Genomic DNA, 57,384 nt, shown 5'->3' with positions numbered 1-57,384 from the left:
TCAACTTGTTTATTAAAATCTTTAATCTCAATGGACTTTTCCGTACAATCGGTATTTATTTTTCTGGTGCAATGGTAATAAACATAGCGATGGATATTCCCATTTTTTTGTTTTTTAACTTTTTCTTCTGCTGTAATACCAGCTCCGCAAGGACATCGCATTATTCCAGTAAAAGCAAATCTATGCTTTTGTGGTCTTGGCCGCCCGTGTCTGCCCAGTAGCTTTTGAACTTGGTCATATTCTTCTTCGGTTATCATCGATTCGTGATTCCCTTGAAGCCAGTTATCTTTGCCCCATTCATACCAACCATAATAAAAGGGGTTACTGAATATGCGGTAAAGAGTACTTAAATATAATTTTCTTTCAGGTCTTTTGGGAGTGGTTGGCTGCGTCAATTTTAATTTATTGTTTGCAATATCAAGCAATTGCGAAACGCTATAATTGCCCGTAAGCATCATTTGCCAAAGTTGTTTTACTAAAGAAAATCTTATTTCATCATTTGAGAAATCTTGTTCACCTTTCGGTTTTGTTTTACTGTTGATGTATCCTAATGGCGCGAGAGTCGGCCTCCATCCCGTTTGTGCTTTTTTACGTAGACCCCTTGCAACGTCCCCGCTTAATTTATCAGAGCTGTATTTCGATTGCGACATCGTAATTTGCAATAGCATTTTGCCTTCGGGGGTATTGTCGAAATTATATGTGCAGAATTTAAGGTCTTTGAGAGCTCCCGTATCCAATAAATAAATAATTTGGGCTGCGTCTATTGGATTTCGAGACAAACGGTCTGGATGCCAAGCTATAATGCCTTGCGCTTCTCCTTTTTGAATACGCTCAATCATTTCTTTGAAGATTGGACGCTTGTACGGCTTGAATGCACTCACCGATTCGTGAGACATTTTTTTTATTTTAAGATTAGAGAATCGCTTTATTGCTTCCTCGTCTTGCGATTCCAAACTTAAAATCTGTCTATCTTTTTCGTCTGTTGATTTCCGACAGTAAAGAAAGTATTTAATTTTTGGGTTGTTGTCTGCCATTGCTATTATTTTTATCAAGCGTATTGAATAAAATCGCGAGCACAGTGAACACAAAGAACACTGTCCACGTAAAATGACTGCCCTCGGCATAAAGCATATAAGCCATATCGAGAAAGACAATTACACCGCAGATTTTTGCTATTGTGTTGTATTTCATATTTTTAACTTTTATAACGCAAAAAGGGACTAACTGCCGCCTTGCGTCCCACAATTTCAGACACCACGAGGGCATCTTTAGTGGAAGACGGACAATTAGCCCCTTCCTGCACTAAAGAAATACCTCGTGGTTTGTACGAAATTGTAGGACGCAGCTTAATTATACTATAAAAATTACTCATAAACAACTAAATTTTAAGCCACGACGGCAATTCTTTTATCGGTATCGCGCCGCGACGCCGTAGTGCTTCAATTATTAGTTTATAGCCAATTTCTTCAACTTTGTTACCACCTGCGACAAGTTCCTCCAAAGAACCGATTATATCGTCTTCACTGAAGCAAGGAGATACCACTGACTTTGCTATTGGCGACAGACGTTGCAGTAGTTCTGTTCCTTTAATTGAAATTTTTTTAATTTTTTCACTGATTTCATTATCTGACTTTGTTATATGACTTCGTGTATCATCTGTGCCACTGTTAGCTTGTTGATTTTGTAACTGTTGACTATCTGTTTTTGATACTGTTCTTTTCTTCCTTATCGAGTCCATAACGGTTTCAAAATTGATACTGTTGATAGGTTTCCAATGGGATGAATCGAGTAAAGCATATACGTTCGGTACGCGCCCTTTTGAGCGTCGAACGATGGCTAAAATATCATACGCTTCGAGTATTTTGAACGCCTTAAATATAGTGTTTCTGTTCGTTATTCCTCCGAGCCCCATAATATCTTGTGCGGCTGGATAGCAGATTTGGGTCTCGTGTCTTGCACGTCTCGCAAGGATACAATAAACCGTCGTAACACTATGAGGGAATAAAGCTCCGTATCCTTTTTCAAAGTATTCATTATCCAAATACAACCTCGTTCGTTTTACTGAAGGTCTTATTGGTAAACCATCAAGGGAATCCAGTTTTGGCCGCCATTTTTTCTTATTCAAAATGTCATTTATTTTTTCCATCTTCATTCTCATCAAGCCAGTCCTTACGGATTGGACGATGTATGACCTTATAAAATGTTAAAAGATTTACGGCTTCTTCTACCGCTAAATCATCGGGGATTTCCTCTCCAAATTCTTCTTTCCAAACCTTCTTAAAATTTTGCAATGCTTCTTCGCTTAACATAAAAGCCCGCTATTGGCTCGGCGGGTTTCCACTTGGAGTTGGCGACCCGCGAAGCCAGCAGAGGGCTTTTGCGTAATTTTCCAAGTGGAATCCCGCCATCTTAATTAACGAGCTAAATAAAAACTGCCCGTAAAATTGTAAAACGACTCTGGGATAGTTTATGGAGTGTTCTCCGCGCTACCGCAGAAACGGATACAATTTTATTGGCAGTTACGAAATTTGTAGTCGTCGTTTTCTCTCGACGCTATGTAACCTAATTTAATTATACCAAACACCAAATTTTAGTGTCAATGACCCGACGGTTATAGAAAGTTATCGTCTGTTATGCTCTGATATAGAAATTCATCCACAGTTGGAAATAAGCTCCGATAGAAATTGACCTTATTCATTAACCAGCATAAAATAAAAGCGTCGATAAAATGCCTAAAGCAAAAGAACAATGGGAAGAAGAAGCTATCGAAAGGTTCAGAAAGTATTTAGGAGAAGAGCGCTCCACAACATATGCAATTACGGGAAGGGATGTGGTAGTTAATCTCACAACTGGCGAGAACTTCGATTATCAGCTTCAAGCACAAGACGGCACAAAAGTTGCTGCCGAGATTTTTCGTCTCGTTGAAAGCGGTGAAGATTTGGCAAGAGGGAAGGTTTGGGGGTCAATGATTGACCATTTGAAAAAAGAACTTTTGAATCGGGGCGTGAAAGGATATCTAATTTCTACTCCAGAGTTTACAATCAAAAAGAAAGAAATACCCGCTTATTCAAGTAAGCTCGCAATCGAGCTTGAGCAAGCTATAAAAAACAACAGTGAGGTTGAAAAATTTAAGTATGGCGGTTTTGAGTTTCATAGATTCAAAGACCTTGATACTGTCGTTTTTTCTTCTCATTCTGGCGCAAGAAGTATTGACCCGCACGGGACAGCAGCGGCTCGTCTTGCAGAAAAACTTCCAAAGAAAAACCAGCAAGTATCAGTTCAAGACCACGAAAGAATCTTGCTGGTAGTTAGTTGGGCTATGTTTGTAGATGGAAACGATACAATTCGTGCGCTTTCTGGATTCGATTTCTCCGAGTTTCAAAACGTAGACAAAATGTTCTTTGAGGCACGAGAAGGACAATTTGCTTTAGTATACGACCGCTCCGTTGTAGATGCTATTAAAGGTAAACAGCCAATCGCTGGCTTACCAGCGACACAGTTGATGCTCCAATATATGCGCTATCAACTTGGCGATAAGAAGCAGGAAGCTTTCGATTATGTGAAAACGGTTACATCCCTTACTGGAAGCATAAATTGGCTTGCTGATGACGGCGCGAAGGAAAATCTAATTTCTTTTGGAGAGGAATTGCTCGCAAAGGATTTAATCGATGAAGCTTTATGGATTGTTAGACAATTACACAATGACCCAAGTCCTAATCCAGATGGCACAAACGATAAAGATGACCCTAAAGGAGAATTCAATTATCACACACGGATTTTACGTGGAGAGGATGCAAACATCATAACAACGGTAAGGGGACATCTTTGCTGGTTAATGATGAAAATGGTAGCAAAGAATCAGCCACAATACTATACGGAAATTATTGACATAATGACGAGATACCTTAAAGAAGACAATCTTTATATTCGCATACAGGCATCTTTTATGCTTATCGAGCTTTGGGGACGAAGACGCGCGACGCGTAACCAAGATGGTTCGGCATTTACTTGGAAAGACGACGAAAGACAATATATTCGTCAGTTGGCTCTTGATACTATCCGCGCTAATAGGTCTTACGCGCGTGTTATGGAGGCACTTCTCCAGATATTTAATAAGGTTCGTGATTTGAACGAAGACGAGGCAGAAGAAATGCTCAACTTATTTTTGGCAACGAACGACGACGAAGTGAATAACGACCTTGCTGCATTTGTTGTGTATTTTGCGCTATTTCGCGAAGCCGATTCCCAGTATTACGGTGGAAAGTTCAACCCCGATAAATTTATTGCACTCTTGAAAGAACAGATAAAAAATGGTGCACCTTCAATAAGTGATTCTATCGCGTGGCATCTTTGGAAAATTTTGGTGGACAAAGTCCTACCCTATGAAGTAATCAAGGAGTATTTACCATTATTTCTTGAAGGTAAGTATGCCAGTGGCGCTATGACTAAATTGGCGCTTATTATTGAAGAATTATCAAAAACTGTACCAGACGATGCGGCGGTTTTGTATGAGCGAGCACTTGAATCTCTCGAAAATTATCTCAAAACCAAGCCAAAAGATGGTTATCAGTATTACATAGAGGGAACAGAAGAAGTGTTGCCTATTCTCGCTAAAGAGCCAAAACGGCTTTTGGCAGTAGTTGGCCGTCTTAAAAACATCTGGATGGCGGAAAAGCAAATTTATATTGGAAACATCGCGATTATTTTTGGTACATACCAACTTGTACCAGCCGAGCATAAGAAGGAAATGAAGAAAGCTTTTAAGGTTATTTATGACGAGATGAAAACCGTAAATCCTCTTCTACAAGATGTTGATTGGACAAAATAATATGAGCAGAACAAAAATAATGTTTTTCGCATTCACGGGCAAAGAGATAGAACAACCAGAAAAAATCTTTGAAATACAGGATGGTTACGAGTGTTGGAATCTGAAGAAATTAAATCTTGACGAATTTTCCGAGGAAATCAAAAAGAAAATACCTCCCGTAAATCAGAATGTTCTCCCTAACTATATAGTTGAGGACAAATCAATAGGAGGAATTTTCGGAATAAATAAAAAACTTTACGAGAAATCTTCGTGGGGCTTGCTTGTTCCCGACACACTTGAAGAAGGAGGTTTCGCCCACACGGAAACTATGTTTCTTTTTAATTTATATTCACCAAATTTTCTTTACCCACTTTTCTCCGTAAATGATATGGGCATAATGAAGCAAGATTCAAAAAAAGACCCACTTATTTATTTTCATACCCAAGACCACTCCATATTCAAAACAAAAGAGTTTGTAACTTTTTATAAAACCTTATTTGAACAATCAAAATATGGTAGCTGGTACTTAGACCGTATACAAAAGTGGGAAGAAGAAGATTGGAGATTATTTGTAGCCGCGTTCCTATATACTGGCCTAAAAGATTACGAGAATGAGAAAAGTTCGTTCGGTTGGCAGAGAGAATCTGCGGAAATGGCAACAATCTTAGAATCTTTATTCACAGCGGAGAAGGCGAAAAATGAAGAGATTGGGTATAGATTACGTAAACGGATAGCAACGCTTTTGTCTTACAGATTTCCTTCGATTGAGGAAGATATTAAGGAACTCTATACCCAGCGAAGTGCGTTCGTGCACGGTTCATTTTTTGCTCAAATTGCGAAAGATAGTAAAACCGCTAATAATAATTTACCCATTCCAGATTTCGGCCTTCTCTATAAGCAGAAAGAATATGTGCGCTGGGCACTTGTTGCATATTTATATTTGGCTCAACTCGTAAGGTTGCAATCGGCTATGTTTGGGGATATAAAAACAGTTATCAATCTACTTGAACAGTCAATTATAGATATTGAACTAAGGAAGAAAGTACTTGAAGAGACAGAGAAAATTCTTTCGCTTATGCCAAAGTCAAAAGCTTTCGACAAGGTTTAGTCGTGTAATTTAGGTCTTCCCCGCCGCGAATAAAAAGGGCTTTTTCAAAACTCCCACTACCCAAAATCAAAATTGCACCACGAAGGGCTCGAGAAGGACGAGAGTACCCCCTTTTAACAGTATTCTTTATAACACTGTTATGCTCTGATTAAACACGTATACCTACGCGAGAGCATTTTAGCGGAATTTAATGTTTTGGATGTATGGGTAGTGTATATGGCAAAACTGGGCTAATGCTACTATGATAATTGCACAATTTCGGCTGATAAATTATGGATAAAAAACCGTACTAACTATCTAATCGCCAATCAGGCGATTTTTTGGTAGAATAAGATAAGTAATATGGATACTAAATTCAAAAAAATTCTCACTATCGGAATTAAGAAATTTGCAGTGGATTCCGTATATTGGCAAAGAATTGAAGCGCTGACCGAAAAAATAGTCAGTTGCGATAAAGATAGCTCCGAGATTAAAGACGAACTAGCTGACACCGATTGTCTGCTTACAGGATTTGGAGTAGTGGTTAATAAGGAAATAATAGATAGCGCGCCCAACTTAAAATATATTGACGTGCTGGCTACCGCCTATGGGAAGATTGATGTTGATTATGCAAAAAGCAAAGGAATTCTTGTCTGTAATATCCCAGGATATGCAACTGAATCAGTTGCAGAATTTGTTTTTGCCATAATCTTAGAACATATTAGAGAAACAGAAAAAGGAAAGAAACAGGCAGGAGAAGGAAATTATTCTGAAGTTGGTTTTTCAGCCATTGAAATCAAAGACAAGATATTCGGAGTTTTAGGTTTAGGAAAGATTGGCGGTAGGGTCGCAGAAATAGCTTTGGGTTTTAGTGCAGATGTCAGGTATTGGAACATAAACAGAAGAGAGGAGTTTGAGTTAAGGGGTATAAAATACGAGGACGTAGACAATTTGATTCCAAAATGCGATTTTCTTTCACTGCATTTTGCCCAAGTTAAAGATACTGAAAATTTCTTGGACAAAAAAAGGATTCAAAAGATTAAGGAAGGAGCTATTGTGATTAATACCGCACCAATGGAATTAGTAGATATTGACGCTTTAGCGGAAAGGTTAAACAAGGGAGATATAACGTTTATCTTAGACCACTCTGATGAGATGTCTCAAGAAAATATAAACAAGCTCTCAAAATTCAAAAATTGCATAATTTATCCGCCAATTGCCTACATAACAAAAGAGGCAAGAATAGCAAAACAGGAAATTTTCGTTGGTAATATCGAGAGCTTTTTGAAAGGGTTTCCAACGAACCAAGTAAACTGATACAAAATTCGCTCATTCTTAGACCCTAATCGCCAACTAGACGGTTTTTTGGTAAAGTTAAAATATGAAAAACAACAAGTTAACTGTCAAAATAAATAAACTAGCTCACGAAGTTTTTACATTTACTCTGAATCCAGAGAATACGCCCTCTTGGATTAGCTCTATAGCTAAAGAAGAAGTGAATGAAAAACCAACAAAGATAGGCACTGTTTACAGGAATCAAAACCAGAACGGCAAATGGTCAGAGTATACCGTTACTGCCTACGAGGAGAATAAACTTTTTATTTTTACCTCGGGGGATGGGAACTATAGCGTCAGATATACCTTTACGCCCATTGACGGTAACGCCACTGAAGTTGAGTATTATGAATGGGTCAACCAAGGAGAGTTAAAAGAACCTTTTGCTATTGAGGTATTAGATAAGCTTAAGTCATTATTAGAGAGTTTAAGTTAAAAAGGTTCGAACGGACTACATTCCTCGATTAGCTTTAATTGATTTTCGCCGCTTCCAATGATAAGCTTGGGATGAAGAATCGGTCTGTAGTGGTCTGAAAATAGGTTCTAACTTCGTTCACAATCCCGCTCATAATGTACTGCATTTCGAGCGAGGTTCGTCCCGCTTTTTCGGGTGGGCGACCTGCTCATAATGAAAAAACCGCCAGTTCTGTTTGGCGGCTTTTCGTTATTAAAAATCAAATTTATTTAACAGCGTCTTTCAGTTGTTTTCCGGCTTTAAATCTGGCAACAGTTCTGGCCGGAATTTTAAGCGCTTCTCCGGTCTGAGGATTCCTTCCGGTTCTGGCTTTTCTTTTAGCAACTAAAAAAGAACCGAATCCGGTTAAAACTACGCCCTTACCGCTCTTTAAAGATTTGGTAATTTCTTCTAAAATTACGTTTAAACATTCTCCGGCGCAAGATTTTGAACATTTGGTTTTTTTAGCTAAAGCTTCAACTATATCTATTTTTGTCATGTTTTTTATTTTTATTTAAAAAGACCGACCTTTATTTGATTTATTTAATTATATCAACTTTACTTGGCGTATTCAATTACCCTGGACTCTCTTATGACAATTACTTTTATTTCACCCGGATACTTTAACTCGGACTGGACTCTTTCGGCGATTTCTTTGGCTAATTTTCTGGCCCTTAAATCATCTATTTCTTCCGGCCTCACAAAAACTCTAATTTCTCGCCCGGCCTGTAAGGCAAAGGCCTTATCAATTCCGCTGAAAGACAAAGCGATTTTTTCCAGAGCTTCCAATCTTTTAATGTAATTTTCTAAAGTATCTTTTCTCGCTCCCGGCCGGCTTCCGGAAATAGCGTCAACAGTTTGGACTATTACGGCTTCCAGGCTTTCATAAGGATATTCTTCGTGGTGAGCCTTCATTGCCTTAACCACTTCCGGCTCCGTATCAAATTTTTCTAAGATTTTTATTCCGATGTCCACGTGAGAACCTTCGATTTGATGGTCAACCGCCTTGCCAATGTCATGAAGGAGACCTGCTTTTTTGGCAATTTGGACGTCAGCCCCCAATTCTGAAGCTAAAGCTCCCGCCAAATTGGCCACTTCAAGCGAATGAATTAAAACGCTTTGACCGTAGCTCTGCCTAAAGTGAAGCCTGCCTAAAAGCTGAATAATTTTAGGGTCCAGACCGATAACACCGACGTCGTAAACTGCCTGCTCGCCGGCTTCTTTTATTTTTTTTGAAATCTCTTCGGTAGCTTTTTCAACCGTATCTTCGATCCTGGCCGGCTGAATCCTTCCATCAGCAATTAATTTTTCTAAAGCAATTTTGGCAATTTGGCGCCTAACAGGGTCGAAACTGGAAATAATTACTGTTTCTGGCGCATCGTCTATTAATAATTCCGTACCGGTTAATTTTTCAAAGGTACGAATATTACGACCTTCTTTTCCGATAATCCGGCCTTTGATTTCTTCGTTAGGAAGACTGACGGTAGTGGTTGTTAACTCTTGCGTTTGGTTAACAGCTATTTTTTGAATAATTGTCGCTAAGATTTCTTTTGCTTTTCTTTGGAATCTTTCTTCCTTTTCGACTTCCAGTTTTTTGATTTTTTCGGTGATCTCTCTTTGATATTCCACTTCCAAACTTTCCATTAATTCTTTTCTGGCCTGAGCCTTGGTTAATCCGGAAATTTTTTCCAGATTTTTAAAAGCTTCTTCTTTTACTTTTTCCAAGCTTACTTTTATATTTCTCAGCTTTTCTACTTTTTGACGGAAATCCTCTTCTTTTGTTTCCATTTCGGAAAGCCTTCGGGTAAGCAAATCTTCCCTCTTTAATAAAAAGTGCTGAGTATTGGAGATTTCTAATCTTTTTTGGTTTTCTTCTTCTTGGGCTTTGGTAATTATTTCTAAGGCTTTTTTGTTGGCCTTAGACAGTATTTCTTCGGTCTCAATTTTAGCCCGAGCAATTTTCTTTTGAAGTTTTTCTTCGATAGAGCCAGCTTCTTTTCTGGCAATTGATTGACGGGCGAAATAGCCCAAAACAGATCCCACTGCCAAAGAAAAAAGACCCAGCCAAAGTGGAATAAATTGATTCATGTTTTAAGTTGAAAGATTGGCAATTAAACATTAAATTCTTTAAATTATAATTAAAAACCAAAATTTCAAGGTTATTTTTAAGCATAATATTATAATAGAAAATTTAAAAATAAATGTCAAAACCAGTTAATTATAAATTAACTGGTTTTTGTTTTTAAAATCAAGGATTAAACCCGAAAAATTCTGGAAACAAAAGCCAGAATCTTTTCAGCAAAACTAACCGGCGAAACTTCTTTCCATACAGGGGGCGCCGGAATAAGAGTTTGAATGGAGATATCCAAAGCCGCAGTCCTAGCTTCTGTTTGGTCGTCTGTAATGGTCAATTTAATTGAATTCAAAGATTTTGACAGGACAATGGAAGACGTTGAATTGTTTTCTGCCTGAACAATGCCATTCAAAGTCCAAGTTCTATTTACAATAAAACTGCCGCCATCCGAAGCAATGGAATGCAAATGAAGGTCAGGAAGATCATCTTTTAAATAAATTACGGTACCGGGCATTTTATTTTTAAATTCTGCATCATCACAGGTTTTCCAATCATCCGGATTCTCAGAATAAGATAAGCAACATTCAAAAGCAGCAATTGCTTCTTGTTTTATTTTTATTGGATGAGAGGTTGTGGCTGACTTGCCTCTTTGATCCGTAACCTTCAGTTCTATATTATAATTTCCAGGATCAGTATCTTGAATAGTAAAAATACAAGCTCCGGGACAATCCATTTGAAAAACAACTGCTCTGCTTACAGCATCTCTTAATTTCCAATTAGAAGCAGCTATGGAATCTCCGGGGTCAGGGTCGATAGACTCATTTATAATTGTGTATATGGCATTACTGCTGTCACCGCCTTGATTGTAAGTTTCCCATGTTCCATTGCATTCGCAACCGCTACCCGCACAATCTACAATGTCGCAAGACATCTTGGCCTCAGGAGCAGTATTATTAATAACATTGCCATCAAAAAGAAACACTTCATATTTTGACTGTTCGCAATTGGCTGCTCCCGTATTATCGCAGTTGAAACTTACCCAGCCCAATACATCTTCTGACCAAGCCCAACCATGGAACTTACCATGGGAATCCATTGATACGCCGTAGGGTTCTGCGGTATCTTGAACAATTCCATTTAATTTCAAACAGCCTCCCGAAAACTTATAAGATAAAACCTTGGCAAAACCAGTCACCTCTCCCGGCGTAGAAGTAAAACGTACTCCTTCAAAATTACAATTATCATCGTCTTTATTAAAGCTTATCCAGCCAATATTTTCTGACCAAGCGTAGCCGGAAAATTCACCAGTTACCTTATCAATGTAAACTCCATAATTTGAAGTTTCACAAGAAAGATGGTCGATACAACTAAAACTTATCCAGCCAGTATTTTCTGACCAAGCGTGACCCAAAACAGCCCAAAAGGCTTCAAAAAATTCATCCATAGAAGCGAATGAAAGCCCTGAATAAGAAAAACTACCATCAGGCAGAGGATAATCATCGCCAGGATCGGGTTCAAATGGAGTACATGGCTCACCTATTTCCATTGGACATGATGGCTGGGCTTTTACTGTTGAATTTTTAAATATATATAAAAAACTATTATCTTTGATATTGTTATTTTCAAATTTTGTGTTTTTTACAAAAAAAACACTTAAAACTATCAGGATTATTAAAAATAATTTCTTTTTCATGTTTTTCATAATTTAAATTTATCGTTTTTATATTATACCATTTTTCATAAAAAAAGAAAAAGCCCTTTTTAAAAAACGGCTTTGGTAAACGAAAAAATAATCAAATCATTCTTTTGTCTTAATCACCTCGTCAAGAATTCCGTAGTCCTTGGCTTCTTGGGCTGAAAGGAAAAAATCTCGGTCAGTGTCTTTTTCAATTTTTTTTAAAGATTGGCCCGTATGATTGGAAAGAATTTTATTAAGCCTTTCTCTTATTCTTAAAATGTGTTTTGACCAAATTTCCACGTCAACCGCTTGGCCGGATGCTTTTCCCATTACCTGATGCAAAAGAATCTCGGAATTAGGCAGGGCATATCTTTTCCCCTTGGTTCCGGCGGCCAACAAAAGCGCGGCTCCCGAAGCAGCTTGGCCCAAGCAAAAAGTGGAAACATCGCACTTAACATATTGCATGGTGTCATAAATCGCCAAGGCCGAGGTTACCACTCCTCCGGGACTATTAATGTAAAGGCTGATATCTCTTTTTGGGTCTCTCGAGGCCAAAAATAAAAGCTGGGCAATGACTAAATTAGCCGATTCATCAACAATGGGGCCGGTAAGCAAAATAACTCTTTCTTTTAAAAGCCTGGAATAAATGTCATATGCTCTTTCTCCAAATTGAGATTTTTCTACGACAATTGGAATTAAAGACATGATACGGTATTTAACTTAGCTTTGAAAGATTTTCCAAGAATTGAAAAACTTTTTCGTTTTTAATTCTATCTTCAGTATAATGTTTAATTTTTTCCAAATCAAGATTTTTTTCCATAAAGCCGGCTTCGGGATATTGTTTTAAATTTTCTTCAATTTCTCGGTTAACTTCGCCTTCTGAAACTTCGATTTTTTCTTTTTCAAAAATTTTTCTCAAAATCAAAAAGTTTTTTATATTTTTTTCAGCTAATCTCAAAAATGAATCCTTTATTTCTATTTCGTTTTTCTGGTTACTTTTCAGATAATCTTCAAAAAAAATTCCGGCGTTTTGAGAAAAGCTCATTTTAAAATCTTGGAACAATCTTTCTCTTTCTTGTTCTATTAAGCTTTCCGGCAAATCCCATTTTATCAAATCAGCTATTTTTTCTAAAATTTCCGTCCGGTGCCTCTCTTTTTCTTTTACGCTTTTTTCCATTTTAATGCCTTCTCTTAAGTTTTTTTTCAAAGCAGCTAAGTTTTCAAATTTACCCAGGCTCTTGGCAAATTCATCATTAAGCTCGGGCAATTCCATTTTAAAAATTGATTTCATTTTTACCCTAAAACTGACTTCTTTGCCGGCTATCTCTTTTTTGATATTGTTTTTATCTAAAATCAAGGAAAATTCTTTTTCTTCACCAGCCTTCATGCCTTCCAGTTTTTCTTCGAATCCTTTAATAAAATGGCCTTGTCCTAATAAAAAAGAGTCTTTCTTTTTGGCGCCTCCCTCGATTTGCAAGGAAGAATATTCAATCTCAACAAAATCTCCATTTTGCGCTTCCCGGTCAAGAGCTATAAGTTTGGCCCGGGACTTCAAAATCCAATCCATGGCATCTTTAACCTCTTTTTCTTCTATTGAAATTTCTTTTTCTTTGCAGGCAGCGGCAATTTTTTTATAATCAGGCAAGTCGTCAACGCCAGGCAAAACTGAAACTTTAGCTTTAAAAATAAAAAGGTTGGATTTAGCGATTTTTAGAATTTCTATTTCCGCTTTTTCAATTATTTCCAATTTTTCTTTTTCAACTGTTTCAAAGTAGCTTTCCCTGATTGCCAATTGGGCGGCTTGATTCAAAATTTCGGCCTGGCTGATTTCTTTTTCAATAATTTCCAAAGGCACCTTGCCCTTCCTGAATCCTTTCATTTCGATTTTTTCTTTTAAATTCAGAATTGCTTTTTTATAATATTCATCAAACTCTGAGGGAGAAAGAGTAATCTCAATTTCTATTTTTGATTTTGGCAATTTTTTAATTGACGTTTCCATAAAATTTGTTAAGCTTAGAGGGCTGTTAAAAGGAGATGGATTTTGGTGTTTGAAGAATTAATAGGATTTATATTGATGGTTATTAACGGTTGGGCGGCTGCAATCTACTGGAAGCTTCAGGGAATTCCTTTTTGGCAAGCAACAGTAACTTTGACAATCTATTGGTCTTTCACTCTTTTATTGACTTACCAACTGACAGGCGGCGCAATTGGTCTTTTAAAAAAATGGGAACCTTTTAAGGTTCTTTTAGAAAAAATTTCAGAGAAAATAAAAAAAATCAAATGGCTCGATTCAATCAAAGAAAAAAGAGAAAAAATGATAAATTGGCTGATAAAAAGAAGCGGGCTGGCTATTTCAATTTTAACTTTTATTCCTCTTTTGCCCGAACTTCCGACAGCAACGATTATTGCGGCCAGAACTATCAAAATGAAAGGCGCTTTAATTATTTTGCTTTTAGGTAACGCGTTCCGCGTCTTTGTTCTTTGTTATGCAGTATACTGGGGCCTCGGATTTCTAAACCATTAAAGCGTGAAATTTTCACGCTTTTTTTTATTTTTTATAAGATGCTATTCCTTCTTTTATCAACTTTTTAGCTTTTTCTGATCCTTCCCAGCCTTTTACTTTAACGTATTTATATTTTTCTTTTTCAAGCTTTTTGTAATCAGCGAAGTATATCTCAATTTCATCTTTTAAATGTTGACCTACGTCTTTTATGTCCCTAATTTCTTTAAATCTAGGGTCAACTTTATCATCAGGAACTGCAATAATTTTACTGTCCTCTCCTTCCTCGTCTTCCATCAGAAGCAACCCTATTGGCCTTGATTTAATAAGACAACCCGGAAAAGTAGAATGGGTTACCAAAAGTATAACGTCTAAAGCATCTCCGTCTCCGGATTCTGTTTGAGGAATAAAACCGTACTCAAAGGGAGTAGAAAAAGGAGAATAACAAGTCCTGTCTAATTTAAAAAATCCTTCTTTTTCGTATTCAATCTTGTTTTTCGATCCTTTTATATTCTCTACGATAACATTTATATTTTCCGGAGGATTTTCTCCCGCCGGAATATCTTTAAAAAGATTTATCATATTTTTAAAAATTAATTTATTTTTTTTCTTTTTTTGTTTCTTTTTTTGGTCTTTCCTCGCCCTCCGACTTGACCTTCGTAGCCGAATCTACTTCGGCGGAGGAGGGTTCTTTTTTTGGCTCTTTTTTTTCTGAGGTTTTTTCTTTTTCTAACTCTTCGGTCGGTTCTTCCGGAGAAGTTTCTGATTTTACGTCTATTTTCCAGCCGGTAAGCTTGGCTGCCAATCTGACATTTTGGCCGTTCTTACCTATGGCCAAAGATAATTGGTCTTCCGGTACCAATGCTTGGGCGGTATTCTTTGCTCCGATTTTTACTGCGGAAACCTTAGCCGGAGCCAGGGAATTAGCAATAAATTTTTCTGGATTTTCCGCCCATTCAATCACGTCAATTTTTTCTCCGCCTAATTCGTTTATCACTGCCATTACTCTGGTTCCCCTTTGGCCCACTACTGAACCTATTGGGTCAATTCCTTTGTCAGTAGCTGATACCGCAATTTTTGACCTAGACCCGGCCTCTCTGGCAATTGATTTAATTTCTACCTGACCTGAAGAAATTTCAGGTACCTCTAATTCAAAAAGCTTGGAAACTAATTTTGGATAAACCCGAGAAACAAAAACTAAGGGACCCTTTGAGGTTTCCTCTACTTTTAATAAATAAACTTTCAGTCTTTGAGAAATTCTGTAAAATTCTCCTATAACCTGCTCCTCCAGAGGCAAAACGCCCACGGTTTTTCCAAGATTCAAATAAATCGTTTTTCCTTCAATCCGTTGAATAATCCCGGAAATAATTTCTCCTTCTTTTTTTCTAAATTCATCCAAAACCGTGTCTCTTTCCGCCTCTTTTATTCTTTGTAAAATCACTTGTTTGGCAGTCTGGGCGGCAATTCTGCCGTAATCTTCCTGGGTTTTTAAAAGAATTTTTAATTCTTCGCCAACTTTAATTTTAGAATCCGTTTTCTCGGCTTCCTCTATCATAATATGACGTTCCGGATTAAATTTTACTTTCTTTTCTTTCGGCTCTCCTTCTTTTTCTTCAAATTCTTCTTTATTTTCGGCCTTCATTTTTTCCAGCTCTTCGTCAGTAAGAAGCATTCCTTGGTCAACAACCAATTTAACCTGCCAAAATTTAACCTCGCCGGTTTTTTGATTAAGCTTGGCTTCAATTTTTTGTCCCTTCTGTCCGTAATCTTTTTTATAAGCCGCAGCTATTGCCTGCTCGATAATCTCAAATACTTTTTCTTCAGCAATGCCTTTTTCTTCGGCAATTTGAGCAATGGCGGAAGCAAAAATTTTAATATCCATATTTTAAAAAAGGTCCCCTTTCGCGGACAACCTTTAAATTTATATTAGTTTAGCAAAATAAAACATACTGGTCAACTTCTTAATAAATATTACATGAAAATCGAAGAGTGTTTATCTATCCGTAGTCCCGACACGGTCGGGACGAAGGAGGATCAAACAACTGCATTCTTAAAGTGTTTAATTTTTGCCTTTCTTGTTTCAAAATTAATGACAATAGACAAAACATCAACCTGCCATTTAATTTCAGAAAAAAGTTTTTTCTCTAAAATATAACTTTGGGCTGTTTTTATTATTTTTCTTTGTTTTTGATAATTAACTTTATCCTCGGGATTAAAATACTCGCCCTGATTTTTTCGAAAGGCTTGCCCTGCTTGTCCTGAATCGAATTGAAGGGAGCGAAGTCGAAGGGTCTTTACTTCAACAAAAATAATTACATCTTCTTTTTTGGTTATAAGGTCGATTTCTCCAATATTTAAACCTGTAACAAAACTTGGAGAATAATTTTTCTCCAAAATTTTATAACCTTTTTTCCTTAAATAATTTTCCGCAATTTTTTCTCCCAGAATTCCGATTTCTTTTGAAGACATGATATTATGGACCCGGCGGGAATTGAACCCGCATTCCTACAATGCGAATGTAGTGTTCTGCCGTTAAACTACAGGCCCGTTCTTGTCGGGGTGCTGGGAATTGAACCCAGACCGCAGAGTCCCGAACCCTGCATACTGCCGTTATACTACACCCCGATTTTTAAAATTTAAAAGTGAAGAAAATAATTTTAGTGACTATCCGCAGGCAAATTGCATGGTCAAGCACATAAATTTTTATGTGCTTGAATTTGTCGAGGAACTAAGCTTGCATCCCGCTGGGATGCAGAGCGTGTCTCTAAAATTATTTCCTGAACTACGTCACCCAATATTTCTTCTTTGTCATCTCATCTCTTTTCATTTCTATTTTTTCTCTTTCTTCTCTGGCTTTTTCGGTCAAGTTTTTTAATTCTTTTTCCGATAATTTTCCTAATTTTTCAGTTTCTTTTTTTAAAATTTCTTTTTTATTTTTATCCGGATTCTCCAAAACTTCGCCCAACAAAACATCAAGAATCATTCCGATTTTGGGACCCGGTTCGATTTTTAAAATTTCCATTATATCGTTGCCCGAAATTTTTAAATTCTTGACCGAAATCGAATCCTGGGCAGTTTTCTCAATAACATATTTTAAATAACGTAATTTATAAGGTTCCGCTTTCGGACAACCGGAGCCGATTCTATCGGACAATCTGACTTGCAATAATTCTTCCATATTTTCCGGCCCAACTTGTCTGACCAATCTTCTGACCGAGCTTTCACCGACTTCGTCCGGATGATAATAAAACAAATGATATCTTACCAGTTTTACGATTTTTTCAATATCTTTTTGGAAAACTTAAGGCAATCTAATATCTGACAAGTCATTTTAGCGCCTACTATTTCATGGTTATAAAAAGTAGAATTTTGCCCTTCTCCTTTTTTAACCCGGGGCTTTCCAATATCATGAAGCAAAGTTGCCATTCTTACATATTTATTAAAATTTTTCTTGGCCGCGTATCTCAAAGAAAGCAAAGAATGTTTATAAACTTCATAAACATGGTGTTTGTTTTGAGAAACCCCGTGTCCTTCTTCAAGTTCCGGAATAATATATTTTAAAAGATTTAATTCTCTCAACAATTCAACTCCTTGGTCCGCATTTTCCGACATAATAATTTTCATAAATTCATCCCTTATTCTTTCTTTGGATATGGCTTTTAATAAATGAGAATTATTATTTATGGCTTTTGCGGTCTCGGACTCTATCTCAAAACCTAAAGTCGTTGCAAATCTTACAGCCCTCATCATTCTTAAAGCATCTTCAGAAAATCGGTCTTGGGGACTGCCCACTGCCCGGATAATTTTATTTTTTAAATCTTTTTCTCCGTCAAAAGGGTCAATAATTTTTGTTTCTGATTTTTTATTTTCTCCGCCAACCCCCATTGCGATGGCATTTATGGTAAAATCTCTCCTGGACAAATCCTGTTCAATTCTTTGCGCCCAAATAACTTTATCGGGATGACGCTTGTCGCTATATTTTTCATCAATGCGATAAGGGGTAATTTCAACTTCTGCCAAGCTTTCATCTTTGGAACCGGTCAAAACAATCACCGTGCCGAATTTATTGTCGGAATAACTTTTTAAAAATATTTTTTTAATTTCTTCGGGTTTCGCATTGGTAGCTATGTCCCAATCTCGGGGCTTTATTTTTCTCCCTCCTTCGCTTTCGCTTCGACGGGCAAGCAAAAAATCGCGAACGCAGCCTCCAACAATATAGGCTTCAAACTCTTTATTTTCCAATTCTTTTATGATAGATTGGACTTCTTTAGGAATTTCCATTTCGTTTTCATCTTAATCTAGAAATTTATTTTTTTCAATCTTTTTTCTGAATCTTGCCGAAAATCAACACATCTGGTACAATATTATTGAGATTAAGCCCTCGTGGTGTAACGGACAACATCTTTGTCTTCGGAACAAAAGATAGGGGTTCGAATCCTCTCGAGGGCATTAAAAATATGAAAAATTTATTTAAAATTTCAAATTTGTTTATTTTATTTTTTTTCATAAGCTGGCTCTTTGTTCCTTCTATTATTTCAGCAACTAATAGTTATACAATTACAGATCGTTCCGTAGATCCTGCTAAAGTTTATAAAATCACCTATGACGGGCTGAACCCTTGCGGAAAATGTTGCGCTACAAACATCCTGTGGGCTGCTTCCGTGGTTGGAGAGTGTAACCAAAAAACAGCGGGCGGAGATCCAGTGCCAATAGGGACTCTAATTTCTCGCAAATGGATTCCTTGTACTATTTGTCATTTCTTTGTTATGGCGGATGGCATACTTGATTTAATTTTAATTAAAATTGTTCCTGCGATTGCTGTTTTAATATTTACGATTGGAGGGTTTTCTTTGTATCAAGCAGGACAAAATCCTCAAAAAACCAGTTTCGCAAAAAAAATTCTTACATCGGCGACAATAGGCCTTGTATTGATTTATGGATCATGGCTGATTATAAACACTATTCTTGTTTCTATTAAAGTAAGCGAATGGACCGGGCTGGTAGACAATCCCGCAACACCAGAAAAAGAAGGATGGTTTCAAGTTAAATGCGACATAAGAAGATTTTAACCGCCCTCATAACTCAACCGGTAGAGTAACTGCCTCTTAAGCAGTGAGTTGCAGGTTCGAGTCCTGCTGGGGGCATAAATTAAAATCAAAAGAAAGGTAAGACACCTTTTTTGTTTTTAATTTTTGAGGTAAAATAAAAAAATAAATTAAATAAAAAAATATGTTAAAAAAAGAAGACAAAGAAAAACTGATTAAAAAACATCAGCAGCACGAAAAAGATACCGGTTCTTCGGAAGTCCAGATAGCTTTGCTTAGCGAAGAGATAAGCGAGCTGTTGCTTCATTTGAAAAAAAATCCAAAAGATTTTCATTCAAAAAAAGGGCTTCTGAAAATGGTATCCAAAAGAAAAAGCCTTTTGGGCTACTTAAAAAAGGCTGATGAAAAAAAATACAATTCTTTAATTAAAAAAATAGGATTAAAGAAATAATTTTTCCGCTAAAAACGGAAATAAAAATATATGGCAATAAAACCGATTGAACAAAGAGTGGAAGCACTCATTGATGTTCAAAACCTTTATCATTCGGCTAAAAATCTTTACAAATCCAAGGTTAATTTCAGGGAAATTCTCAAAACAGCGATAGCCGGCCGGAAGTTTATCAGGGCTTTCGCTTATGTGGTAAAAACAAAAACAGGCGAAGAAAAACCTTTTTTTGAAGCCTTAACCAAGTTGGGAATTGAAATGAGAGTAAAAGATTTACAAGAATTTTACGACGGAATGAAAAAAGCCGATTGGGACGTCGGGATAGTTATTGACGCCGTAAGAACCGCCCAAAGCTTGGATGTAATTGTGCTCTGCTCGGGAGACGGGGATTTTTTTCCTTTAGTCGAATATTTAAAAAATCAGGGCAAAAGAGTTGAGGTTTTAGCTTTCGGTAAAACCACTTCCTCTAAATTAAAAGAAGCAGCCGATGAATTTATAGACCTGGATAAAACTCCCAGTAAATACTTATTAAAAGATTAAAAAAAATAAAAAATGGAAACTAAAAATTACAAATTAGAATTAGGGGGACGAGATTTAATCGTTCAAATTAGAAATTTAGCTGAAAAAGCCAACGGTGAAGTTTTAGTAAGATACGGCGATACTTTGGTTTTGGCAACCTGCGTTATGGCAAAATCAAAAAGCGACCAAATCGATTTTTTCCCGCTAAGCGTAAATTACGAAGAAAGATATTATGCGTCCGGAAAAATAAAGGGGTCGAGATATATGAAAAGAGAAGGAAAACCGTCCGATGAGGCAATTTTATCTTCCAGATTGATTGACCGTGTCATCAGGCCTTTGTTCCCCAACAATCTTTATCGAGAAATTCAAGTTATTACCACCTGCCTAGCCTGGGACGGAGAGAATAATCCCGATATGGTCAGCTTGATTGCCGCCTCCATAGCCCTTTCAATTTCCGATATCCCCTGGTCAGGCCCTATTGGCGCCATCAGAATAGGAAAAATAAACGATGGCTTTGTTTTAAACCCGACCTGTGGACAAAAAGAAGAATCAAAAATTGAATTAGTTTTAGCCGGCACCAAAAAAGATAATCGAGTTTTAATTAACATGATTGAGTGCCGGGCTGACGAGTCTGACGAAGAAACAATTTTAAAAGCAACCGAATTCGGAGAAGATTATCTTAAAAAATTAATAGATTTCCAAAAAGAAATTTCGACGCAATCGGGCAAAGAAAAAGTTTTAATTGAAAGCTTTAAAGATGAAAAACTGGAAAAAGAAGTCGGACATTGGCTTTCTGATAAATTAGAAAAAAATCTATATTCATCGCCCAATTCCTCACAAGAAGGTAGGATGAGCGACCTTAAAGAAGAACTGATTAATTTTGTAAAGGAGAAACACGAAGAACCGGAAAAAATCAGGCTTGCAAGTGAAATATTTTATAAAGAAATTGAAAATTTAGTCCATAAAAACATACTTGAAAAAGAAAAAAGAGTCGATGGCCGAAAATTAGACGAATTAAGGTTCATTGATGCTGAAGTCGGATTGGTGCCTAGAAGCCACGGCTGCGGTCTTTTTGTCCGAGGACAAACGAAAGCTCTCTCTATTTTAACCTTGGGAAGTCCGGGAGACCAACAATTGATTGAAGGGATGGAAATCGTGGGCAAAAAAAAATTCATGCATCATTATAATTTTCCCCCTTATTGCTCAGGCGAAGTAAAACCGATAAGAAGTCCCGGCCGGAGAGAAATAGGACACGGCATGTTGGCTGAAAAAGCCCTTTTCCCTCTTATCCCAAGTTTTGATGATTTTCCTTATACAATAAGAATAGTCTCTGAAATTCTTTCTTCCAACGGTTCCTCCTCGATGGCTTCGGTTTGTTCTTCTTCCTTGGCTTTAATGGATGCGGGAGTTCCGATAAAAAAACCCGCTGCAGGAATCGCGCTGGGATTAATGAGCGACGGAAAGGGTAACTACAAAATATTAACCGATATCCAAGGGCCCGAAGACCATTACGGCGATATGGACCTAAAAGTAGCCGGGACAAAAGAAGGAATTACTGCGATTCAGATGGACGTAAAAATTACAGGAATAAATAAACAAATTTTAGCCGAGGCTTTAGTCAGGGGAAAGTTAGCAAGATTGGAAATTTTAAAAAAAATTCAGGAAATTCTCCCTGCTCCCAGAGAAAGTCTTTCCTCTTGGGCCCCAAGAGTTTATGTTTTGCAAATAAATCCTGAAAAAATTGGGGACGTTATAGGCCCGGGCGGAAAAATAATAAGAAAAATCACCGAGGAATATGAAGTAAATATTGATATTGAAGAAGACGGAAAAATTTTTATAACAGCCGAGAAAGAAGAAAACGGCAAAAAAGCAACAGCTCTAATAAAAAACATGACCCGAGAAGTAAAAATAGGAGAAACCTTTGAGGGAAGAGTCAAAAAAATAATGGATTTCGGGGCTTTTGTAGAAATTTTCCCGGGCCAAGAAGGACTAATCCATATTTCCAAACTCAGGACAAAAATTCTAAAAGCCGGGGATTCAGTTTGGGTAAAAGTAACCAATGTTGATGACCAAGGAAGAGTTGATTTATCTTTGTTCAAGCCGTTAAAATAATAATTAAAATTTTATTTTAAAAAATTCTTTTAATAATGCTAAAAGAAGATTTTCAAGAAGAAAATAGCGAAGATATTGATTTTATAAAGATGAAGGACATTGTGACGATGAAGAAAGACATCGAAAAGATTAAGATTGAACAATCCCAAGAAGAATTAAAAAGAATGGCTGACTTGGGCACTACTAAAAGAAGAGATGAAGACCTTAAAAAAACCGCCATCAAAGATGAAAAAAGAAAAAAAATAGAGATGGAAGAAGAAAGACGGAAAGAGGAATTAGAAAAAAAACAAAAAGAAATAATAAAAAGACGGGAAGAACTAGGAAAAATTGAGAATGAAAAAAGACAAAAAGAGGAACTAAAAAAACAAGGAGCGATAAAAACCCAGGAAGAATTAAGAAAAAAAGAAGAAGAAAGAAGGATAGAAGAACAAAGAAATAAAGAAGAGCTTATTAGGCTGGAAAACGAAAAAAAACAACAAGAATTTTTGAAAAAACAAGCCGAGGAAAGAAAAAAAATCGAGGAATTTAAAAAACCCGAGGAAGAAATAAAAAAACAAGAAGAGGTTCTAAACAAGAGATTTAATGAAGAAAGAATAAAAATAGAAGAACAAAGGAAAAGAGAAGAAGAGGCTTGGAGAGAAAAAGAAAGAAAAAGACAGGAAGAATTGATAAAAAGAAATGAAGAAAGAAAGAAACAGGAAGAAGAAATAAAAAGAAAAGAAGCTGAAGAATTAAGAAAAAAACAGGAAGAAGGAGAAAAAAGAAAATCAAAAATATTTAAAAGAGAAGAACTCAAAAAAGAAAGGGTTCAAATCGAAGAAAAACTCGTTTTTTTGGCTTTGCAAAAACAAAAATTAGAAATAGCAAAGAATAATTTCTTAAATCAATTTGAAGAAATTAAAAAAAGACTGAAGCAAGTTTCAAGCAAAGAAGCCAAAACAGAAAAGGATGTAAAAGAATTGGACAAAAAAGGAAAGGAAGCCATTTCCATTGAAGAAAAACAGCAAATAGCCGTCCAAAGATGGCAATTTGATAAAGAAAGAAGAAAAATCGAAGAAAAAAGATGGGAAACGGAAGACAAAATGCAAAACACAGAAGACCAAATAAACAATTGCGAAAGAGAATCTGTTAAAATTTTAAAATTAGAAAAAGACCTCCAAGAAAGAAAAAATGAAATTATAAGGCAAGAAGAATTTTTAAACTTGGGAGACAAATTAAAAAAATTAGAAAAAAAGCTTGAAGAAACAACGAGGGAAAAAATTCCTTTGGAAGAAAAATTATCGGAAATAAAAAAGACAAAAGATAAAATTATTGCCTATTTAAAGGAGTTAACGACAAAAGAAGAAGAGATTGAAAATAAAATAAACGAGTTGGGAATAGACGAAGAAAGCGCCGTACTTTTTGACGAAAAAAGAAAAATTGAAAAAGAAAGATGGAAAGTGGAAGATGAAAGAGAAAAAATTGAAAAAAATAAATGGCATTTAAACGAAGGAAAACAAAAAATAGAAAAAGAAGAAAAAGAAATTGCCCTGCTTTATCAGGAATTATTGAAAAAATTAGAAAAATTAAAAAAAGAGCTGAAAGAAACTTACGATTTATTAGGAAAGGAGCCTGAAGGGCCCAAAGAGGATGAAAAAAAAGAATTGGAAAAAATAAAAGCAGAAGACGAAAGAAGAAGTCAAGAAGAAGAAAACAAAAAGCAAGAAGAATTAAAAAGAAAACAAGAAGAACAGCTTAAAAAACAAACCGAACAAGAAGAAGTAAAAAGCTTCGAAGAAGAGAGGGACGAAGAATTAAAAATCATCGGAGAAAGAGAAAAAATAAAACAAAAAGAAAAAAGACTTCAGGAAGAGTTGGACCTGTTAAAACAACCGTCTTATGAATCGGAAATTTTCAAAAAAGGAGCGGAAATTGAAAGAATCAAAAAAGAAATGGAGGAACAAGAAAGAATTCCCGAACCCCAAATTAAGGAAAAACCGAAGGAAAAAATAGAAAAAAAGGAAGTCTTAAAAAGAAAAGACTTGCCTAGAAAACATTCCTTGTTATATAAAATTATGATTAGGGTCTTTATAATTTTGCTTATCCTGAGTTTAATTATGTTTGTCCTGTTCTGGTACTGGGGCCTGAAAGAAAAACTTATTCCTTTTTTCTCTAACCTATCACAAATTAAAATATTGACTGAAGAAAAAATACAACCTACAACAAATGAAGAAACAACCGAAAAAACGCAACCGGCAACCGACAGCGAAGAAATAACTGAAAAAATAACTTTGGAAATTCCCGATTCCCTTTTTCCCATTGAAGAAAAACAAATATTTGAAGTGACAACAAAAGAAGAAATTAGAGAATATTTGGCTGATTCTCTTGGAGCAGAATGGAAAATTAATTCTTTCGTCAGGATTTTAATAGAGAATAAAGAAAAAAATCAAATAATCTCTTTAAAAGATTTTTTGGAAGCTTTCCAGATTAAAAACATTGAATCTTTTTATCAGGAAGTAGAAGAAAACTTCACTCTTTTTATTTTTATCAATGAAAAAAAAGAGCCAAGAATCGGTTTTGCGGTTAAAACGAAAGATGAAGAAGGTTTAAAAATTTTTCTAAAAAACTGGGAAAAAACAATGGAAATTGACTTTGATTCTTTTTTTGCTTTAATGGGAAAAAAAGAAAAAGCAATCTCTCTTGTTTTCAAAGAATCTTCCTATAAAAATTTAAGCTTCAGATATCAAGATTTTACCAAGGAAAATCTCGGCCTTTGCTATTTGGTTTCCAAGGATTTTTTTATCTTAACCAGCTCCGGAGAAACTCTTTTTAAAACGATTGACAAAATAAAAGATTAAATTATTATTAAAAAAATATGAACAAAATCTTCACGAAACAAATAAAAGAAATTTTAGAAAAAGAAAAAGAAACGATAGAAAAACAGCTTCAAAGTTTTGCCAATAAAGACACTAACCTAAGGGGCGACTGGGATACCCGCTTCCCGCGTTTTAGTGAAGAAACCGGGGGCTCAAGCATGGAAAGAGCTGCTGATGAAGTCGAGGAATACGGAAGATTATTGCCGATAGAATTCAGTCTTGAAAAAAAGCTTCAAGACATTAATTCGGCCTTAGAAAAAATTAAAAAAGGAAAGTACGGAATTTGTGAAAATTGCAAAAAATCAATTTCTATCGAAAGATTAAAAGCTTTTCCATCGGCTAAAAGCTGCGAAAAGTGCAAATAATTTTAAAAATTAAAACTTACGAACCCCCTTTTTTAAAAGAAAAATGGGGTTTGTTTTATTCTTACATTATATATAATAGACAAATATGTCATCGAAAGTTTATTCAGCAGCTATTATAGGGCTAGAAGCTCAAATTATAGAAGTGGAAACCGATGTTTCTTACGGACTCCGGTGTTTTGATATTGTCGGCCTTCCCGATAAAGCGGTGGAGGAATCAAAAGAAAGAGTGGGAGCTGCCATAAAAAGCTCTTATTTAAAATCGCCTCATCAACAACCCCATAGGGTTTTAGTTAATCTGGCTCCCGCTGACCTTAAAAAAGAGGGCTCTTTCTACGACCTTCCAATTGCTTTGGGATATTTATTAATTTCAAAACAAATAAAATTTAACCCTCAGAATAAAATTTTTGTCGGAGAATTGTCTTTGGACGGAAAATTAAGGCCGCTCAAGGGAGTTCTTTCTCTGGCGATGCTCGCTAAAAAAATAAACTTTGATGAAATTATTTTACCAAAACAAAATGCAAAAGAAGCGGGACTGATAAAAAACATTAAAGTAATCGGAGTTGAAAGTTTAAAAGAAACAATTGATTATCTGGAAGGGAAAAAGAATATTTCCCCTGCTTCTGAAAATTTTGAAAAAATTCTCAATCAACAAAATGATTCTTTTTCTAATTTAATTTTCATAAAAGGCCAGGAAAATGCAAAACGAGGATTGGAAATTGCCGCTGCCGGCAACCATAATCTTTTTATGGTAGGACCTCCGGGTACTGGTAAAACCTTGCTGGCTAAAGCCCTGCCTGAAATTTTACCGGCCTTAAGCTTTGAAGAGTCCCTGGAGGTTACTAAAATTTACAGCATCGCCGGATTGTTGCCGGAAGGAAAATCATTAATCCAAAAAAGGCCCTTCCGCTCCCCCCATCATACTTCTTCCGAGGTTGCTTTGTTGGGCGGCGGAAATCCGCCCTTGCCCGGAGAAATAACTCTTTCTCATCGCGGAATTCTTTTTCTGGATGAATTCCCCGAATTCCATCGCGACGTATTGGAAAGCTTGCGCCAACCCATTGAAGAAAAAATCATTACGGTATTGAGGGCTAAAAACCGTTTAACTTTTCCGGCTAACTTTACCTTAGTGGCGGCTTCCAACCCCTGTCCTTGCGGTAATTTAAATAATCCTGAAAAAATCTGCACCTGCACTTCTTCTCAAATCCAAAAATACAAAAGAAAAATGTCAGGCCCTCTTATGGACAGAATTGACGTTTTCGTAGAGGTACCCGCCGTAAAATATGAAAAACTGACCGAAGTTGACGATGAAAACTTTGTTGAACAAACCAAAAAAAGAGTTGAAATTGCCCGGCAAATCCAAAAACAAAGATTTAAATCAGAAAAGGAAAATATTATGACTAATAACGAAATGCCCCTTCCCCAAATTAAAAAATATTGCGAAACAGACAATAAGTCCCAATCTATCTTAAAAAAATATGTCAACTCCGGCCAGATTTCGGCCCGAGGTTATCATCGGGTTTTAAAAATGGCGAGAACCATAGCTGACTTGGAAGAAAAAGAAAAAATATCTTTTGATAATTTAATGGAGGCCTTAATGTATAGATTAAAAGAAGAAAATTAAAAAAACACTTAAAAAGTGTTTTTTGATTTCATTGGTAAATATTTTTTTACTTTGTAAAAGGATTGCTAGGAGAAATGCCGACTTCTGAGTCTAGGCCGAAATGAAGATGACAACCGCCGGGTCCCGCAGGAATGGTTTTCCCGCTATAACCAATGGAACCGATTATATCTCCTTGAGAAACCTTATCTCCTTGTTTTACTAAAATAACTTGCAAATGCCCGTAATGGGTAATTAAGCCGTTGGGATGAATAATTTTTATATAATTGCCCGCTCCTCCATTGTAACCATACTTAATTTTCAAAATTGTTCCTTCGGCTGCCGCTAAAACCGGCTTGCCGCAACTTTCCGAATGGTAAGCAAAATCAACAGCATTAAACCAATGAAGGCCTTGGGTGATTCTATAAGGAGAAAGAATTGGAGGTATAAAATAACTGGCAGCTAAGGGCGAGGCCGACTGAATTGGTTTTGGAATTGAAACTGGCGCCGGTTTTGTGCCATTGGGAATAATCAAAATATCACCGACATAAATTTCTCCTTCAGGGGTTAACTCGTTAAAAGCAATTATTTCTTCTTTATTTCCTTTATAAGTTTTGATTATTTGGTCTATGGTATCCCCCTTTTTTACATTATGAAAAATTCCGGAAACCGGCAAAATTATTAATTTTTGGCCCGATTTCAAGGTTGAACTTTTGTTTAAGCCGTTGGCCCAAAGAATAGTATTTACGGTAATATTAAAATCTTCGGCAATTGACCCGATTGTGTCCCCCGATTGAACGATATATTCTGTAATTTCTTTCTTGTCTTCCGTACTTTCCTCTCCAACTAAAACTCCAAGGGCTTTTGAAGAAATAATCTGGGAACAGGAGACTCCGAAAATACTATTTTCCTGAACTAAAGATAAATTAGGCGACTCAATGGTCTTGGTCGATTTTTCCAAAAATAATCTGTTATCAAAACCGGAAACTAACCCTTTGTCTTTTTTAAAGGATTTAGAAAATGAGACATAAAACATTCCGACTCCCAAAATAATCGCTATAAGCGCTATGACCCCCAAGAAGGGGGCTTTTTTAAGCTTTCTGTGCATCTGCTTTTTAAAATATCTGATTTAGCCATTTCCGTCAAGTATTTTTTCCACAGAAATTGCACAACTTTAAAACCAAGATATCCACATCTTCAAAAATAGTATTTATTAAGCAAAAAAGTTAAAATTAATGAAAATATGAATAAAAATTTATTTTTTAAACTATTAATTATTTTTGTTTTTTTAGCAGGATTGCTTGTTTTAATCCCAAAGGTTAGGGCTGGCTGCGGAGACCCATGCACTACTCTTCCAAAGCCAGACGACACTACTTCTTCAGGATGTGACAATAGCACTTATTATCGATGCCAATCAAATAATGATTGCACTGATACCAGCAATAACGTTGAAAGGCAAACTAATTCAGGTTATCAAAAAACTCGTAGCGTAGATTGTGTAGATGTCGGAGGAGGAAATTTCATATGGGTATGCGGCGGTTGGAGTGGCTGCGGAGGAGGAAGCTCGTTAACCAATATATGGAAAGATTGTGCGGATTATCAAATTTGTATAGGAAATACCAGTTGGCAAGCTCCTGACGATGATTATTGTGAATGCAAGGGCGAATGCTTGTCAGATCCAACAAGCCCTCATTTAGAGTCAGGAACTGGAATTGTCCCCAATACAAATGTTCGTCTTCCTATAAAACTTGCCTGGAATAAGGTTCCGGGAGCCAACTCTTACTGGCACAGAGCCTGGAAAGCAGACCCGCCCACAACTACTTCTTGGATACTGTCTCAAGCTACCAGTTCCGGATTTATTAGCAATAACGGCCCTTTAGCCACAAACTCCGGCGTTCTGGCAAATCAAACCTGGGTAATTCCCGCAAGCGGAAACACAACTCCCTGTTTTTTAAAGCTGCCCGTCAATACTACTTTTACTCAGTCCACTTCAACCAGATGGAAAATCATGCCTTGTTGTAACGCCGATGGAACTGAATGCAAAACGTGGGACGCTGTCTCAACCTCTTCTTTCGAATTAAGCTTAGCTCCCCAACCCGTATCGCCGCCGGACCCGGATTGGAACAACACAACTGAAATGTTTTTAGATGCTTTGGTGCCAGTTACCCTTGAATGGTGCAATGTCAAAGAAGCTGATTACTATGAGGTCCAACCATACATCTTAGAGGGTGGAGTAGAAACTCTCCATGGAGATCCTATTGAAATTGAACCTTCCAATCCTTATATATACGCAATTTCTTTTTATGAAGACCTCGACGCTTTTTTTAATGTTGATAAAACCTACAGATGGGAGGTTTCTACTTGTTGGGAAAAAGAAGGACTTGGAGTGTGCACTACCAGCCAAAAATGGGGATTTAAAACCAGCCCTGCTACGCCTGGCGTAGTTACCTTAGTCTCTCCTCCCAATAATTCATTGCCAAGCAGTTCAATAAATGTTCCTGTTAATCTTATATGGACAAGAGCAATGGGGTTTAACTCTTTTTTTTATAAAACAACAAAATTAAGCGACGGAAGCGTAATCCAAGGAACAACCTCGGGAGCTGGAGCTGTTTTAGATTTAAACTTAAACCAAGTATATAGCTGGACAGTCAACCCCTGCACAGACAATAAATGCCAAGCCTGCACGGGTTGGCTAGCCCCTTGGCAATTCAGAACAACCGGAAGAACTCCGGAATTAAAAAAACCGGATAATGCAATGACTGATATTGTTTTGCCGGTTAGGCTTGATTGGGAAGATATCGCCGGGGCTGGTTTTTATAAAATAGAATTAACCATAGCCCCTTTTGTTATGGGCAGTATAGTCTGGACCGGAACCACTTCGGCTTCTGACCTTATTTTAGATTATCCCGCCCTGGGAACCTCGACTTGGTATTGGTGGAGAGTCAGAACTTGCGCCAATAATGGAAGGTGCGGACTTCCTAACCAGGCTCTTCTTGACCCTAAACTTCGAAATTTTAAAACCTTTAATATCAGCACCCCGACCCTTACTTATCCTGTTGGCGGCCAATTAGTCGAAACATCCGGAAATATAAATTTTTCCTGGAACTCAGTAATCGGAGCAAAAAAATATCATTATATAATAACTTTCAACGGAGAGGAACTTTTTAACCAAATAGTTTCTTCTAATTACGCCTCTTATGCTTCGTGGGACTTTTCTGAAAACGGAACTTATTCCTGGAAAGTGGAGGCCTGCTTAGATGTAAATTGTAATGCAAGCGGAGGCTGGAGCGCGGAGGAAAATTTTGTTTTAAGCCTGACTACTCCTCCCGAAGCTAAGGGCGGTTTAGTGCCTTGCGGTAAAAAATATGACAACCCCGATACTCCTTTTAACGAAAGGGAGTCCTGCCAAATAATACATATTTTCTTGCTTCTTAGAAATATTTTAGATTTTGCTCTTTGGAAAATAGCAACGATTTTTATCATTTTGATACTTCTGGCCGTCGCCGGGTTATTCTTTATTTCAAAAGGAGAAACCACGATTATGTCTCAGGTAAAATCAGTATTTAAAGCTACTCTGATAGGATATGCCGTTATTTTCGGAGCTTGGCTTTTAATAAATCTTCTTTTGGCATTCGTGGGATATAAATTCGAATTTTTTGGTCAATGGTGGGATATCCCCTTATGATAAAAATTGAAAATGAAAAGTTTTCTTAAAAATATATTGCTTATTTTATTAGCCGTCGGATTTATTTTTTTGCTTACTTTTTTCTTCCTAAAAGAAACTTTGTTTCCCAAAGATTTTTTTTCCCAAAAAAACATCCAACAAATAGAATCTTTAGTTTCCGAAGAAAAAGATTTTCCGAAAAAAGAATTTATCACCCCCGATGAAAAATTAAAATTTGTTTACCCTTCAAACTGGGTAGAGGCGACAGATACAAAAAACTTCCAAGAAGGAATTCCAAAAGAAGCCCGAGAAAAATATAAATTTAAAAACTTATTTTTAGCTTCAAGAATTAAAAATGATATTTTTTACGGCTTAACGGTAACCGAGGGGTTTTTTGATTTAAAAAATACGCCCCAAGAAATAATTGATATAATGAAAGAAATAAACGACAAAGAAGGGATTACAACGGAAATTATTGAAATCGAAACTAAGGAAAAGGAGGCTTTTTTCAGGGCCCTTTATGCAAAAAAAAGTTCTCCTAATAATATTTTTTACTCAAAAGAAAAAATATTGTTGGTTGACTACGACCAAAACAATAAAAAAGCTTATTTTATTTCTTTTGTTTTTTCAAGGGAAAATAAAAATGAAAAAATAGAAAAAGAAATTAATGAAATATTGGAGTCTATTCAATTGATTAAATAAATAAGTTATAATAAAATAATGAAAAATTTTTTGAAAAAAAATAAAAAGATTTTACTGATATCTTTTTTAGTTGCCATTATTTTATCCGGCGCTTTTTTTGAAACAACGCAAGCATTAGAAACTGACTGGCCGGAAGCGCCCGGAGGAAAAACACTGACAACAACCAGCAATTTAGTTGATTTTACCGAATACGTGTACAGATGGGCAATCTTATTGGGAGGACTGGCTGCTTTTTTTGCTTTAATTTTTGGAGGATTCAAATATTTAACTTCAGTAGGCGACCCGATAAAAATGAAAGAGGGCCAAGACAGAATAAGAGACGCTCTTATCGGCCTTGTCTTACTTTTGTCGTCCTTTATCATCTTAAACACCTTAAATCCGGAGTTAACAACCATAACCCTTCCCACAACAACTGTTCCTTTTCTCAACACTTCTTTGTGGTCAGCTCCTAATTATGAAAAGCCTTGCGTATGGGTAAGGCTTTATCATTTTGCAAACTATCAAGAGGATTTGCTTAATCCTTCGCTTGATTTCTTTGCTCCCGGAGATATAGATCCGTCGGACCCTTGTAAAGATTTTGGAGTTTCGGTCTGGGGATTGTTCGGCTGGGGAGCGTTGACGCCGCCAAAGTCAATTCAAATAGAAGGAGCATGCCAATTAAATCTTTATAAAGACCCTGGCTGTGCAGGAGAATTCACTGCCATATCAAAGAGCCAATCAACCCTTGGTTGGATGTCTTTAGACCACGTGCACTCAGTTAGGATTACTGATTTTTCTCCCCCAGGAACTCCCTTGGTTAAAAATGTAACCCCAACAGCAGGAGCTCCCCAACAAAACACAGACCAAACCTGCAATGTTGTTTTCAACGGAGAGGTCACTGATATGAAAAGAAATGATAAGGTTGATGTTTTTTTTGAATACGGAAAAGACCCAATATATCTTGACCAACAACTTCCCCGGCCTCCCGCCCCAAGAGAACAAAAATTTATCGACAACGCGAACCCCGTTCCTTTCAGTATTGCCACCAGCAGTCTTGCCACTTCATCTCTTTATTATTATCGAGCCGCTGCTTTCGGAGGAGCCCTTGGCTTTGCTTCTCCTTTGGCAACCTTTACGCTTGATTTAAACTGCAACTTAATTCCCGGCCCAATTTTTTAAAAAATGGCTAAAATTAAAAAATATAAAATAATCTTACTTGTTTGTCTTGTTTTTACGGGATTCTTTATTTTTTCTAATCAAGCCAAGGCAATAATTGGAACCGGAATTTTTGATTATGTTGACACGGTTTTGAATGCCCTTGATTTTATAGACCAACAGATTCTGGGCTTGTTGGTAAAACTCATTTTGCTCGCTTTTGCATCTTCAGGTTTTGTCGTTTTGTCCGCTCATCTTTTTCAATGGGCAATCAGTATTCCTGTTAATATAAGCAATCCCACGGTTTGGGCAGGATGGACTTTCGTCTCGGGACTGGTTAACATCTTTTTTGTTTTGTCTATTATCTTCATTGCCTTGGGTTATATTTTAAAAATTGAAAGCCTGCAGTCTAAAAAATCTTTTGTCAGATTAGTTATTGTTATTTTGTTGGTTAATTTTAGCTTGCTTATAGTGGGAATTTTTACTGACATTGCCCAGTTCTTTATGAACACTTTTATTCAAGCTTTCGGAACCGACTTTGTCAGCGCGGCTCTCCGTCCCTTACAATCAAGCTTTAGCGCAATAATAAATGTTATGCTGGTAACCGTTACTGCCTATGTTGCCAGCGCTTTTACAGCTTTTGGAAGCATCTTCTCTCTTGCCATTCTTCTTACCCAAACTTTTATGGGAAGTTTGTTGGGCGATATTTTTTCTATGGTCGTACTGATCGCAATGAATTTGGTCTTAGGAGCTATTTATTTTATCTATTTTATTCTTTTCTTAATAAGAATCGCCGCGCTTTGGCTTTTGTCTATTTTTGCTCCTTTGGCTTTTTTCTGCTTAATTTTTCCTCAAACTGAAAAATATTTTAAAAAATGGCTTACTTTTGTCGTACAATGGGCTTTTTTAGGCGTGGTGGCTTTATTTTTAACCGGATTAATAACAACTTTATATACTCAATCTTTTGTAGTCAGGCCGGGAAACATAGATCTTTCGGCTGCCAGCGGACTTCCTTCTTTCAGGCTGCCTGACTCCACTTTTGATTATTTATTTTTACTTTGCTTCCTGGCTGTTGCTTTTCACATTACCAAAAAATACGTTCCTGCCGGCGCTGATGTCGCAATTTCAAAATTGGAAGGCGCCTACAAGGGAATGGGAGGTTTTGCTGGAATAATGAAAAAAGCTAAAAAGGCGGGAGGTAAGGTCACTAGGGCGGCTGGTCATACTAAAACCGGCGAAAAAATGCAATCAAGAATGCAACAATGGTCTACGCAAAAAGGAGGTGCCAAAAGCGGCGGTCTGGTAAATAAAAGCTGGAAAAGCAAGATGGGAAGAGCTTACCTAAATAGCACTAAAGAGATGGATAAAGGAGCTTATAACGAAGCTTACCAACAAGCCTCCAAAGAACAAGACTCTGATAAAAACGTTGAAGCATATCTGAAAACTAATCCTGTTGATGCGGCTAAAAGGAGTGCTATTTTACAGAGCATGATGGAACAAAAACAAACAGGTGGCATAGATAAACTGGTTAAAGACAAGGACGGAAATGTAACAGCCCAGGGCAAGCTGGAACTGACAAAAGCTTATGACCAATTAGGGCTTATGGGTAAAAAAGAAGAACAGAAAAATATGGAAAGGGCTTTTACAAAAGATATGCCTGAAGAATTCGGAGTTATTCAGGGAAGAAGAGGAACTTATACAAAAGAACAAATGGAAAAAGATGGATTTAAGTCTTATGGAGAAAAAATTATCAAAGAAGCTAAAGACGATAATGAAATCAAATCCCTTCAAAAAGGCTGGCATTCAGATAAAGACCTTATGGAGGCTGCCCACAAGTTCTGGGCCGGGCCTCAAATTTCAGAGGCAGCTAAAAAATTCGGCCAAGGATTTGTATCTGACTTTGAGGCGGGAAAACACGATGCAGTTCACAATGGCAATTCAGATTGGTATTATGAAATTGATGAAAAAACCGGGCAACCAAGAAACTCTCGATTGCCTGGCTATTTAGCCAGCAACACTGCTCAAGAAGCAGGTTTCACTCCAATTGAAGGATTAAATATTAAGGACAAGATTAAAAAAAGAAATGATAAAATGAGAAAAGACCAAGAAAAATGGAAAAACTCGAAAAGCACTCCACAAAACATGTCTGGTGCCACAAAGTCTTCCCCTGAAGCTACTGAAACAGAACCTAGGTCTATTAGACAAGTTCTGCGAGAAAGACAAACGCCGCCGCCGGTACCGCCGATAGCAGGAATGCAACACGAGGAAGACGTCGGTTGGACAACTGGTAAGCCTGAAAGCATCAGGGAACATCAAAAAAGAATGAGAGAAGAAGAGGAAATAATAAGGAAAAAAAGAAGAGAAGAAGAAAATATGGTAATTAAAAAAAGAAGAGAAGAAGAAGCAGCGGCAAGGAAAAAAAGAAAAGAAGACGAAAATTGGATAAAAAAACAAGGAAGAAAATAAAAAAAGTGAAATAAATGGAAAATAAAACAAACTAAAAATAAAAAAGAGGGATTAATTTAATATTAGAAATTAATCCCTTTTTTGTTTACTGTCGATTTATTCGTTTTCTTCTTCGTCTTCGTCTTTCTTTTTGGTTTTTTCTTTACTGGTTCTGACTTTGTCTTCTACGATAGCTATGATATTGGGCGTTATTCCCTGACTTTGACCGTCTTTGCCTTTGCTTCCTTCTAATCCCCGGAAGGTATTGATATTTTTACCGGCCATTTTAAGTTGGGTTTGGACAACGTCTGACGCTTCTCCAGGACTTAAACCGAGGGCTATAAACTTTCTTACCTGCTCCTCTAGAAAATTCATTTGAATGGTGTCTCCCTGCCTTTTTTGCCTTTCTCTTTCCAGACTGTCAGCTTCCTTTTTCATAGAACTATTTTTCGGCAAATCTATTTGTCCTATGTTTAATCTGCATATTCTTATGCCTAAGTCTGACACATCTCTGGCTCCTGAAATTCGAATTTCCCGTTCAATCTTTCTTTGTCTTTTAGCTTTTTCTTTTTCATCTTTTGCCCCGTTAATATCAGCTCCTGTAAGCTTCTCCAATAGCACCCTTTTTATTTCTGTCGCACTGAAAGTATATTCTTCCCAATCGTGTTTCCCGCCTAAAATTCTTAACTCTTCTGCAATTTGGTCTTGGATAATGTTTATAACGCCCTCTGCTTCTCCACTATTCAAATAAGATTTAAGCCTTTCCCCGGCATCCTTGCCTTTGTAGTCCGGAATAAAAGTTAAAGAAACATCTACTTCAACCAATGCTCCTGACCTAGACGGCAATTTAGAGTCCTTTTCTTCTTCTTTCGCCTTGGTCCTTATGTCCGAGAAAGTAAAATCTTTGTCGATTTTTTGAACTTTTATTAAAGTAACTGTGTAGTTAAAGGGAAAGTAATCGGCAATCAATATCCATCCTTCTTTTTTTACTATTTTAACCTTCCTTTTTCCCCAGATTACTCCTAGTCCAACATAAGGGGGCCTGTAAGAAATAAATCCCCAAGACTTGTAGATATATCTGATTTCAAGCGCTATTAATACGATAATCAGAACAAGAAAAGCTAAGTCTCTAAGCGGAAAATCGATAAATAATATATATGCTGAAGTTGGCAAAATCGCGGTTATTGCGTTTATTGCCAGATATCCTATTGTCGGAAATAATATCCACCAAAGAATAATCGCAGCACTTAAACCTATTTCAGTTAATGTTCTCCGCTGTTTTTCCTCTTTAATGTCTTCTTCAATGTCTTCGTCGGTTATTTCCGTTTCAGCTTCTTTTTTTGCTTCTTCTGATTTATCATTTTCATCCATTCGCATCACTCCTTTATTTTATTTTAAATCAACCTGAAATTATTCAGGCGCTAAGAACATTTTAATCCTCTTAGCTCTTCTATGATTATGCATGAAAATTATTATTTGTCAATATTCTTTACTCTTCTTTAGTCTGTGTGGTAAAATAAATAAAAGTAATTTTTTTAAATTTATGCCCAAAGACTATACTCCCAACCAGTTTTGGAAACTTTTTGAAAATCTTCCGTCTGACCTTCAAGATGCTGTTTTTTCCGAAAAAACCGCTGATGATGTTTATGAAATTTGTGAGCATAACGACATAGAAGAAGTTTCCAAACTGGCAAAAATTGTCGGTCGGGTTTTACTTGGAGTTTCAGAGCCGGAAAAACTGCCGGAAACCTTGCAACAAGAGTTCGGTTTCGAAAAAGAAAAAGCTGAAAAAGTCAGCAAAGAAATTGAAAGATTTATTTTATATCCTCTCGAATTAAGTTTATCCAATTTATACGAAAAAACCGCTCCGAAAGAAAAACCAACCGAGACTGGAGTTCGTTCTTCAACAGAAAAAAAAGAGGTAGAACTCGTTAACGCGACCGAAAAAAAATCGGCTGGCACGAGTAAAAAAAAAGACGGTTATAGAGAATCAATCGAAGAAGAAGAATAAAAAAATCTAAAATAAATAAATGGAATTCACTGTCCCCCAATTTATTGAATACGAAGCTAAAGTAATCGGCCCTTTCAGTTTCAAGCAATTCATTGTCGTGGCCATAGCCGGCATTGTTTGTTTTGCCGCTGTTTTAAAAACACCTTTTTATATTTACGTACCGGTTATAATTTTTGTCGGAGGGGGTTCTATGGCTCTGGTTTTTTTAAAAATTGGCGGGCTTCATCCTTTATCTGTTCTGAAAAATTTTTTCTTTTTTAACTTATCTCCTAAAGTTTATATCTGGCAAAAAAAGATAATGGCTCCCAAAATAGTTATCAGGCAAGAAAGAATAAAAGAAAAAAAAGAGGAGGATACTACTCCTAAAATTATTAAAAAAAGCAGGTTAAAAGAATTAGCCACTCAAGTAGAAACAAAAAATTAACATGGATAAAAAAAATATTTCCACGCAACAATTTTTAGAAGTAGATGAAATCAAAGAAGGAATAATGATTCTAAAGAGCAAGGCCATGAGGGGTGTTTTAATGGTTTCTTCTTTAAACTTCGCTTTAAAAGAAGAAGAGGAACAAAATGCTACGATTTATCAATTTCAGGATTTTTTGAATTCGCTGGATTTTTCTTTACAAATTATCGTCCAATCCAGAAAGTTAAACATCACCGGTTACTTGGAAAAAATGAAAGACCTGGAAATAAAACAAAAAAACGAATTATTAAAAATCCAAACTGCCGAATATCGAAAGTTCATTGAAGATTTAATATTAAGGAGCTCCATAATGAGTAAAAATTTTTTTGTCGTTGTGCCTTTCTCTCTTGTCGAGACTCAAAGTTCTAAAAAAACCGGCTTTCTTTCAAAAACACCGACTCTAACCCTCACGGAAGACGTTTTTCAAAGAACCAAAGTTCAGCTTTGGCAAAGAATGGAATTTATTTCTTTAGGATTAAGAAGGTGCGGACTGCAATCTTCTCCTTTAAACAGCGCCGAACTAATTGAATTATTATGGGGGTTGCATCATCCGGAAGAGGCCGAACTTGGTTATTATCCGGAAATTCCGCCAGAAATAATTAAATAAGCCGGTCAATAAATAAAAATCAAAATGTCTTTTTTTAAAAAAACAAAGCAAAACATAGAGCCAAGCGAACGGGAAAAAATCGTCGAGCATTCCAGGATAGACTTAAAAGATATTGTTTCTCCGGCTTCAATAGCCATAAATTACGATTCCATCAATTTTGGGAAAAGGCTGTCCAAGTCTTTTTTTATATTTTCATATCCAAGGTATATCAACACTGGATGGCTATCTCCTATTATTAATTTAAGCGACCGGCTAGATGTTGCTATTTTCATCCATCCGATAGAAACAGGCCCTGAATTAAGAAAATTAAGAAAAAAAGTAACTGAAGTTCAGGCAGAAATTTCTGAAAAAGAAGAAAAAGGGTATATAAAAGACCCTGCCCTGGAAATTGCTTATCAGGACTTGGAATCCTTAAGAGAAAGGCTTCAAACTGCCCAAGAAAGGATGGCGAAGCTTGGAGTTTATATTACAATTTATGGCGAAAACGAAGAAGAATTAAAAAGAATAGAAACTACGTTGCGTTCTATTTTAGAGTCAAGATTAATTTACATTAAACCGGCTAACTATCAACAAAAAGAAGGTTTTTTAACTTGCGCACCATACGGTTTAGATAAAATGCAAATTTACACTCCCATGAACACGGGACCCTTGTCCAGTGTTTTTCCTTTTATTTCTTTTGATTTAAGCTCAAACGACGGCGTACTTTATGGAATAAATAAACACAACAATTCCCTTATCTTGTTTGACCGTTTTTCTTTGGCCAACGGGAACGAAGTAATTTTTGGAACGTCCGGCGGAGGAAAATCTTATACAATTAAATTAGAAGTTTTGAGGTCTTTAATGCAGGGAGTTGATGTTATTATTATTGACCCGGAAAATGAATATAGGTCCTTGGCTGAAGCTGTTGGAGGCCGCTTTTTTAACATTTCCTTGTCTTCTGATAATCATATAAATCCTTTTGATCTCCCGTTATTGCAAGCCGATGACAACCCGGATGATGTTTTAAGGTCAAACATCATCAATTTGGTCGGACTTTTGAGAATTATGCTCGGTGGTTTAACTCCTGAAGAAGATGCGATTATAGACCAGGCTCTTGCTGAAACCTATGCCGCAAAAGATATTACTCCGGAAACCGACCACAGGACATGGCAAGAAGCAATTCCTTTGATGCAAGATTTGGAAGCAGTTTTGGAGGGCATGGAAGGAGCCGAATCTTTAGTTAGAAGAATAAGAAAATTCACCAAGGGAACCTATGCTGACTTTTTCAACAACCGTACCAATATTTCCATGGAAGGAAATCTGGTTGTTTTTGGAATTAGAGACATAGAAGAAGAGCTGCGGCCGATAGCCATGTTTATTGTAATGCGTTATATTTGGAATAAAGTCAGGTCTGAGCTTAAAAAAAGAATTTTAGTGGTTGATGAGGCTTGGTGGATAATGCAAAAAGAAGATGGCGCTTCTTTCTTGTTTGGATTAGTTAAAAGAGCGAGAAAATATTGGTTGGGGGTTACTACTGTCACCCAAGATGTGGCTGATTTTATGAAATCAACCTACGGCCAGCCGATTATCACCAATTCCGCTATGCAATTCATAATGAAACAATCTACGGCTACTATAGAAGTAGTTCAAAAAACGTTTGGCCTGACCGAAGAAGAAAAATATCTTTTATTAGAGTCGGCTGTGGGAGAAGGGTTATTTTTCGCCGGCCCAAAACATGTAGCAATAAAAGTGATTGCTTCTTATGCTGAAGACCAATTTATTACTACCTCTCCCGAAGAATTGACGAAAATAAAAAAAGCCAAGGAATCCCTGGCTGAAGAACAAGAAGAATAAAAAAAATAATTTTAAGGATAGGGCCTGATTACTATTTTTCTTTCCGGCTCCTCGCCGATGCTTTCGGTGGTAATATTTTTTATTTCAGCTAACTCTAAGTGAACTATTCTCCTTTCGTAAGCTGGCATTGGGGTCAGAATTTTTTCTTTTTTACTAGAAACAACTTCGTCAGCAGCAGCCCTTGCCAGTTCTTTAAGATACTCAACTTTTTTCTTTTTATAATCATTAATATCTAAGTCAATAAAAATATCTTCTTTGATTATTCTTTTAATGATAATTTTTAAAATCCGCTGAATCTCAATTAAGGTTTGCCCTCTTTCTCCAATTAAAATTTGCGGGTTTTCCGTTTTAATATCAATAGGAATGGTTTTGTCTTTTCGGGGGCTTATTTCAACCTCAACAGGAATTGTCATTTTTTCAAAAAAACCCTGGATAATATTTTTAATTTTTTGAATCTCCTGATTGATAATCATTTTTCGGCTTAAAAATTAAGTATTGTTGAATTATTGAAAACAAACTGGTAGTTAACCAATAAATGCCAATGGCTGAGGGAAGTTTCCACAAGAAAACAACGGTGATTAAAGGAAACAAATACAACATTTCTTTCTGCATTATCTGTGAAAAATCTGATTTATCTTTACCGGGCTTGTTTTTAGGACTTACCATTTTTACTTGAAAAAACTGGGCAATCCCCGACAAAACAGCCAGAATTTTAGAAGGCTCTGTTAAAGGAATTAATCCTAAAAACATTGGCCGAACGTCTAAATTATTTGCAAAGTCTTTAAAAACCAAAAACAAAGCCATTAGAATAGGCAGTTGAATCAACATTGGAAGGCAGCCCGAAAAAGGATTGATTTTCTCTTGACGGTAAAGGTCCATTATAGCTTTCCCTTGTTTTTCTTTATCGTCTTTAAATCTGGATTGGATTTCTTGAATTTTCGGCTGAAGCTTTTGGAGGGCTTTTTGGGATTGAATTGATTTTGTATTTAAAGGATAAATCAAAAGGCGGATAGCACAGGTCAAAACAATAATCGCTATTCCTAAATCATTCCCGGGCAAATTTTGAGAAAGCCAAAGCAAAGCACCAAATAATGGTTTGTAAAAAATAATATTGAAAATTAATCCTATGTTCATTTTTTTATAATTTAAGGAAGGTCTACTCCTCCCGGATTAAAACGATGGCACTTTAAAATTCTTTTTATTCCTAAAAAAGTTCCCTTTATTGCTCCGTATTTTTTAATCGCTAAAAACGAGTATTCAGAACAGCTCGGATAGAAACGGCAAACTTTTGGAAATAACGGAGAAAAATATTTTTGATAAAAACAAATTGTTTTTAAAAAAACTTTTTTAATCATTCCAATACTTTTATTTTTTTCAAAAGATTAACCAGCTCTTCTTCGATTTCCAAAAAATTTTTCCGCTCAGCTCCTTTTTTGGCCATAACAACAATGTCTAATCCTTTTTTAATAAAATTTTTCCTGTTCGTTACTGCCGCCCTCATTCTTCTTTTGGTTTTGTTTCTAATAACGGCTTTCTTGCTGACCTTTTGAGACACTATAAAACCAAATCTGCTTTCTTTTAAGTCGTTGTTTTTTATTTTTAAAAACAAAAAAAATCCTTCGATTCCTTTCCCTTTTTTAAAAACTTCGTCAAAGTCTTTTTTCTTTTTTAGTCTATTTTTTAAAGGCAACATTAAATTAAACAGCTAATCTTTTTCTGTGTTTTTTTCTCCGTTTGGAAAGAACCCTCCTGCCGCCAAATTTTTTCATTCTTTTTCTGAACCCATGGGTTCTTTTTCTTTTTTTCTTTTTGGGATTATAAGTAAAACTCATAATTTTAATTTAAATTTAAAAAATTAAAATTTGATTTTAATTTTAAATCTAAAATCAGTATATCCTCGATTTTAAAGTTAGTCAATTCTAAAAATTTTCACAACTTGTCCCCAGCTTTTAAACAACTCCTTGCTTTTCCCTTACAACAGTAAGGTCATTTGACAGGAGATATAATCCCTATAATATAACCTTAGAACTATAATTTTAAAGTTTTAAAAAATTATGACCAAAGAAGAACTTTGGCAAGCTGTTTTAGCTCAAATCCAATTTAACATTTCCAAAGCTAATTTTGCAACATGGTTTAGAAACACGGAAATTTTAGAAGAAAAAGAAGGAAAGCTTTTGGTCTCGGTCCCTAATGCTTTTTCTAAAGAATGGCTGGAGCAAAAATACAATAAATTTGTTTTAAAAACCCTGCATGATTTAAATGAAGGAATCAAAGAGGTTGAATACATTATTAATAGAACCGGAGGCCAAGTAGAAAAACAAAAAAAATATTTTTCAACTCCTCAAAGCGTTCCTCAGTTAGAATTTGAAGAATTAAAAGTAAGCAAAGAAACCAACTTAAATCCTAAGTATACTTTTGAAAATTTTATAGTCGGACCCTTCAATGAAATGGCTCAAGCGGCAGGCTGGGCTATTTCTGAAAACCCAGGGGCTATTTATAATCCCCTTTTTGTTTACGGAGGAGTAGGGTTAGGAAAAACCCATCTTATCCAGGCAATCGGAAATAAAATTTCTGAAAATTTTCCTGATAAAAAAATAAAATATGCTTCTTCGGAAAAATTTATTACCGGAATTGTAGGCGCCATTAAAAACGGCAGCATAGAAAGCTTTAAACAAGAGAATCAAAAAATTGACGTTTTAATTATCGATGACATTCAATTTTTAGCCGGAAAAGAAAAAACTCAGGAAGAGTTTTTCCATTTATTTAATGCTCTTTATGAAAAAAATAAACAAATCGTTTTATCTTCGGACCGATTCCCAAAAGCAATTCCGGCGCTTGAAGAAAGACTGAGGTCAAGATTTGAAGGAGGAATGATTGCCGACATCGGGCATCCGGATTATGAAACTCGTTTGGCTATTTTAAAAATAAAAAGTAAGCAGAAAGAGGTGGAATTTTCCGACAAAGTTTTGGAATTTATCGCTTCAAACGTCCAAACCAATATTAGAGAAATAGAAGGAGCTCTAAACCGACTCATCGCCTGCCAAAGATTAAATGGAAAAATCCCTGACCTGGAAACGGCAAAAAATCTTTTAAAAAACATCATTAAAGCCCCGCCCAGAGTCATAAGCTCCGATCAATTAATTAAGGCCGTTGCTGATTTTTATAATTTAAAAGAAGAGGATATTTTAAACAACTCCAGAAGAAAAGAAATAGTAAGACCAAGGCAAGTTGTTATGTATCTTTTAAGGGAAGAATTAAAATGTTCCTTTCCTACCATAGGAAGAAAGCTGGGAGGGAAAGACCACACCACTATTATTTACGGTTGTGAAAAAATAGCGAAAGAGTCTGAAAAAAACGAAGTTTTGGTTGAAGAAATCAAGTTGATAAAACAGAAGATATGTAGTGGATAACTGTTGTGGAAAAAAAACAAAACCAACTTATAAAAAACCTCTATTGTTTTTTTACCAAAAACATAAACAACCCAATACTTATTTTATAAACATTTTTTCAACAACGACTTCCGCACAACACCAACTAAAAGCCTAAAAAACCCCTTAAAAAAATTTCTATAACAACAATAATAATAAAAAATTAAATATTATTAAAATTATGAAGATTTCAATTTTAAAAGAAAACTTCCTTAGGGGATTAAATATTGTTAGCAAGGCCACTTCAAAATCTTTTACCTTGCCAGTTTTAAACAATGTTTTGCTTTCTACGGAAAAAAATTTTTTAAAAATATCAGGAACTGACCTGGAACTAAGCATTAAATATTGGGCGCTGGCTAAAATCGAAAAAGAGGGGGCTATTGTGGTGCCGGCTAAATTTTTAATCAGTTTAATTGGTTTTATTGCGGAAGAAAAAATAAACATAGAGGTTAAAAACAATACTTTGCACCTGGAGGGGAAAAATTATAAAAATCAAATAAAAGGATTGGGCCCCGAAGACTTTCCTATTATTCCGGAAGTAAAAAGCGAGCTAAATTTACAAATAGACAGTCAGGACCTGGTTCAGGGCTTAACGCAAATAGTGGACATGGCCTCTTCCTCTCAAACAAGGCCGGAAATATCAGGAATTTATCTTTGTTTGGGCGGAGACTCCATAGAAATGGCGGCCACGGACAGTTTTAGGTTGGCCGAAAAAAAAATAAACATCCCCAAGTCACCGTCTTTGCCCGATAAAATTTCTTTAATTGTTCTTCAAAAAACCATCAGGGAAGTAATTAATATTTTTGGAGAAAATTATGAAAAAATAAAAATATTCTTTTCTCCAAATCAAATCATGTTTGAGTCAAAAATGAAAGAAACCCCTCACCCCGAAGTCCAAATTACATCTCGGTTGATTGAAGGAGAATACCCGAATTATAAAGAAATAATTCCAAAAGATTTTAAAACTACCGCAACTCTGTCTAGGCAAGAGTTTTTTAATCAAATAAAAGCCGCCAGTTTGTTTAGCGGAAAAATTAATGAAGTTAAAATCAAAGCAACTCCCAGTCAAGAGATCATTGAGGTTTTTGCTCAAAACCCGGACTTAGGACAAAGCAGCTCTCAAATGAAGGGAAAAATTAAAGGAGAAAAAACAGAAATTTCTTTTAATTATCGCTTCCTTGTTGACGGGTTAAATAATATTAAAAGCAAAGAAATAATATTTGAGCTTAACGGAGAAGACGGCCCCGGAGTGTTAAGGCCCGTTGACGACAAAAATTTTATTTATGTTGTAATGCCGATTAAAAGCACTTAAAAAATCGGATTTTGTTTTACCCAAAATTTAACCCCTTCTTCCCAGTTTTTATATTGATAATCTTGATAAGGGTCGGTAGGCGTAGCCTCCGATAAATTATTTTTGTCAATATAATAAAGAATAGAGTGGGGATTTTGTTTGTCAATTTCACCATTTAAAATAGAGATTGAACTCGTTGTTTTTTCCGGCTTTGTAAATTCTTGCTTTGGATATTTTAATAGCATTTTTTCCATAAATTTATGGAAAATAGGAGCAGCGGAGACCACTCCGGGCTCTTTATTCATTGGAGAGTTATTATTGTTTCCCGCCCATACTCCCACCGTGATAGAGGGAGTGTACCCAATAGCCCAGCCATCTCTGTATTCTTGGGTTGTTCCGGTTTTTACCGCGACTTGTGATTCCGGAAAATGCAAAGGAGAGTTTAACCCAAAAATTGGAGCTCTTGCTTCGTTGTCCGATAAAATATCATTAATTTTTCTGCAAGTTTGAATGTCCAAAACTCTTTTTAGGGTTTTTTTATTTTCTTCAATCAGATTACCCTGACTATCTTCAATTTTTAAAATACTTACCGGAGGGACAACTAATCCTTCTGTGGCAAAAACACCGTAAGCCGAAGTCATGTCTATTAGCTTTACTTCCCCTCCCCCCAAAACCAAAGCCAGTCCGTAACGAGAAGGCCCTTCGTTTAAAGTTGTAATTCCCAGACTATGGGCCGTTTTTATAGCATTCTCTACTCCTACTAAATAAAGGGTTTTAACTGAAGTTACGTTAATGGATTGGGCAAGAGAATTACGCAAGCTAAGAGGTCCCTTAAACTTGCCGGTATAGTTAAAGGGATGATAACAGTCTAATCCGTACTGGTCTTTGAGTTGGTTTCCGTCAGGGCTGCAGTTAGGGTTAAATTCAGTTTTAACGTCCCATAAAATTGTTTCCGGGGTAAATCCTTTTTGAAAAGCAGCGGCATAAGCAAAGGGCTTAAAAGCTGACCCCGGTTGCCGGCCCGGACTGTTTTTTGTTCCAACGGCCACGTTGAATTTGGGATCAAACAGGCAATTTTTTCCGGAAACGCAATTTACAGGATATTGAGTCCCAAACCAATCTGCGGAACCTACCATTGCTAAAATTTCTCCGTTATTTGGATTTATTGCCACTAAAGCGGCATTATAAGCGTTATAGCTCTTATTATTTTCAACGCCATCTTTTACCAGTTTTTCTGCTAATTCCTGGGCCTCCCAATCTAAGCTGGTATAAACCTTCAGTCCGTTTTCTTCTAAAAAATCAATTCCATATTTTTCGATTAAATAATTTTTAACAAAAAGGGTAAAGTGAGGAGCTTTAATTGATTCAGAAAATTCAGAAAAAATTATTTCTTCTTTTTGGGCCATTTCTTTTTCTTCCTTTGTCACAAACCCCAATTTTTCCATTTGATCTAAAACATAATTTTTTCTTTTTAACAAAGCTTCTTTATCTTCTCCGTAAGGAGATAATCTTGTCGGAGCTTGGATTAAAGCCGCTAAAATAGCAGCCTGGCCCAAAGAAAGGTCTTTTGCAGGCTTTTTAAAGAAGGTTTGGCTGGCGGCTTCCGCGCCGTAAGCGTTCGAGCCGAAAGGAACCTGATTCAAATACCATTCTAAGATTTGTTCTTTGGAATATTTTCTGTCTAGCTCTAAACTCAAAACAATTTCTCTTATTTTTCTTTCAGCTGTTTTTTCTTGGCTTAATAAAGAAGAACGGATTAATTGTTGGGTTATTGTCGATCCCCCAACCCAATCAGACTGTTTTTTAAGTTTTAAATTAATCAAGACAGAACGGCCAATTCCCCTGAGGTCAATGCCATAATGTTGATAGAAGTTTGCGTCTTCAGTTGCTATCACGGCCTTTTTTAAATAATCCGAGATTTGGTCTAAGGGCACTATTTCTCTTTTTTCTTCTCCGTGGATGTCGTACAAAAGAACCTTGCCGGTTCGATCGTAAATTTTAGTAGACTGAAAAATTTTTCTTTCCAAAAAATTTTCAGGGCGAGGAATATCTTTGGCGTAATAAATAAAAATTATTATTAAGGCGGAAAACAGCAAGAAAAGACAAGCTAAAAAAAACTTAAAAACAAAAAAAACGCTTTTTTTCTTTTTATTTTCCTGGTACACTTTTAAGGGTTTTTTTCTTATTGCCATAAAATTGGAATATTTATCATTATTCTAATTAAATTAATGGAAATTGGCAATTTTATTATTTTTTTTGTATGATATAAAAATATGATAAAAGAAAATGAAACACAAAAAATAGAAGAAATTCTGGAAAGACTGGAAAACGTTTATCCTTCCAAAGAAGAACTAAAAAGGGTTTTAAAGTCAGAGAAGAAGCTTACGATTTATAACGGCATAGACCCTACCGCTCCCTTTTTACACCTGGGACACTCCGTAAACCTTTTTATTTTAAAAAGATTCCAGGAATTGGGGCATAAAATAATTTTATTGATTGGAGATTTTACCGCTCAAGTTGGGGACCCTACCGGAAAGGATAAAAAAAGAAAAATCTTAACCAAAGAAGAGGTTTTAAAAAATTGTCAAAAATATCAAGAACAGGCCGGTAAAATAATAGATTTTCAAGGAAAAAACCCAGCTATTTTAAGGTTTAACAGCGAATGGTGGGAGAAAATTAATTCCAAAGATTTTTTAAAAATTTTATCTTTTTTTACCGTTCAAAGAATGTTGGAAAGAGACATGTTTCGAAAAAGACAAGAAGAAAAAAAGCCAATTTGGTTGAATGAATTTATTTACCCTGTCCTGCAAGGATACGATTCGGTGGCCATGGACGTTGACGCTGAAGCTGGGGGCAACGACCAGACCTTTAATATGCTGGTCGGGAGAGAGATGATGAAAGCTTATAAAAATAAAGAAAAAATAGTTATAACTTGGCCGCTTATTTCGGCTGAAAAAGGAGGAAAGAAAATGTCAAAAAGCGAAGGAGAAGTCATTGCTTTAAATGATTCTTCCAACGAAATGTACGGCAAAACAATGTCTCTGCCCGATGAAGTCATTGTTTCTATTTTTAAGCTATGCACCCTTTTAGGTAGCAAAGAAATTGGAGAAATAAGAAAAGTTTCTTTGCGTGATCAAAAAGCAAGACTAGCTAAAGAAATTGTAAAAATTTATCACGGAGAAAAAAAGGCCCAAGAAGCGGAAAAAGAATTCAACAGAATTTTTAGAGACAAAAAAAATCCTTCCGATGTTCCCGAAATGTTGATTAAAGAGAAAAAAATAAACATTCTTGATTTGTTGGTAATGGCCAGCCTTGTTCCTTCTAAATCAGAAGCCAAGAGATTAGTCTTGCAGGGAGGGGTAAAAATTAATAACGAAACCCAAAAAGACTGGCAGAAAACAATAGAGGTTAAAAAAGGGGATGTTTTGAGGGCAGGCAAAAGAAAATTTGTTAAGATAAAATAAACGCTTTAAATCAAAAACCCGGCGAAAGCCGGGTTTTTTGTATGATATTGCAAAAAATATTATTCCTCTGTTTCTTCTTCCTCTTCCTCCTCCTCTGTCTCTTCGCCCTCTTTTATTTCTTCATCTCCTGTGCTTGTTCCTTCTTCTTCGTCAAAATAAAAAGCGGTTTTTTCTTGAAACATTTTTTAATAATTAAATTTTTAAGACTTGCGACCTTTTTAAAACATACTTCAATTATATTTTTTGGAGACTTATTGTCAAGCTTTTTGTTTTTTAAATAATATTTTAGTTGTTAGGGCGCCGCAAATGGCAATTCCTAAAGCATCGGAAATATCATCGGGCTTTGGAATTTTTTTTAAATTAAGCATTTTTTTAACTTTCTTTTGAACTTTTTCTTTTTCTGCCCAGCCATATCCGGTAATAGTTAATTTTACCTGCAAGGGAGCAAATTCAATAACAGGAACTTTTTTTCTGGCGGCTGCCAGCAGAATTACTCCTTTTGCCTGGCTGACCGGGATGGCGGTTTTTAAGTTTCTAAAAAAGAAAAGGGATTCAATAGCTAAAATTTTCGGTTGGTGTTTTTTTATTAAACCAGATATCTCGCTGTTTATTTTTTTTAATCTTTCTCCGGTTTTAGATTCGGGACTGGTTTTGATGCAGCCATATTCAACGGCTCGGAGATTTTTATTTTTTTTTACTTCTATAACTCCATAGCCGGTAGTCGCCGTTCCCGGGTCTATCCCCAAAATAATCATAAAATTTATTTTTAAACTTAATTAATCTTGTAAGTTTGAATAAGTTTCTTGTACGTCATCGCTTTCATCCAGGGCCTCAAAAAGTTTTTCACAAGAATCAAGCTCCTTTTTTTCAACCTGAACTTTGTTTTTAGCAACCCAATCTACGGAACTCCCTTCTGTTTTTATTTTTTGATTTTCAAGGTTGTTTTTTATCTTCTCTAAATTTTCAACTTTTGAATAAATTTCCAATAAATTTTCGTGCCAAAAAAAATCTTCAGCTCCCGATTCAATAATTTTTAATTCCAAGTCTTCTTTGCTGATTTTCGGCTCCTGGGATTCTAAGCTTAATGTTATTACTCCTTTTTTTTCAAACATCCACTTGACTGACCCTTCATTAGCAATTTTTCCGTTGTTCTGGCTTAGGATTTGCTTTATATCTTGGAATGTTCGTTTATTATTATCAGTGATTCCTTCAATAATTAGAGCTACATTTCCCGGACCGTAAGCCTCAAAAACAAAAGATTCCAATTCCGCTTCCTTGAGCTCGCCCGTCCCCCTTTTAATCGCCCTTTCTATATTGTCCTTGGGCATGTTAAATTTTTTAGCTTTTTCGACGGCTATTCTTAAAGAAGGATTGCTGTCAGGGTCTTTGCCTTTATCTTTTGCCGCAATGGAAATTTCCCGAGACATTTTAGAAAAAACCTTGCCTCGTTTTTGATCGGCGATTCCTTTCTGATATTTGATTGAATGCCAATGAGAATGACCGCTCATATATTATCAACTTATCTCAGTTTCCCTTCTAAATCAAGCTTTTTAGAAAGAATTAAACAGAAAACCTTTTTTTAAATAATATAAAAAACATTCCGGACAAAAAAGATAAAGAAAAGGCGACCAATAAAATAAAAGAGAAATTAAACTTAGGAATGGTTTGATAGATAGAGGCCATTCCTTTTGTTTTAATAGGGTTTGTTAATTTTTCTATTTTTTGATAATCAATGCTTGAGCTTGTATTGTGGCTATTGTTTTTTGAGTCGGGCAGAATATTTTGTTTTCCCGGCGTTGGCAAAGAATTCCAAGTCCATTCGTTGTTTATTCTGCTATAAGACTTGCCCTGAGGGGACTTTTTAAAAGAAATGTTGTCTATTGTTTCGCCGGCAGGATTAATCAATAAAACCGAATCGCCGTCGTTATTTAAAGTAATTTTAGTCAAAGAATCGGGAAGAACTAAAAAGCCATTATTTTTTATAATAGTTTCTTGGGGAAAAGAATATACCTGTGTTTTTCCTAAAACATCCGTTATCTGCCAGCCGGAAAGATTAAGGGCGTCGCCTCCATTAAAAATTTCTATCCATTCATTTCCTTTGTCAGGGCCATCCGGAGACGGCAATAATTCGTTTATGTAGATTTGGGAAGGAGAGCTAAACGAAAAAGCGGACGAAGCAAAGGATTGAATTTCCTTATCCATCACTCTTCCATTTTCGTCGTTTGTTTTGCTTTTTACTTCATTTGCCCCCATTGAGCTCTCTTTTTTGGGGGTTCCTCCGGGATTTCCAGAGGACAACCAATTATTATTATCACTGCCCGGCCCTAAAGGACTTTTTCTTTCCATGGTTTGCTTCGTTTCGTTGTTTCCGGCGAACCAGCCGTTTTCACAGTTTATTTCGTCAATTATTTGATTTTCATTGTCTGTCAATTTAATATGTTCTCCGGAGTTGTTCAGCGCTCCTTTGTAGATTAAATCAGCCGAAACTTCAGGCAAGCTTTGGTCGTCGGTTCTTTCTAATATAAAAAATCCTTTTGGCGCTATTTTTCCGACAAGCTCTATATTAAATTTGCTGTTTTCCGATTTAATCTTCCAGCCGGCAAGATCTAATTCTAAAGAAGAATTATTATAAAGCTCCAGCCATTCATCGTTATAAGATTTTTCAGTTCCCATCCAGGCAATCTCGTTAATTATCAGGTCTAACGGTTGAAGGGCAATAGCGCTCAACGGTTTTAAAAGGCAGAACGATAAAAAAAATATCAAAACGAATATTTTTTCCATTATTTTAAAAATTAAAACAGGATATTTTCTTAAAATTAAAGCGAAGAATATGATTATATTCTTTTTTCCAAAAATAAACCTCTAGGGAATAGAGGTATTGACAAAAAATTAAAAGTATTATATAATTAGCTATTAAGAAAGTGGCTCCTAGTCTGGGGGCAGGAGTTTCTCTTGACGGGTAGTCTGGAGTTTCTCGAGACTATTCCTCAGAGAGATTTTGTCTTTAGGTCTAACGACCTAATTTTCCCCCAGACTAGGAGCCGTTTTTTTATTCAACCACCCTTTCCACCTCTTCTATTGTAGTTGTGCCCTCTAAAACCTTAATTAATCCGTCTTGACGCATGGTAATCATTCCTTTCTTTACTATCATTTCCCTTAAAGCAGAAATTGAAGGCGAGGTTAAAATAAATTTTTCGATTTCCGGGTCCACCAAAAAAACTTCAAAAATTCCGACTCTTCCCGAATATCCGGTGAAATTGCATTCCTTGCATCCCTTAGCTTCAATAATTTTTATTTTATCTATTAAGGGGACTAAATTTTTTGTTTTTATTTCTACGTCTCTCAGTCCGGCTTTAATTTTTTCCGCTTCTTCTGCTGAAGCGGTTCTTCGTTTTCCGCATTTTTTGCAAACTTTTCTCACTAATCTTTGGGCTACCGCCATGCTTAGGGCCGGAGCGATATTAACCGGGTTTGCTCCCAAGGAAATCAGCCTGGTTATCGTCCCCGCGGCGTCATTAGCATGCAAAGTAGAAAGAACCAAGTGTCCGGTTAGGGCAGCCTGAAGGGCTATTTCTACGGTTTCCAAGTCCCTGATTTCCCCTACTAATATTACGTCTGGGTCTTGGCGCATAATTGATTTCAGTCCGGAAGCAAAATCATAACCCTTTTTTGCTACGACCTGAGTTTGAGAAATTCCCTTTAAATGATATTCTATCGGGTCTTCAATGGTGATTATTTTAATTTTTGGGTTTTGAATGTCTTTTAAAAAAGTATAAAGCGTGGTTGTTTTTCCGGAGCCGGTGGGACCGGTTACGATAATCATTCCGTTGGGTTTTTTAATTTCATTTTTAAAAAGATTAAATAAATCTTCTCTTAATCCCAAGTCTTCTATGCTAACCAAGTCTTTTGGATTTAATATTCTTAACACAATTGATTCTCCGTATTGGGAGGGCAAAGTAGAAGACCTGATTTCAATGGGGTTATTTTGAACTAAAATAGAAAAACGACCATCTTGGGGTCGTTCAGCGACGTTTAATTTAAGCTCAGACAAGAGTTTTAAGCGAGAAACAATTTTATTAGAAATTTCAATAGGAATGGATGCCACTTCATGTAAAATTCCGTCAATCCTTACTCTTAACCTCGAATCTTTTTCCTGAGGTTCAATGTGGACGTCGGAAGCCTTGAGACTCATTGATCCTCCCAGAACTATTGAAATAAGGTCGGTAATTTTTTCATTCAGGTTTTTTTCAATGCTTTTTTGGAAATCCGAAATATTGTTAATCTCCTTTTGAATTTTTAAAAAAAACTGTTCGGGTATTTCTATTTGTTTGGTAATTTCTTGATTCATTGTAAAATGAATAAATAAAATTAATTTAATTTATATCAATTAAAGGAAATAGTCAATTGTGGAAACATGGAAATAAAAAGTCATAGCCCGCTTGAAACAAAAGAAAAAGGAAAAAACTTGGCTAAAAAAATTTTAAAGGACAAAAATGATAAAAAAGCCAAGGTTTTAGCATTAGAGGGAGATTTGGGCGGAGGCAAGACCACTTTTTTGCAGGGCTTTGCCAAGGGACTGGGAATAAAAGATAAAATTTTAAGCCCAACCTTTGTTTTGATGAAAAAATTTGAAATTCCTAAAAATAAAAAATTTAAAAATTTTTATCATTTTGATTGCTATCGGATAAAAGGCCCGAAAGAAATATCAGAGCTCGGATTCAACGAAATTGTTTCCGACCCCCAAAATATTATAGCCATTGAATGGGCGGAAAGAATCAGAGGGATTTTGCCAACCAACAAAACCTTATTAAAATTTAATTTTTTAAACAAAAAAAACAGAAAAATATGGATAAAAAACGTTTAATTATTATTGATAGCAACTCTGTAATTCACAGGGCTTTTCATGCCCTGCCTCCCCTAACCAATAAAAAAGGAGAGCCGTTGGGGGCGGTTTACGGGTTTTTACTGGTTTTTTTAAAAGCATTAAAAGAATTTCAGCCGGATTTTGTAGCAGCCACTTTTGATTTGCCCGGCGTTACTTTCCGCCACCTGGAATTTAAGCCCTACAAAGCAAAAAGACCTAAAATGCCGGATGAACTTTCCGGCCAAATTCCCAGGATTAAAGAGATTCTTAAAGCTTTTAATATAGTTATTTTTGAAAAACAAGGATTTGAAGCGGACGATATAATTGCCACTATAGCCAAATTAGCTCCCAAGAAACAAGTAATTCCCGAGATCGAAACCATTATTTTAAGCGGAGATGCCGATATTTTTCAATTAGTCAATGAAAACACGAAAGTTTACAGCTTAAAAAAAGGCATTAAAAATACGATTTTATATGATTTCGAAAAAGTTAAAGAAAAATACGGCGGATTAACTCCGGAACAATTGCCCGATTTTAAAGGATTAAGAGGAGACCCTTCCGACAACATCCCGGGAGTCAGGGGAATAGGAGAAAAAAACGGCATTAAATTAATAAAAGAATTCGATAGCTTGGACAATCTTTACGGAGAACTAGAATTAAGCACCGAAAAATCAAAATTAATTTCTTCTAAAACAAAAGAAGCTTTATTCAAACACAAAGAAGACGCTTTCCTGAGTAAAAAGTTAATTCAGGCGAAATGCGATGTTCCCATCGAATTCGACTTGGATGTTTGTCGTTTCGGCAAGTACGAAAAAGAAAAAATAATAAAAATTTTTCAGGAAATGGAATTCTATAGTTTAATAGACAGGCTCGGCGAGTTTAAGGTTTTTGAAGAAAGATAGAATATGTTAAAATTAATGAATAAAAAACAATTATTAAAATAAGGCAATGATAATGGAAAACGATAAAAAAATAAAAACAGGAGAGGTTGATTTAAAGGAAAGCCAGATCTTGGACGAAAAAATGGTCCACGAAGCCTTATTGAACATCTTGGAAGATGTTGAAGATGCCCGCATTAGAGCGGTGGAAGAAAAAAATAAGACCTTGGCCATTATTACCAATTTTTCCGATGGTCTTTTGGCTTTCGACGAACAGCAAGATTTAATTTTAATTAATCCGAGTGCTGAGGATTTTTTTGAAGTGAAAGCCCCCGAGGTAATTGGAAAATCACTTTTACGGCTTGCGGAGTTCCCGAGACTTAAGGGTTTGATTGATTTTTTTATTCCGGAAGCCAAAGAGATTTTTAGAAAGGAGCTTAAGGTGAAAGAAATTCTGATTTTGGAAGTTTCAATTATCCACATAAAAAGAGGCAAAGAAATTTTTGGCAATTTGGTGATTTTGCACGACATTACAAGGGAAAAAGAAATAGAAAGGATAAAAAGCGAATTCGTTTCTTTAACTGCTCATCAATTAAGAACGCCGCTTTCGGCCATTAAATGGACATTAAAGATGATATTGGATGGAGATTTGGGAAAAATTAGCAAAGACCAAAAAGAATATTTGCAAAAAACTTATGTTTCCAATGAAAGAATGATTCATCTTATCAATGACCTGTTGAACGTCAGCAGGATTGAGGAGGGAAAGTATCTTTATCGCCCTGCTTTTGTGCAATTGGATGATTTAACTCAGTCGGTCATTAACTCTTATAAAAGTGAGCTTGAGCGAAGAAAAATTAAGCTTGTTTTCGAAAAATCAGAAAAATTATTGCCGAAGGTTAAAATTGACGTTGAAAAAATAAATTTAGTGATTACGAATTTTTTAGACAATGCCGTAAAATATACTCCTTCCAAGGGCGAGGTAAAAATTTGTTTAAATTTTATAAGCAAAAACAAAGAAATAGAATTTTCCATAAAAGACTCGGGTATTGGGATTCCGGATAGAGACAAAAAGCGATTATTTACAAAATTTTTCAGGTCAGAAAACGCAGTCAGGATGGAAACCGACGGTTCCGGCCTGGGTCTTTTTATCACCAAAAATATCATAGAAGCTCATGGGGGGCGAGCTTGGTTTGAATCTGAGGTCGGAAAAGGCTCAACTTTTTATTTTACCCTCCCTGTTTCCGAGGAGCCGTCCGACCATAAAGAGGAATCAGTTTGATTGTGAAACAATGTGGAAAATAATATTGCAATCTTTCCCGATGAGAGTAAAATAAAAGGAACAAACAATAAAAAGCAATGAAAAAAATTTTAATCATAGAGGACGAAGAAATAATCCTTAATTTACTGCAAAAAAAACTGGAAAAAGAAGGATATGAGGTTTATATCGCTAAAGACGGAAAAGAAGGAGTAAGTAAAATAAAAGAAGTCGTTCCCGACCTTATTTTATTGGATATCGTGATGCCTAAAATGGATGGTTTCAGGGTTATGGAGGAAAAAAATAAGGATAAAAAATTAAAATCAATTCCGGTGATTGTTGTTTCAAATTCCGGCCAACCGGTTGAGATTGACCGCGCCAAATACCTGGGAGCTAAAGACTGGTTGATAAAAACCGAATTTGACCCCCAAGAAGTAATAAAAAAGGTTAAAAAAATAATTGGTTAGTTTTAAAAATAAAATTTTTAAAATATGGCCGAAAGCAAAAAAACAATTTTAATAGTAGAAGACGACAAGTTTTTAAGAGACTTGATGAACCAAAAACTTATAAGAGAAGGATTTGATACTGCAGAAGCCGTTGACGGCGAAGAAGGAATTATAAAAATAAAAGAAGTAAAACCAGATTTAGTTTTACTGGATCTTATTTTGCCCGGGATAGACGGTTTTGAAGTTTTGACTAAAGTAAAAGAAGACCCGACTTTGTCTGGGATTCCGATTATTGTTTTGTCTAATTTGGGCCAGAAAGACGATATTGAAAGAGGATTGCAATTAGGGGCTAAAGATTATTTAATTAAAGCTCACTTTACTCCCGGTGAAGTTATAGAAAAAATCAAAAATATTTTAGGATAAAAATGCCCGAACTTCCGGAAGTAGAAACAACAGTAAGAGATTTAAGAAAAAAGGTCCTATCCAGGACCTTTATTGATGTTTGGACGGATTTTGAAAAGATGATAAAAAACCCCAAGAGCTTCCCGGAATTTAAAAAAGAAATAATTAATAAAAAAATATTAAATGTAAAAAGGAGGGCAAAATTCATTCTTTTTGAGCTTTCCGATGATAAAATTTTATTAATTCATCAAAAACTTACCGGCCATCTTTTGTTGGGCAAGTGGCAGAAACAAAAAACCGGCTGGAAGAGCTTTAAAAAAGATTTTCTTTCAGAAAAAATAAATAGCTATATCCATTTATTGTTTAAATTAGATAATGGAGAAATGCTGGCTTTGTCTGATCTGAGAAAATTTGCCAGAATAGAGTTATGGGGGGCCGACGAGCTTTTCAATTTACAAGAATTCAAAAGCTTAGGGCCGGAACCTTTAGAAAAAAGCTTTACCTTTGAAAAATTTAAAGAAATTTTAAAAAATAAAAAAACCGCCAAAGGCGAGCCTCGCCAAAGGCGGGGCAAGGTTAAGCAAGTTTTGATGGACCCCAATGTCATTGCCGGCATAGGCAATATTTATTCGGATGAAATTTTATTCCAGGCGAAAATCCACCCTTTTAGGTTAATTCCAAGCTTGAAAGAAAAAGAGCTTGAAAGAATTTACCAAAATATCATTAAAATTTTAGAAAAAGGGATTGAATTGAAGGGAGAAAGTTTCAGCGATTGGCGGACAATTGAAGGAAAAAAAGGTTTTTTCGATGATTATCGCAGGGTTTATCAAAGGGAAGGAGAAAAATGTTCTTGTTGCAAGTCGTTAATTTTAAGAAAAAAAATAGGAGGAAGGTCGGCTCATTTTTGCCCCAATTGTCAAAAATTATGATTAAATTTCTTTACGGAAAAGACACTTACAGGTCCGGTCAAAAATTAAAAGACATAATTGAAGAATATAAAAAGCTCCACAAAAACAGGGTAATTTTGAATTATTTTGATTGCTGTTCAGATTTTGAAAAATTTAAGGATGAATTTAATATGGTTTCAATGTTTAGAGACAAGAAAATAGCGGTTTTAACAAATTTTTTTTCTGATTCCGGGATTGAAGAAGAAATTTTAAGTTTTTTAAAAAACAAAAAAGATTTACAGCAAAAAGAAGATTTAATTTTATTTTGCGAAGAAGAAAAAAATAAAACAAAAAAGTCTTTATTCAATTTTTTAAAAAAATACGGCGATTTTCAGGAGTTTAATTTATTGGTTGGTCAAGAGCTCAGGGGTTGGATAAAAGAAGAGTTTAAAAAATACAAAACAGAGGTTGATTCTGACGTCTTGGAAAGCTTGGTTGTCTTTATCGGCAACAATCTGTGGCAACTTTCCAATGAAATCAAAAAACTTGCCCTTTTTGAAATTAAAAAATCGGAAAAAAGAGTCACCAAAAAAGACTTCGACCTTTTGGTGACGTCCAAAATTGAACCGGTTATTTTTGAAACCATCGACGCTATCTCTTATAAAAACAAAAAAAGAGCATTAGCTCTCCTGCATTATCATTTGGAAAAAGGAGACTCTCCTTTTTATATTTTTTCA

The 57,384-nt window shown here is 35.9% G+C and carries 55 protein-coding genes and 4 tRNA genes (1 of these 59 running past the window's edge); 32 read left to right on the top strand and 27 right to left on the bottom strand.

Annotated elements, in window-relative coordinates; all coding sequences use genetic code 11:
* Positions 1–1,378: 1,378 nt before the first annotated feature.
* Both NTU58_03010 and NTU58_03005 read right to left on the bottom strand, forming a co-directional pair.
* Positions 1,379–2,146 carry a hypothetical protein gene (locus tag NTU58_03010; GenBank protein MCX6764652.1) on the bottom strand — a complete coding sequence of 256 codons (768 nt, stop codon included), beginning with the start codon at positions 2,144–2,146 and terminating at the stop codon, positions 1,379–1,381.
* A complete protein-coding gene (locus tag NTU58_03005; protein MCX6764651.1) occupies positions 2,130–2,309 on the bottom strand; it encodes a hypothetical protein in 180 nt (59 codons plus the stop codon). The genes NTU58_03010 and NTU58_03005 overlap by 17 nt, the downstream gene beginning before the upstream one ends.
* Before the next feature lie 419 nt (positions 2,310–2,728).
* Between NTU58_03005 and NTU58_03000 the strand changes: the two genes are divergently transcribed.
* From NTU58_03000 to NTU58_02985, 4 genes are all read left to right on the top strand, one after another.
* Positions 2,729–4,828, top strand: a complete 2,100-nt coding sequence (locus NTU58_03000; GenBank protein MCX6764650.1) for a hypothetical protein — start codon at positions 2,729–2,731, stop codon at positions 4,826–4,828.
* A 1-nt stretch (position 4,829) separates the two neighbouring features.
* Positions 4,830–5,915: a HEPN domain-containing protein gene (locus tag NTU58_02995; protein MCX6764649.1), complete on the top strand. Its 1,086-nt coding sequence runs from the start codon at positions 4,830–4,832 to the stop codon at positions 5,913–5,915.
* 342 nt (positions 5,916–6,257) lie between these two features.
* A complete protein-coding gene (locus NTU58_02990) occupies positions 6,258–7,211 on the top strand; it encodes a hypothetical protein (GenBank protein ID MCX6764648.1) in 954 nt (317 codons plus the stop codon).
* Between the two features lie 64 nt (positions 7,212–7,275).
* Positions 7,276–7,665: an SRPBCC family protein gene (locus NTU58_02985; GenBank protein ID MCX6764647.1), complete on the top strand. Its 390-nt coding sequence runs from the start codon at positions 7,276–7,278 to the stop codon at positions 7,663–7,665.
* Between the two features lie 244 nt (positions 7,666–7,909).
* Here the strand turns inward: NTU58_02985 and NTU58_02980 are convergent, their stop codons facing one another.
* From NTU58_02980 to tig, 5 genes are all read right to left on the bottom strand, one after another.
* Positions 7,910–8,182, bottom strand: a complete 273-nt coding sequence (locus NTU58_02980; GenBank protein MCX6764646.1) for an HU family DNA-binding protein — start codon at positions 8,180–8,182, stop codon at positions 7,910–7,912.
* 59 nt (positions 8,183–8,241) lie between these two features.
* Entirely contained in the window at positions 8,242–9,771 is a 1,530-nt protein-coding gene (gene rny, locus NTU58_02975; GenBank protein MCX6764645.1) for a ribonuclease Y, read from the bottom strand.
* 167 nt (positions 9,772–9,938) lie between these two features.
* Complete coding sequence (locus NTU58_02970) at positions 9,939–11,459, bottom strand: hypothetical protein (protein MCX6764644.1); 1,521 nt, start codon at positions 11,457–11,459, stop codon at positions 9,939–9,941.
* A 96-nt stretch (positions 11,460–11,555) separates the two neighbouring features.
* Complete coding sequence (locus NTU58_02965) at positions 11,556–12,140, bottom strand: ATP-dependent Clp protease proteolytic subunit (protein ID MCX6764643.1); 585 nt, start codon at positions 12,138–12,140, stop codon at positions 11,556–11,558.
* Positions 12,141–12,150: 10 nt separating this feature from the next.
* Positions 12,151–13,434 carry a trigger factor gene (tig, locus tag NTU58_02960; protein ID MCX6764642.1) on the bottom strand — a complete coding sequence of 428 codons (1,284 nt, stop codon included), beginning with the start codon at positions 13,432–13,434 and terminating at the stop codon, positions 12,151–12,153.
* Positions 13,435–13,476: 42 nt separating this feature from the next.
* Here tig and NTU58_02955 point away from each other — a divergent pair, with 42 nt between their 5' ends.
* Positions 13,477–13,959: a hypothetical protein gene (locus NTU58_02955; GenBank protein ID MCX6764641.1), complete on the top strand. Its 483-nt coding sequence runs from the start codon at positions 13,477–13,479 to the stop codon at positions 13,957–13,959.
* Between the two features lie 24 nt (positions 13,960–13,983).
* Here the strand turns inward: NTU58_02955 and NTU58_02950 are convergent, their stop codons facing one another.
* From NTU58_02950 to NTU58_02920, 7 genes are all read right to left on the bottom strand, one after another.
* The gene (locus NTU58_02950) at positions 13,984–14,517 is read right to left on the bottom strand and encodes an inorganic diphosphatase (protein MCX6764640.1); all 534 of its coding nucleotides are present in this window, start codon (positions 14,515–14,517) and stop codon (positions 13,984–13,986) included.
* 16 nt (positions 14,518–14,533) lie between these two features.
* Positions 14,534–15,817 carry a transcription termination factor NusA gene (gene nusA, locus NTU58_02945; protein ID MCX6764639.1) on the bottom strand — a complete coding sequence of 428 codons (1,284 nt, stop codon included), beginning with the start codon at positions 15,815–15,817 and terminating at the stop codon, positions 14,534–14,536.
* Positions 15,818–15,969: 152 nt separating this feature from the next.
* Positions 15,970–16,404, bottom strand: a complete 435-nt coding sequence (locus tag NTU58_02940) for a YraN family protein (GenBank protein MCX6764638.1) — start codon at positions 16,402–16,404, stop codon at positions 15,970–15,972.
* A 7-nt stretch (positions 16,405–16,411) separates the two neighbouring features.
* Positions 16,412–16,482 (bottom strand) — tRNA-Ala (locus NTU58_02935).
* Between the two features lie 7 nt (positions 16,483–16,489).
* Positions 16,490–16,560, bottom strand: a tRNA-Pro gene (locus tag NTU58_02930).
* A 157-nt stretch (positions 16,561–16,717) separates the two neighbouring features.
* Positions 16,718–17,188, bottom strand: coding sequence for a hypothetical protein (locus tag NTU58_02925; GenBank protein MCX6764637.1), 471 nt, complete (start codon positions 17,186–17,188; stop codon positions 16,718–16,720).
* Positions 17,189–17,205: 17 nt separating this feature from the next.
* A complete protein-coding gene (locus NTU58_02920; GenBank protein MCX6764636.1) occupies positions 17,206–18,216 on the bottom strand; it encodes an HDIG domain-containing protein in 1,011 nt (336 codons plus the stop codon).
* Between the two features lie 96 nt (positions 18,217–18,312).
* Between NTU58_02920 and NTU58_02915 the strand changes: the two genes are divergently transcribed.
* From NTU58_02915 to NTU58_02875, 9 genes are all read left to right on the top strand, one after another.
* Positions 18,313–18,384: transfer RNA gene (locus NTU58_02915), tRNA-Arg, on the top strand.
* An 8-nt stretch (positions 18,385–18,392) separates the two neighbouring features.
* On the top strand, positions 18,393–19,004 hold the full coding sequence (locus tag NTU58_02910) for a hypothetical protein (GenBank protein MCX6764635.1): 612 nt from the start codon (positions 18,393–18,395) through the stop codon (positions 19,002–19,004).
* A 2-nt stretch (positions 19,005–19,006) separates the two neighbouring features.
* Positions 19,007–19,079, top strand: a tRNA-Lys gene (locus NTU58_02905).
* Between the two features lie 85 nt (positions 19,080–19,164).
* Positions 19,165–19,431, top strand: a complete 267-nt coding sequence (gene rpsO / locus NTU58_02900; GenBank protein ID MCX6764634.1) for a 30S ribosomal protein S15 — start codon at positions 19,165–19,167, stop codon at positions 19,429–19,431.
* 30 nt (positions 19,432–19,461) lie between these two features.
* Positions 19,462–19,965: an NYN domain-containing protein gene (locus NTU58_02895; protein MCX6764633.1), complete on the top strand. Its 504-nt coding sequence runs from the start codon at positions 19,462–19,464 to the stop codon at positions 19,963–19,965.
* A gap of 12 nt (positions 19,966–19,977) precedes the next feature.
* Positions 19,978–22,056: a polyribonucleotide nucleotidyltransferase gene (pnp, locus tag NTU58_02890; protein MCX6764632.1), complete on the top strand. Its 2,079-nt coding sequence runs from the start codon at positions 19,978–19,980 to the stop codon at positions 22,054–22,056.
* Positions 22,057–22,091: 35 nt separating this feature from the next.
* Entirely contained in the window at positions 22,092–24,893 is a 2,802-nt protein-coding gene (locus NTU58_02885; GenBank protein ID MCX6764631.1) for a hypothetical protein, read from the top strand.
* Positions 24,894–24,910: 17 nt separating this feature from the next.
* The gene (locus tag NTU58_02880) at positions 24,911–25,276 is read left to right on the top strand and encodes a TraR/DksA C4-type zinc finger protein (GenBank protein ID MCX6764630.1); all 366 of its coding nucleotides are present in this window, start codon (positions 24,911–24,913) and stop codon (positions 25,274–25,276) included.
* A gap of 85 nt (positions 25,277–25,361) precedes the next feature.
* The gene (locus NTU58_02875; protein ID MCX6764629.1) at positions 25,362–26,897 is read left to right on the top strand and encodes a YifB family Mg chelatase-like AAA ATPase; all 1,536 of its coding nucleotides are present in this window, start codon (positions 25,362–25,364) and stop codon (positions 26,895–26,897) included.
* A 46-nt stretch (positions 26,898–26,943) separates the two neighbouring features.
* Here NTU58_02875 and NTU58_02870 read toward each other — a convergent pair whose 3' ends face one another.
* Positions 26,944–27,981, bottom strand: a complete 1,038-nt coding sequence (locus tag NTU58_02870) for a M23 family metallopeptidase (protein ID MCX6764628.1) — start codon at positions 27,979–27,981, stop codon at positions 26,944–26,946.
* 135 nt (positions 27,982–28,116) lie between these two features.
* Between NTU58_02870 and NTU58_02865 the strand changes: the two genes are divergently transcribed.
* Genes NTU58_02865 through NTU58_02850 form a run of 4 tightly spaced genes read left to right on the top strand, consistent with a single transcriptional unit; the run spans position 28,117 to position 34,839 of the window.
* Positions 28,117–30,558 carry a pilin gene (locus NTU58_02865; GenBank protein MCX6764627.1) on the top strand — a complete coding sequence of 814 codons (2,442 nt, stop codon included), beginning with the start codon at positions 28,117–28,119 and terminating at the stop codon, positions 30,556–30,558.
* Between the two features lie 12 nt (positions 30,559–30,570).
* Positions 30,571–31,239, top strand: coding sequence for a hypothetical protein (locus NTU58_02860; GenBank protein ID MCX6764626.1), 669 nt, complete (start codon positions 30,571–30,573; stop codon positions 31,237–31,239).
* Positions 31,240–31,257: 18 nt separating this feature from the next.
* The gene (locus NTU58_02855; GenBank protein ID MCX6764625.1) at positions 31,258–32,397 is read left to right on the top strand and encodes a pilin; all 1,140 of its coding nucleotides are present in this window, start codon (positions 31,258–31,260) and stop codon (positions 32,395–32,397) included.
* 3 nt (positions 32,398–32,400) lie between these two features.
* A complete protein-coding gene (locus tag NTU58_02850; protein MCX6764624.1) occupies positions 32,401–34,839 on the top strand; it encodes a type IV secretion system protein in 2,439 nt (812 codons plus the stop codon).
* A gap of 96 nt (positions 34,840–34,935) precedes the next feature.
* On the opposite strand, the gene NTU58_02845 is transcribed toward NTU58_02850, so the two are convergent.
* Positions 34,936–36,189: an SPFH domain-containing protein gene (locus NTU58_02845; protein ID MCX6764623.1), complete on the bottom strand. Its 1,254-nt coding sequence runs from the start codon at positions 36,187–36,189 to the stop codon at positions 34,936–34,938.
* A gap of 172 nt (positions 36,190–36,361) precedes the next feature.
* On the opposite strand from NTU58_02845, the gene NTU58_02840 reads away from it, so the two are divergent.
* From NTU58_02840 to NTU58_02825, 4 genes are read left to right on the top strand one after another with little or no spacing between them, the layout of a single operon-like run.
* Positions 36,362–36,829, top strand: a complete 468-nt coding sequence (locus NTU58_02840; protein MCX6764622.1) for a hypothetical protein — start codon at positions 36,362–36,364, stop codon at positions 36,827–36,829.
* Between the two features lie 19 nt (positions 36,830–36,848).
* Positions 36,849–37,253: a PrgI family protein gene (locus tag NTU58_02835; protein MCX6764621.1), complete on the top strand. Its 405-nt coding sequence runs from the start codon at positions 36,849–36,851 to the stop codon at positions 37,251–37,253.
* A 1-nt stretch (position 37,254) separates the two neighbouring features.
* A complete protein-coding gene (locus NTU58_02830; protein MCX6764620.1) occupies positions 37,255–37,899 on the top strand; it encodes a hypothetical protein in 645 nt (214 codons plus the stop codon).
* Positions 37,900–37,923: 24 nt separating this feature from the next.
* A complete protein-coding gene (locus NTU58_02825) occupies positions 37,924–39,732 on the top strand; it encodes an ATP-binding protein (GenBank protein ID MCX6764619.1) in 1,809 nt (602 codons plus the stop codon).
* 11 nt (positions 39,733–39,743) lie between these two features.
* Here NTU58_02825 and NTU58_02820 read toward each other — a convergent pair whose 3' ends face one another.
* From NTU58_02820 to rpmH, 5 genes are read right to left on the bottom strand one after another with little or no spacing between them, the layout of a single operon-like run.
* Positions 39,744–40,205: a hypothetical protein gene (locus NTU58_02820; GenBank protein ID MCX6764618.1), complete on the bottom strand. Its 462-nt coding sequence runs from the start codon at positions 40,203–40,205 to the stop codon at positions 39,744–39,746.
* Positions 40,174–40,866 carry a YidC/Oxa1 family membrane protein insertase gene (locus NTU58_02815; GenBank protein ID MCX6764617.1) on the bottom strand — a complete coding sequence of 231 codons (693 nt, stop codon included), beginning with the start codon at positions 40,864–40,866 and terminating at the stop codon, positions 40,174–40,176. Before NTU58_02815 ends, NTU58_02820 begins: the two co-directional genes overlap by 32 nt.
* An 11-nt stretch (positions 40,867–40,877) precedes the next feature.
* Complete coding sequence (gene yidD / locus NTU58_02810) at positions 40,878–41,084, bottom strand: membrane protein insertion efficiency factor YidD (GenBank protein ID MCX6764616.1); 207 nt, start codon at positions 41,082–41,084, stop codon at positions 40,878–40,880.
* A complete protein-coding gene (gene rnpA / locus NTU58_02805; GenBank protein ID MCX6764615.1) occupies positions 41,084–41,425 on the bottom strand; it encodes a ribonuclease P protein component in 342 nt (113 codons plus the stop codon). The genes yidD and rnpA overlap by 1 nt, the downstream gene beginning before the upstream one ends.
* Before the next feature lie 4 nt (positions 41,426–41,429).
* On the bottom strand, positions 41,430–41,564 hold the full coding sequence (gene rpmH, locus NTU58_02800; protein ID MCX6764614.1) for a 50S ribosomal protein L34: 135 nt from the start codon (positions 41,562–41,564) through the stop codon (positions 41,430–41,432).
* Between the two features lie 222 nt (positions 41,565–41,786).
* Between rpmH and dnaA the strand changes: the two genes are divergently transcribed.
* Positions 41,787–43,142: a chromosomal replication initiator protein DnaA gene (gene dnaA, locus NTU58_02795; GenBank protein MCX6764613.1), complete on the top strand. Its 1,356-nt coding sequence runs from the start codon at positions 41,787–41,789 to the stop codon at positions 43,140–43,142.
* A gap of 199 nt (positions 43,143–43,341) precedes the next feature.
* Positions 43,342–44,472 carry a DNA polymerase III subunit beta gene (gene dnaN, locus NTU58_02790; protein MCX6764612.1) on the top strand — a complete coding sequence of 377 codons (1,131 nt, stop codon included), beginning with the start codon at positions 43,342–43,344 and terminating at the stop codon, positions 44,470–44,472.
* Here dnaN and NTU58_02785 read toward each other — a convergent pair.
* Complete coding sequence (locus NTU58_02785) at positions 44,469–46,643, bottom strand: transglycosylase domain-containing protein (protein ID MCX6764611.1); 2,175 nt, start codon at positions 46,641–46,643, stop codon at positions 44,469–44,471. The genes dnaN and NTU58_02785 overlap by 4 nt on opposite strands.
* Positions 46,644–46,724: 81 nt before the next feature.
* Between NTU58_02785 and tyrS the strand changes: the two genes are divergently transcribed.
* On the top strand, positions 46,725–47,915 hold the full coding sequence (gene tyrS, locus NTU58_02780) for a tyrosine--tRNA ligase (GenBank protein ID MCX6764610.1): 1,191 nt from the start codon (positions 46,725–46,727) through the stop codon (positions 47,913–47,915).
* Between the two features lie 59 nt (positions 47,916–47,974).
* Here tyrS and NTU58_02775 read toward each other — a convergent pair whose 3' ends face one another.
* From NTU58_02775 to NTU58_02755, 5 genes are all read right to left on the bottom strand, one after another.
* Positions 47,975–48,097, bottom strand: a complete 123-nt coding sequence (locus NTU58_02775) for a hypothetical protein (protein ID MCX6764609.1) — start codon at positions 48,095–48,097, stop codon at positions 47,975–47,977.
* A gap of 75 nt (positions 48,098–48,172) precedes the next feature.
* Positions 48,173–48,670 carry a crossover junction endodeoxyribonuclease RuvC gene (gene ruvC, locus NTU58_02770; GenBank protein MCX6764608.1) on the bottom strand — a complete coding sequence of 166 codons (498 nt, stop codon included), beginning with the start codon at positions 48,668–48,670 and terminating at the stop codon, positions 48,173–48,175.
* A gap of 21 nt (positions 48,671–48,691) precedes the next feature.
* On the bottom strand, positions 48,692–49,423 hold the full coding sequence (locus tag NTU58_02765; protein MCX6764607.1) for a YebC/PmpR family DNA-binding transcriptional regulator: 732 nt from the start codon (positions 49,421–49,423) through the stop codon (positions 48,692–48,694).
* A 52-nt stretch (positions 49,424–49,475) separates the two neighbouring features.
* The gene (locus tag NTU58_02760) at positions 49,476–50,696 is read right to left on the bottom strand and encodes a lamin tail domain-containing protein (GenBank protein MCX6764606.1); all 1,221 of its coding nucleotides are present in this window, start codon (positions 50,694–50,696) and stop codon (positions 49,476–49,478) included.
* Between the two features lie 268 nt (positions 50,697–50,964).
* On the bottom strand, positions 50,965–52,263 hold the full coding sequence (locus tag NTU58_02755; protein MCX6764605.1) for a GspE/PulE family protein: 1,299 nt from the start codon (positions 52,261–52,263) through the stop codon (positions 50,965–50,967).
* Between the two features lie 66 nt (positions 52,264–52,329).
* Here NTU58_02755 and tsaE point away from each other — a divergent pair, with 66 nt between their 5' ends.
* The 7 genes from tsaE to holA all read left to right on the top strand — a co-directional run.
* A complete protein-coding gene (gene tsaE, locus NTU58_02750) occupies positions 52,330–52,779 on the top strand; it encodes a tRNA (adenosine(37)-N6)-threonylcarbamoyltransferase complex ATPase subunit type 1 TsaE (GenBank protein ID MCX6764604.1) in 450 nt (149 codons plus the stop codon).
* Positions 52,761–53,681 carry a hypothetical protein gene (locus NTU58_02745; protein MCX6764603.1) on the top strand — a complete coding sequence of 307 codons (921 nt, stop codon included), beginning with the start codon at positions 52,761–52,763 and terminating at the stop codon, positions 53,679–53,681. Before tsaE ends, NTU58_02745 begins: the two co-directional genes overlap by 19 nt.
* 52 nt (positions 53,682–53,733) lie before the next feature.
* Entirely contained in the window at positions 53,734–54,936 is a 1,203-nt protein-coding gene (locus NTU58_02740; GenBank protein ID MCX6764602.1) for an ATP-binding protein, read from the top strand.
* A 77-nt stretch (positions 54,937–55,013) separates the two neighbouring features.
* Positions 55,014–55,379 carry a response regulator gene (locus NTU58_02735; GenBank protein MCX6764601.1) on the top strand — a complete coding sequence of 122 codons (366 nt, stop codon included), beginning with the start codon at positions 55,014–55,016 and terminating at the stop codon, positions 55,377–55,379.
* Between the two features lie 24 nt (positions 55,380–55,403).
* Complete coding sequence (locus tag NTU58_02730; GenBank protein ID MCX6764600.1) at positions 55,404–55,781, top strand: response regulator; 378 nt, start codon at positions 55,404–55,406, stop codon at positions 55,779–55,781.
* 2 nt (positions 55,782–55,783) lie between these two features.
* The gene (gene mutM, locus NTU58_02725; protein ID MCX6764599.1) at positions 55,784–56,689 is read left to right on the top strand and encodes a DNA-formamidopyrimidine glycosylase; all 906 of its coding nucleotides are present in this window, start codon (positions 55,784–55,786) and stop codon (positions 56,687–56,689) included.
* On the top strand, positions 56,686–57,384 hold the 5' portion of the coding sequence (holA, locus tag NTU58_02720) for a DNA polymerase III subunit delta (GenBank protein MCX6764598.1). Its footprint extends 240 nt past the window's final position; only the first 699 of its 939 coding nucleotides appear in the window; it begins with the start codon at positions 56,686–56,688; its stop codon lies beyond the right edge, outside the window. The genes mutM and holA overlap by 4 nt, the downstream gene beginning before the upstream one ends.

Source organism: Candidatus Nealsonbacteria bacterium, assembly GCA_026396195.1.
Classification (GTDB): domain Bacteria; phylum Patescibacteriota; class Minisyncoccia; order Minisyncoccales; family JAGGXC01; genus JAPLXH01.
This window is presented reverse-complemented; position numbering and strand designations above follow the sequence as displayed.

What these genes read in the sequence shown, in the direction of transcription:
- NTU58_03010 (MCX6764652.1), bottom strand. Translation starts at nt 2,146, where the DNA reads ATGGAAAAAATAAATGACATTTTGAATAAGAAAAAATGGCGGCCAAAA.
- NTU58_03005 (MCX6764651.1), bottom strand. Translation starts at nt 2,309, where the DNA reads ATGTTAAGCGAAGAAGCATTGCAAAATTTTAAGAAGGTTTGGAAAGAA.
- NTU58_03000 (MCX6764650.1), top strand. Translation starts at nt 2,729, where the DNA reads ATGCCTAAAGCAAAAGAACAATGGGAAGAAGAAGCTATCGAAAGGTTC.
- NTU58_02995 (MCX6764649.1), top strand. Translation starts at nt 4,830, where the DNA reads ATGAGCAGAACAAAAATAATGTTTTTCGCATTCACGGGCAAAGAGATA.
- NTU58_02990 (MCX6764648.1), top strand. Translation starts at nt 6,258, where the DNA reads ATGGATACTAAATTCAAAAAAATTCTCACTATCGGAATTAAGAAATTT.
- NTU58_02985 (MCX6764647.1), top strand. Translation starts at nt 7,276, where the DNA reads ATGAAAAACAACAAGTTAACTGTCAAAATAAATAAACTAGCTCACGAA.
- NTU58_02980 (MCX6764646.1), bottom strand. Translation starts at nt 8,182, where the DNA reads ATGACAAAAATAGATATAGTTGAAGCTTTAGCTAAAAAAACCAAATGT.
- rny (MCX6764645.1), bottom strand. Translation starts at nt 9,771, where the DNA reads ATGAATCAATTTATTCCACTTTGGCTGGGTCTTTTTTCTTTGGCAGTG.
- NTU58_02970 (MCX6764644.1), bottom strand. Translation starts at nt 11,459, where the DNA reads ATGAAAAACATGAAAAAGAAATTATTTTTAATAATCCTGATAGTTTTA.
- NTU58_02965 (MCX6764643.1), bottom strand. Translation starts at nt 12,140, where the DNA reads ATGTCTTTAATTCCAATTGTCGTAGAAAAATCTCAATTTGGAGAAAGA.
- tig (MCX6764642.1), bottom strand. Translation starts at nt 13,434, where the DNA reads ATGGAAACGTCAATTAAAAAATTGCCAAAATCAAAAATAGAAATTGAG.
- NTU58_02950 (MCX6764640.1), bottom strand. Translation starts at nt 14,517, where the DNA reads ATGATAAATCTTTTTAAAGATATTCCGGCGGGAGAAAATCCTCCGGAA.
- nusA (MCX6764639.1), bottom strand. Translation starts at nt 15,817, where the DNA reads ATGGATATTAAAATTTTTGCTTCCGCCATTGCTCAAATTGCCGAAGAA.
- NTU58_02940 (MCX6764638.1), bottom strand. Translation starts at nt 16,404, where the DNA reads ATGTCTTCAAAAGAAATCGGAATTCTGGGAGAAAAAATTGCGGAAAAT.
- NTU58_02920 (MCX6764636.1), bottom strand. Translation starts at nt 18,216, where the DNA reads ATGGAAATTCCTAAAGAAGTCCAATCTATCATAAAAGAATTGGAAAAT.
- NTU58_02910 (MCX6764635.1), top strand. Translation starts at nt 18,393, where the DNA reads ATGAAAAATTTATTTAAAATTTCAAATTTGTTTATTTTATTTTTTTTC.
- rpsO (MCX6764634.1), top strand. Translation starts at nt 19,165, where the DNA reads ATGTTAAAAAAAGAAGACAAAGAAAAACTGATTAAAAAACATCAGCAG.
- NTU58_02895 (MCX6764633.1), top strand. Translation starts at nt 19,462, where the DNA reads ATGGCAATAAAACCGATTGAACAAAGAGTGGAAGCACTCATTGATGTT.
- pnp (MCX6764632.1), top strand. Translation starts at nt 19,978, where the DNA reads ATGGAAACTAAAAATTACAAATTAGAATTAGGGGGACGAGATTTAATC.
- NTU58_02885 (MCX6764631.1), top strand. Translation starts at nt 22,092, where the DNA reads ATGCTAAAAGAAGATTTTCAAGAAGAAAATAGCGAAGATATTGATTTT.
- NTU58_02880 (MCX6764630.1), top strand. Translation starts at nt 24,911, where the DNA reads ATGAACAAAATCTTCACGAAACAAATAAAAGAAATTTTAGAAAAAGAA.
- NTU58_02875 (MCX6764629.1), top strand. Translation starts at nt 25,362, where the DNA reads ATGTCATCGAAAGTTTATTCAGCAGCTATTATAGGGCTAGAAGCTCAA.
- NTU58_02870 (MCX6764628.1), bottom strand. Translation starts at nt 27,981, where the DNA reads ATGCACAGAAAGCTTAAAAAAGCCCCCTTCTTGGGGGTCATAGCGCTT.
- NTU58_02865 (MCX6764627.1), top strand. Translation starts at nt 28,117, where the DNA reads ATGAATAAAAATTTATTTTTTAAACTATTAATTATTTTTGTTTTTTTA.
- NTU58_02860 (MCX6764626.1), top strand. Translation starts at nt 30,571, where the DNA reads ATGAAAAGTTTTCTTAAAAATATATTGCTTATTTTATTAGCCGTCGGA.
- NTU58_02855 (MCX6764625.1), top strand. Translation starts at nt 31,258, where the DNA reads ATGAAAAATTTTTTGAAAAAAAATAAAAAGATTTTACTGATATCTTTT.
- NTU58_02850 (MCX6764624.1), top strand. Translation starts at nt 32,401, where the DNA reads ATGGCTAAAATTAAAAAATATAAAATAATCTTACTTGTTTGTCTTGTT.
- NTU58_02845 (MCX6764623.1), bottom strand. Translation starts at nt 36,189, where the DNA reads ATGGATGAAAATGATAAATCAGAAGAAGCAAAAAAAGAAGCTGAAACG.
- NTU58_02840 (MCX6764622.1), top strand. Translation starts at nt 36,362, where the DNA reads ATGCCCAAAGACTATACTCCCAACCAGTTTTGGAAACTTTTTGAAAAT.
- NTU58_02835 (MCX6764621.1), top strand. Translation starts at nt 36,849, where the DNA reads ATGGAATTCACTGTCCCCCAATTTATTGAATACGAAGCTAAAGTAATC.
- NTU58_02830 (MCX6764620.1), top strand. Translation starts at nt 37,255, where the DNA reads ATGGATAAAAAAAATATTTCCACGCAACAATTTTTAGAAGTAGATGAA.
- NTU58_02825 (MCX6764619.1), top strand. Translation starts at nt 37,924, where the DNA reads ATGTCTTTTTTTAAAAAAACAAAGCAAAACATAGAGCCAAGCGAACGG.
- NTU58_02820 (MCX6764618.1), bottom strand. Translation starts at nt 40,205, where the DNA reads ATGATTATCAATCAGGAGATTCAAAAAATTAAAAATATTATCCAGGGT.
- NTU58_02815 (MCX6764617.1), bottom strand. Translation starts at nt 40,866, where the DNA reads ATGAACATAGGATTAATTTTCAATATTATTTTTTACAAACCATTATTT.
- rnpA (MCX6764615.1), bottom strand. Translation starts at nt 41,425, where the DNA reads ATGTTGCCTTTAAAAAATAGACTAAAAAAGAAAAAAGACTTTGACGAA.
- rpmH (MCX6764614.1), bottom strand. Translation starts at nt 41,564, where the DNA reads ATGAGTTTTACTTATAATCCCAAAAAGAAAAAAAGAAAAAGAACCCAT.
- dnaA (MCX6764613.1), top strand. Translation starts at nt 41,787, where the DNA reads ATGACCAAAGAAGAACTTTGGCAAGCTGTTTTAGCTCAAATCCAATTT.
- dnaN (MCX6764612.1), top strand. Translation starts at nt 43,342, where the DNA reads ATGAAGATTTCAATTTTAAAAGAAAACTTCCTTAGGGGATTAAATATT.
- NTU58_02785 (MCX6764611.1), bottom strand. Translation starts at nt 46,643, where the DNA reads ATGGCAATAAGAAAAAAACCCTTAAAAGTGTACCAGGAAAATAAAAAG.
- tyrS (MCX6764610.1), top strand. Translation starts at nt 46,725, where the DNA reads ATGATAAAAGAAAATGAAACACAAAAAATAGAAGAAATTCTGGAAAGA.
- NTU58_02775 (MCX6764609.1), bottom strand. Translation starts at nt 48,097, where the DNA reads ATGTTTCAAGAAAAAACCGCTTTTTATTTTGACGAAGAAGAAGGAACA.
- ruvC (MCX6764608.1), bottom strand. Translation starts at nt 48,670, where the DNA reads ATGATTATTTTGGGGATAGACCCGGGAACGGCGACTACCGGCTATGGA.
- NTU58_02765 (MCX6764607.1), bottom strand. Translation starts at nt 49,423, where the DNA reads ATGAGCGGTCATTCTCATTGGCATTCAATCAAATATCAGAAAGGAATC.
- NTU58_02760 (MCX6764606.1), bottom strand. Translation starts at nt 50,696, where the DNA reads ATGGAAAAAATATTCGTTTTGATATTTTTTTTATCGTTCTGCCTTTTA.
- NTU58_02755 (MCX6764605.1), bottom strand. Translation starts at nt 52,263, where the DNA reads ATGAATCAAGAAATTACCAAACAAATAGAAATACCCGAACAGTTTTTT.
- tsaE (MCX6764604.1), top strand. Translation starts at nt 52,330, where the DNA reads ATGGAAATAAAAAGTCATAGCCCGCTTGAAACAAAAGAAAAAGGAAAA.
- NTU58_02745 (MCX6764603.1), top strand. Translation starts at nt 52,761, where the DNA reads ATGGATAAAAAACGTTTAATTATTATTGATAGCAACTCTGTAATTCAC.
- NTU58_02740 (MCX6764602.1), top strand. Translation starts at nt 53,734, where the DNA reads ATGGAAAACGATAAAAAAATAAAAACAGGAGAGGTTGATTTAAAGGAA.
- NTU58_02735 (MCX6764601.1), top strand. Translation starts at nt 55,014, where the DNA reads ATGAAAAAAATTTTAATCATAGAGGACGAAGAAATAATCCTTAATTTA.
- NTU58_02730 (MCX6764600.1), top strand. Translation starts at nt 55,404, where the DNA reads ATGGCCGAAAGCAAAAAAACAATTTTAATAGTAGAAGACGACAAGTTT.
- mutM (MCX6764599.1), top strand. Translation starts at nt 55,784, where the DNA reads ATGCCCGAACTTCCGGAAGTAGAAACAACAGTAAGAGATTTAAGAAAA.